The 42,582-nt window shown below is 68.8% G+C and carries 42 protein-coding genes and 1 pseudogene; 19 read left to right on the top strand and 24 right to left on the bottom strand.

The window, feature by feature from the left end; genetic code table 11:
• Positions 1-15: 15 nt before the first annotated feature.
• A pseudogene (gene lepA, locus Q8R27_RS02980) lies at positions 16-1,821 on the bottom strand (translation elongation factor 4).
• 146 nt (positions 1,822-1,967) lie between these two features.
• On the opposite strand from lepA, the gene Q8R27_RS02975 reads away from it, so the two are divergent.
• Positions 1,968-2,615 carry a DUF1134 domain-containing protein gene (locus tag Q8R27_RS02975; protein WP_305697614.1) on the top strand — a complete coding sequence of 216 codons (648 nt, stop codon included), beginning with the start codon at positions 1,968-1,970 and terminating at the stop codon, positions 2,613-2,615.
• A gap of 41 nt (positions 2,616-2,656) precedes the next feature.
• Here the strand turns inward: Q8R27_RS02975 and Q8R27_RS02970 are convergent, their stop codons facing one another.
• From Q8R27_RS02970 to Q8R27_RS02930, 9 genes are all read right to left on the bottom strand, one after another.
• Positions 2,657-4,993 carry a choice-of-anchor I family protein gene (locus Q8R27_RS02970; protein WP_305697613.1) on the bottom strand — a complete coding sequence of 779 codons (2,337 nt, stop codon included), beginning with the start codon at positions 4,991-4,993 and terminating at the stop codon, positions 2,657-2,659.
• Between the two features lie 112 nt (positions 4,994-5,105).
• Complete coding sequence (pheT, locus tag Q8R27_RS02965) at positions 5,106-7,481, bottom strand: phenylalanine--tRNA ligase subunit beta (RefSeq protein ID WP_305697612.1); 2,376 nt, start codon at positions 7,479-7,481, stop codon at positions 5,106-5,108.
• The gene (locus tag Q8R27_RS02960; protein ID WP_305697611.1) at positions 7,478-7,897 is read right to left on the bottom strand and encodes a hypothetical protein; all 420 of its coding nucleotides are present in this window, start codon (positions 7,895-7,897) and stop codon (positions 7,478-7,480) included. Before Q8R27_RS02960 ends, pheT begins: the two co-directional genes overlap by 4 nt.
• Positions 7,894-9,003: a phenylalanine--tRNA ligase subunit alpha gene (pheS, locus tag Q8R27_RS02955; RefSeq protein WP_305697610.1), complete on the bottom strand. Its 1,110-nt coding sequence runs from the start codon at positions 9,001-9,003 to the stop codon at positions 7,894-7,896. Before pheS ends, Q8R27_RS02960 begins: the two co-directional genes overlap by 4 nt.
• A 111-nt stretch (positions 9,004-9,114) precedes the next feature.
• A complete protein-coding gene (rplT, locus tag Q8R27_RS02950; RefSeq protein WP_305697609.1) occupies positions 9,115-9,471 on the bottom strand; it encodes a 50S ribosomal protein L20 in 357 nt (118 codons plus the stop codon).
• A 20-nt stretch (positions 9,472-9,491) separates the two neighbouring features.
• Complete coding sequence (gene rpmI / locus Q8R27_RS02945) at positions 9,492-9,692, bottom strand: 50S ribosomal protein L35 (RefSeq protein WP_305594076.1); 201 nt, start codon at positions 9,690-9,692, stop codon at positions 9,492-9,494.
• A gap of 210 nt (positions 9,693-9,902) precedes the next feature.
• Complete coding sequence (infC, locus tag Q8R27_RS02940) at positions 9,903-10,424, bottom strand: translation initiation factor IF-3 (protein ID WP_305594078.1); 522 nt, start codon at positions 10,422-10,424, stop codon at positions 9,903-9,905.
• Positions 10,425-10,533: 109 nt separating this feature from the next.
• Entirely contained in the window at positions 10,534-11,400 is an 867-nt protein-coding gene (locus Q8R27_RS02935) for a glycosyltransferase family 9 protein (RefSeq protein WP_305594080.1), read from the bottom strand.
• Positions 11,400-12,560, bottom strand: a complete 1,161-nt coding sequence (locus Q8R27_RS02930) for a glycosyltransferase family 4 protein (protein ID WP_305697608.1) — start codon at positions 12,558-12,560, stop codon at positions 11,400-11,402. Before Q8R27_RS02930 ends, Q8R27_RS02935 begins: the two co-directional genes overlap by 1 nt.
• Before the next feature lie 46 nt (positions 12,561-12,606).
• On the opposite strand from Q8R27_RS02930, the gene Q8R27_RS02925 reads away from it, so the two are divergent.
• On the top strand, positions 12,607-13,353 hold the full coding sequence (locus tag Q8R27_RS02925) for a carboxylesterase (RefSeq protein ID WP_305697607.1): 747 nt from the start codon (positions 12,607-12,609) through the stop codon (positions 13,351-13,353).
• On the opposite strand, the gene Q8R27_RS02920 is transcribed toward Q8R27_RS02925, so the two are convergent.
• From Q8R27_RS02920 to glmS, 3 genes are read right to left on the bottom strand one after another with little or no spacing between them, the layout of a single operon-like run.
• The gene (locus Q8R27_RS02920) at positions 13,350-14,210 is read right to left on the bottom strand and encodes an SDR family oxidoreductase (RefSeq protein WP_305697606.1); all 861 of its coding nucleotides are present in this window, start codon (positions 14,208-14,210) and stop codon (positions 13,350-13,352) included. The genes Q8R27_RS02925 and Q8R27_RS02920 overlap by 4 nt on opposite strands.
• 7 nt (positions 14,211-14,217) lie before the next feature.
• Positions 14,218-15,087, bottom strand: coding sequence for a UTP--glucose-1-phosphate uridylyltransferase (locus Q8R27_RS02915; protein WP_305697605.1), 870 nt, complete (start codon positions 15,085-15,087; stop codon positions 14,218-14,220).
• 59 nt (positions 15,088-15,146) lie between these two features.
• On the bottom strand, positions 15,147-16,964 hold the full coding sequence (gene glmS / locus Q8R27_RS02910; RefSeq protein WP_305697604.1) for a glutamine--fructose-6-phosphate transaminase (isomerizing): 1,818 nt from the start codon (positions 16,962-16,964) through the stop codon (positions 15,147-15,149).
• Positions 16,965-17,081: 117 nt separating this feature from the next.
• Here glmS and glmM point away from each other — a divergent pair, with 117 nt between their 5' ends.
• Both glmM and Q8R27_RS02900 read left to right on the top strand, forming a co-directional pair.
• Positions 17,082-18,434, top strand: a complete 1,353-nt coding sequence (gene glmM / locus Q8R27_RS02905) for a phosphoglucosamine mutase (RefSeq protein ID WP_305697603.1) — start codon at positions 17,082-17,084, stop codon at positions 18,432-18,434.
• Positions 18,435-18,534: 100 nt separating this feature from the next.
• A complete protein-coding gene (locus Q8R27_RS02900; RefSeq protein ID WP_305697602.1) occupies positions 18,535-18,693 on the top strand; it encodes a hypothetical protein in 159 nt (52 codons plus the stop codon).
• Between the two features lie 12 nt (positions 18,694-18,705).
• Here the strand turns inward: Q8R27_RS02900 and Q8R27_RS02895 are convergent, their stop codons facing one another.
• From Q8R27_RS02895 to Q8R27_RS02880, 4 genes are all read right to left on the bottom strand, one after another.
• Positions 18,706-20,037, bottom strand: coding sequence for a UDP-glucose/GDP-mannose dehydrogenase family protein (locus Q8R27_RS02895; RefSeq protein ID WP_305697601.1), 1,332 nt, complete (start codon positions 20,035-20,037; stop codon positions 18,706-18,708).
• An 85-nt stretch (positions 20,038-20,122) separates the two neighbouring features.
• The gene (locus tag Q8R27_RS02890) at positions 20,123-21,622 is read right to left on the bottom strand and encodes a phosphomannomutase/phosphoglucomutase (protein WP_305697600.1); all 1,500 of its coding nucleotides are present in this window, start codon (positions 21,620-21,622) and stop codon (positions 20,123-20,125) included.
• A gap of 91 nt (positions 21,623-21,713) precedes the next feature.
• Positions 21,714-22,679: an SIS domain-containing protein gene (locus Q8R27_RS02885; RefSeq protein ID WP_305697599.1), complete on the bottom strand. Its 966-nt coding sequence runs from the start codon at positions 22,677-22,679 to the stop codon at positions 21,714-21,716.
• Positions 22,676-22,921, bottom strand: coding sequence for a hypothetical protein (locus Q8R27_RS02880; RefSeq protein WP_305697598.1), 246 nt, complete (start codon positions 22,919-22,921; stop codon positions 22,676-22,678). Before Q8R27_RS02880 ends, Q8R27_RS02885 begins: the two co-directional genes overlap by 4 nt.
• Positions 22,922-23,039: 118 nt before the next feature.
• Here Q8R27_RS02880 and gpmA point away from each other — a divergent pair, with 118 nt between their 5' ends.
• From gpmA to Q8R27_RS14485, 4 genes are all read left to right on the top strand, one after another.
• Complete coding sequence (gene gpmA, locus Q8R27_RS02875; RefSeq protein ID WP_305697597.1) at positions 23,040-23,753, top strand: 2,3-diphosphoglycerate-dependent phosphoglycerate mutase; 714 nt, start codon at positions 23,040-23,042, stop codon at positions 23,751-23,753.
• Positions 23,750-24,205, top strand: coding sequence for a bifunctional diaminohydroxyphosphoribosylaminopyrimidine deaminase/5-amino-6-(5-phosphoribosylamino)uracil reductase RibD (locus Q8R27_RS02870; RefSeq protein WP_305697596.1), 456 nt, complete (start codon positions 23,750-23,752; stop codon positions 24,203-24,205). The genes gpmA and Q8R27_RS02870 overlap by 4 nt, the downstream gene beginning before the upstream one ends.
• 72 nt (positions 24,206-24,277) lie before the next feature.
• Positions 24,278-25,537 (top strand): pentapeptide repeat-containing protein, encoded by a 1,260-nt coding sequence (locus Q8R27_RS02865; RefSeq protein WP_305697595.1) that lies wholly within the window; start codon positions 24,278-24,280, stop codon positions 25,535-25,537.
• Positions 25,538-25,626: 89 nt separating this feature from the next.
• Entirely contained in the window at positions 25,627-26,895 is a 1,269-nt protein-coding gene (locus tag Q8R27_RS14485) for a pentapeptide repeat-containing protein (protein ID WP_371134637.1), read from the top strand.
• 70 nt (positions 26,896-26,965) lie between these two features.
• On the opposite strand, the gene Q8R27_RS02850 is transcribed toward Q8R27_RS14485, so the two are convergent.
• Positions 26,966-27,418, bottom strand: coding sequence for an Hsp20 family protein (locus Q8R27_RS02850; RefSeq protein WP_305595091.1), 453 nt, complete (start codon positions 27,416-27,418; stop codon positions 26,966-26,968).
• Positions 27,419-27,668: 250 nt separating this feature from the next.
• Here Q8R27_RS02850 and Q8R27_RS02845 point away from each other — a divergent pair, with 250 nt between their 5' ends.
• Genes Q8R27_RS02845 through Q8R27_RS02830 form a run of 4 tightly spaced genes read left to right on the top strand, consistent with a single transcriptional unit; the run spans position 27,669 to position 30,695 of the window.
• The gene (locus Q8R27_RS02845) at positions 27,669-28,511 is read left to right on the top strand and encodes a class I SAM-dependent methyltransferase (RefSeq protein WP_305697594.1); all 843 of its coding nucleotides are present in this window, start codon (positions 27,669-27,671) and stop codon (positions 28,509-28,511) included.
• 5 nt (positions 28,512-28,516) lie between these two features.
• The gene (locus Q8R27_RS02840) at positions 28,517-29,392 is read left to right on the top strand and encodes a class I SAM-dependent methyltransferase (RefSeq protein ID WP_305697593.1); all 876 of its coding nucleotides are present in this window, start codon (positions 28,517-28,519) and stop codon (positions 29,390-29,392) included.
• A gap of 41 nt (positions 29,393-29,433) precedes the next feature.
• Positions 29,434-29,742 carry an SCP2 sterol-binding domain-containing protein gene (locus tag Q8R27_RS02835; protein WP_305697592.1) on the top strand — a complete coding sequence of 103 codons (309 nt, stop codon included), beginning with the start codon at positions 29,434-29,436 and terminating at the stop codon, positions 29,740-29,742.
• Between the two features lie 5 nt (positions 29,743-29,747).
• Positions 29,748-30,695 (top strand): alpha/beta fold hydrolase, encoded by a 948-nt coding sequence (locus Q8R27_RS02830; RefSeq protein ID WP_305697591.1) that lies wholly within the window; start codon positions 29,748-29,750, stop codon positions 30,693-30,695.
• Here Q8R27_RS02830 and hisN read toward each other — a convergent pair.
• Positions 30,692-31,513: a histidinol-phosphatase gene (gene hisN / locus Q8R27_RS02825; protein WP_305697590.1), complete on the bottom strand. Its 822-nt coding sequence runs from the start codon at positions 31,511-31,513 to the stop codon at positions 30,692-30,694. The two genes, Q8R27_RS02830 and hisN, sit on opposite strands and share 4 nt — an antisense overlap.
• A 67-nt stretch (positions 31,514-31,580) precedes the next feature.
• On the bottom strand, positions 31,581-31,970 hold the full coding sequence (locus Q8R27_RS02820; RefSeq protein ID WP_305595085.1) for a helix-turn-helix domain-containing protein: 390 nt from the start codon (positions 31,968-31,970) through the stop codon (positions 31,581-31,583).
• A 124-nt stretch (positions 31,971-32,094) separates the two neighbouring features.
• Here Q8R27_RS02820 and Q8R27_RS02815 point away from each other — a divergent pair, with 124 nt between their 5' ends.
• Together Q8R27_RS02815 and Q8R27_RS02810 are read left to right on the top strand one after the other, a co-directional pair.
• Positions 32,095-33,003, top strand: coding sequence for a lysophospholipid acyltransferase family protein (locus tag Q8R27_RS02815; RefSeq protein WP_305697589.1), 909 nt, complete (start codon positions 32,095-32,097; stop codon positions 33,001-33,003).
• Positions 33,004-33,073: 70 nt separating this feature from the next.
• Entirely contained in the window at positions 33,074-34,285 is a 1,212-nt protein-coding gene (locus Q8R27_RS02810) for a glycosyltransferase family 87 protein (RefSeq protein WP_305697588.1), read from the top strand.
• Here the strand turns inward: Q8R27_RS02810 and Q8R27_RS02805 are convergent.
• From Q8R27_RS02805 to Q8R27_RS02795, 3 genes are read right to left on the bottom strand one after another with little or no spacing between them, the layout of a single operon-like run.
• Positions 34,234-34,452 (bottom strand): DUF2093 domain-containing protein, encoded by a 219-nt coding sequence (locus Q8R27_RS02805; protein ID WP_305595082.1) that lies wholly within the window; start codon positions 34,450-34,452, stop codon positions 34,234-34,236. The genes Q8R27_RS02810 and Q8R27_RS02805 overlap by 52 nt on opposite strands.
• Before the next feature lie 28 nt (positions 34,453-34,480).
• A complete protein-coding gene (gene xseA / locus Q8R27_RS02800; protein WP_305697587.1) occupies positions 34,481-35,923 on the bottom strand; it encodes an exodeoxyribonuclease VII large subunit in 1,443 nt (480 codons plus the stop codon).
• A 48-nt stretch (positions 35,924-35,971) separates the two neighbouring features.
• Positions 35,972-36,481: a GcrA family cell cycle regulator gene (locus tag Q8R27_RS02795; RefSeq protein WP_305697586.1), complete on the bottom strand. Its 510-nt coding sequence runs from the start codon at positions 36,479-36,481 to the stop codon at positions 35,972-35,974.
• A gap of 224 nt (positions 36,482-36,705) precedes the next feature.
• Between Q8R27_RS02795 and Q8R27_RS02790 the strand changes: the two genes are divergently transcribed.
• From Q8R27_RS02790 to Q8R27_RS02775, 4 genes are all read left to right on the top strand, one after another.
• Entirely contained in the window at positions 36,706-37,524 is an 819-nt protein-coding gene (locus tag Q8R27_RS02790) for an ABC transporter permease (RefSeq protein WP_305697585.1), read from the top strand.
• Between the two features lie 115 nt (positions 37,525-37,639).
• Entirely contained in the window at positions 37,640-38,857 is a 1,218-nt protein-coding gene (locus tag Q8R27_RS02785) for an aspartate aminotransferase family protein (RefSeq protein WP_305697584.1), read from the top strand.
• Between the two features lie 5 nt (positions 38,858-38,862).
• A complete protein-coding gene (gene argF / locus Q8R27_RS02780; RefSeq protein WP_305697615.1) occupies positions 38,863-39,804 on the top strand; it encodes an ornithine carbamoyltransferase in 942 nt (313 codons plus the stop codon).
• 64 nt (positions 39,805-39,868) lie between these two features.
• Positions 39,869-40,780 (top strand): Hsp33 family molecular chaperone, encoded by a 912-nt coding sequence (locus Q8R27_RS02775; protein ID WP_305697583.1) that lies wholly within the window; start codon positions 39,869-39,871, stop codon positions 40,778-40,780.
• Here the strand turns inward: Q8R27_RS02775 and metZ are convergent.
• Complete coding sequence (gene metZ, locus Q8R27_RS02770) at positions 40,777-41,961, bottom strand: O-succinylhomoserine sulfhydrylase (protein WP_305697582.1); 1,185 nt, start codon at positions 41,959-41,961, stop codon at positions 40,777-40,779. The genes Q8R27_RS02775 and metZ overlap by 4 nt on opposite strands.
• A 118-nt stretch (positions 41,962-42,079) precedes the next feature.
• On the opposite strand from metZ, the gene Q8R27_RS02765 reads away from it, so the two are divergent.
• Positions 42,080-42,582 (top strand): 2'-deoxycytidine 5'-triphosphate deaminase domain-containing protein (locus tag Q8R27_RS02765; RefSeq protein ID WP_305697581.1); only part of this gene is annotated, 503 nt, incomplete at its 3' end.

Below are 42,582 nucleotides of genomic sequence, written 5' to 3'. Positions count from 1 at the left end.
AGCACGCAGGCTCGCCTAGTCGGCGTCCATCTTCAGGGCGGCGATGAACGCCTCCTGTGGGATCTCCACCTTGCCGAACTGGCGCATGCGCTTCTTGCCGGCCTTCTGCTTGTCCAGCAGCTTGCGCTTTCGGCTGGCGTCGCCGCCGTAGCACTTGGCGGTCACGTCTTTGCGCAGCGCCCGGATCGTCTCGCGCGCCACGATCCGACCGCCGATCGCCGCCTGTAGCGGGATCTGGAACATGTGCGGCGGGATCAGGTCCTTCATCCGCTCGACCATTGAACGGCCGCGCGCCTCGGCGCGGTCGCGGTGCACCAGCATGGACAGCGCGTCCACCGGCTCGGAATTCACCAGGATCGACATCTTCACCAGGTCGCCGTCGCGGTATCCCTCGATCTGGTAGTCGAACGAGGCGTAGCCCTTGGAGATGCTTTTCAACCGGTCGTAGAAGTCGAACACCACCTCGTTCAGCGGCAGGTCGTAGACGGCCATGGCGCGGCTGCCGACATAGGACAGCTCCCGCTGCTCGCCGCGGCGGTCCTGGCACAGCTTGATCACCGCGCCCAGGTACTCGTCCGGGGTTAGGATGGTGGCCTTGATCCACGGCTCGGCGATCGAGGCGATCTTCACCGGATCGGGCAGGTCGGCGGGGTTATGCAGGTCGATGACCGAGCCGTCGGTCATGCCGATCTTGTAGACCACGCTGGGCGCGGTCGCGATCAGGTCCAGGTCGAATTCGCGGGAGAGCCGCTCCTGGATAATCTCGAGGTGAAGGAGGCCGAGGAACCCGCAGCGGAAGCCGAAGCCCAGCGCCGCGCTGGTCTCCATCTCGTAGGTGAACGAGGCGTCGTTCAGGCGCAGGCGCCCGATCGCCGCGCGCAGATCCTCGAAGTCGGCGGCGTCCACCGGGAACAGGCCGCAGAACACCACCGGCTGCACTTCGCGAAAACCCGTGAGCGCCTTTTCGGTCTGGCGTCGTTCGTCGGTGATGGTGTCGCCGACGGCCGCGTCGGCCACCTGCTTGATCTGGGCGGTGATGAAGCCGATCTCGCCCGGGCCCAGCTCCTCGAGCTCGGTTTGCTTGGGCAGGAACACGCCGATGCGATCCACCTGGTAGGTGGCGCCGGCGTTCATCATCCGCACCTTCTGGCCGGAGCGCAGCGTGCCGTCGAACACTCGCACCAGCACCACCACGCCCAGATAGGCGTCGTACCAGGCGTCGACCAGCAGGTACTACAACTGCGCGACGCTGTCTCCCTTGGGCTCGGGCAGGAGGGCGACCACCGCCTCCAGCACGTCGACGATACCGACGCCGCTCTTGGCGGAGGCCAGCACAGCCTCCGAGGCGTCGATGCCGATCACGTCCTCGATCTGCTGGCGCACCCGCTCGGGCTCGGCCGCCGGCAGGTCGATCTTGTTCAGGACCGGCACGATCTCGTGGTTGTTGTCGATCGCCTGATAGACGTTGGCCAGCGTCTGGGCCTCCACCCCCTGGCTCGCGTCCACCACCAGGATCGAGCCCTCGCACGCGGCGAGGCTGCGGCTGACCTCATAGGCGAAGTCGACGTGGCCGGGCGTGTCCATCAGGTTCAGGACGTAGTCCAGCCCGTCCTTGGCGCGGTAGTTCAGCCGCACCGTCTGGGCCTTGATGGTGATGCCGCGCTCGCGCTCGATCTCCATGGAGTCGAGCACCTGCTCCTTCATCTCGCGCGCCGTCAGCCCGCCGGTCTCCTGGATCAGCCGGTCGGACAGCGTCGACTTGCCGTGGTCGATGTGGGCCACGATGGAAAAGTTGCGGATGCGTTCGAGCGGGGTCGTCATGGCGCCAGCGTCTAGCACATTCGGGCGGGCGTGCGAGCGCGCGTCGGTGCGGGACCGTCATGCTTAACCGCGTCTTAATCCACACCGCCGCATTCAGAACGCCAGGGGATGGGAGGCTGGCTCATACCTTTAGGAGAGACGCGTCCATGGATCGCCGCAAGCTGATCATTTCAGGCATCGCCGTCCTGGGCTCCGCCGGGTGCGCCACGGCGCGGCCGCGTGATCCGTACAACCAGGGCCCAGGCCTTGGACCGGTGTCGAGCCCGACGCCGCCGCGCTCGCAGCCCGCCGACCCGAACACTCAGGTCGCAGAGACCTATTCGCGCGAAGAGATTGTCACCAACGTCTCGGATTTCCTGGGCGTCACCGCAGAAACGGCCGGCGGCGTGATCGAGCGGGTGTTCGGCGAGTATGGCCGGCCCACCGCCTATATCGCCGGCGAGGAAGCCTCCGGCGCCATCACCGTTGGCGCACGCTACGGCCGCGGTCTGCTGTACATGAAGAACCGGCCCACCCAGGAGCTGTTCTGGCAGGGCCCGTCGATCGGCTGGGACATCGGCGGCAACGCCAGCCGCGTGTTCACCCTCTGCTACAACCTCCAGTTCCCGGACGCGATCTTCCAACGCTTCCCGGGCGTCGAGGGTTCAGCCTACCTGCTGGGCGGCATGGGCGTAAACTACCAGCGCGCCGACGAGATCACACTCGCCCCCATCCGCGCCGGCGTCGGCCTGCGACTGGGCGCCAACATCGGCTACCTCGCCTACAGCCGTCAGCGCAACATCCTGCCGTTCTGACGCGCTGGGGCGAGCGCCAACGCTCGCCCCGACCGTCGTCGTCAGGCGCCGATGAAGTCCTCGTAGGCGTAGTTCGCCAGCCGGATCGAGGACCCGTCGAGGAAGCTGATCACGGTGTCGCCCCCGTCGGCGGTGATGATCGGCGCATCTCCGCCCACCGCCGACCAGTCCAGGCTGTCGCCGTTGCGGAAGTCGGTCACCACGTCATCGCCGAAGCCGGCCGCGAACACGAACAGGTCGGCGCCTGAACCACCCTCCAGCGTGTCGTCGCCCGCGCCGCCGCTCAGCGTGTCGGCGCCGGAGCCGGCGCGCAGCACGTCCGCATCCGCGCCGCCGGCCAGGACGTCATTGCCTGAACCACCGTCCAGGGTGTCGGCGCCCGCGCCGCCGGACAGGCTGTCCGCGCCCGCGCCGCCCAGCAGCGAGTCCACACCCCCCAGACCCTGCAGGGTGTCGTCGCCCGCGCCGCTGTTCAGCGTGTCCGAGCCGCCGGCGCCGGTGAGCACGTTGTCGAATGCGCTGCCGGTTCCGGAATGCGTCCCGTCGCCGGTGAAACGCAGGTTCTCCACCTGGCCGCTCAGGGTGAACGAGGCGAGCCCGGTCTGGATGGTGTCGGTCCCTTCGCCCTGGCGCTCGTCGATGCGGTCTGCGGCCAAGTCGACGATGTAGGTGTCGTTTCCGAAGCCGCCGCGCAGCAGGTCCGCGCCCGCGCCGCCGTCCAAGGTGTCGTCGCCGGCCAGGCCCGCGATGGTGTCGGCCCCACCACGGCCCTCGATGCGGTCGCCGAGCGCGCTGCCGGTGATGCTGTCTGCGCCCTCGCTCTGGTTGGCGATGGTGTAGATCGTGGTCGTCCCGCTGACCTCGTTGGCGCTGATCAGCAGGGCCTGGCCAGTGGGGCTGTCGGCGGCGGACACGAACTTCACCACCTCGGGCGCATAGTCCTGGCTGGTCGCAGGTTTGTAGCCGACGAAGCTCGCTTGGGCCGGGTCGGTGACGTCGTAGATCATCACCCCGCCGACGCGCTCCAGCGTCACGAAGGAGTAGGTCCTGTCGCCCACCACGCCGACCGCGACGCCCTCTGGCTCGGGACCCTTGTTGTCCGAGCGGTTGTCTGGCGTCGCGCCGTTCTCGGTGTTGTGCAGGTTGGGGAACTTCTGGGCGATGATCGCCTCGAACTCGCCCCCCGTTTCGCGCACCTTGGTGATCGTGCCGTCGGCGTTCTGGCGGAAGATCGACACGCCGCGCCCGCCGAAGGTGGTGATCTGGTCGTAGTCGCCGTCGCCATCGGTGTCGCCGACATTGGACAGCACATTCAAGCGTCCGGCGCTGGCCTTGATGGCTGCAGCGTCGGGATAGGCGGTCGGATCGAGCTTGTAGCTGTTCGCGGAGAGCCGGCCTTCGTCGACCAGGCCGCCGACGCGCGCGTCGCCCTCGTTGGCGGTGATGAAATAGGTCGCGCCGCCCGCCTTGAAGCTGGCGATGGCGTCGGGTTGCAGCAGGCTGACGATGTCGAAATTGCCGATCGACACCCCGTTCTGGTCGTTGGGGTCGAAGGCGTTGCCGGCCAGCGTGCGGTCGATACCGCCCAGCGGCTGGATGGCGATCGGACGATCAGCCGTCGGGTTGGTGAGGTCGATCACCGCCACGCCGTTGACCTCCTGCAAGGTCACATAGGCGCGCGTGCCGTCGGGCGAGATGGTGATGTATTCGGGCTCGATGTCGTTCCCCGCCGCCTGACCGGGGAACAGCGCGAGGCCCTGGGCCTTCAGCGCGGCTTCCGACCCGTTCAGCGCGCCGAACGAGATGGTGTTGGAGACCGCCGCATTCGCCGCGCCGCCCGACATGTCGATGATGCTGATCGAGCCGGCAGGGTTGTTGGTCGGCGACACCGTCTCGGCCTCGTTGGCCACAAGCAGCTTCTTGCCGTCGGGGCTGAACACGACCTGGTCGGGCAGCACGCCCACCGCGATGGTCTTTATGAGTGTGTTGGTCGCGGTGTCGAAGAGCGCGACGTAGCCGGACTGGTCGCCGGCGGTGTTCTGATAGGCGACAGCGATGACCCCGTTCTTCACGGCCACCGAGTTCACGCCGCCGTAGGCTGGCAGGCCATTCAGGTCGATCGAACCGTTGGCGCTGGTCGCTCCATCGGCCCCGAGATGGGCGATGTCGATGCGCCCCTGCGCGAGGTTGGTGACGTAGAGGTTGTCGGACCTGGCGTCGAAGTCGACCGACTCGGCCCGCCCTGCGGCGACCGCGCCCGAGCCGGTGAACTCGCCCAGGCGGATCAGTTGCACCGCATCCGTGCCGAGCGGCGCCGCCACGGCGCCCTGCAGCGACGGCGCAGCGTCGAAAACCTTGATCCCGCCGACGTCGATCATCCAAATTCCCCTTCGCGCAAAGGGGCGGCCCGCGCCCCCGCCGGACCCCCGGCGTAAGCTGGACTAGCGGCGAAGGTTAACGGCGGCGTGACGCTTCGATGACGGGCTTACGTCAGGCGCGCAGTTTCGCGCCGGTCGCCTTGCCGGCGGCCGCGACGATGCGGGCCGACAGCGCCTCGATCTCGGCTTCGGCCAGGGTCTTGTCCTGCGGCTGCACGGTGACTTCCACGGCGACCGACTTCGAGCCCTCGGCGACGCCCGGTCCCTGATAGACGTCGAACACGCGCGCCTCGGCGATCAGCGCCTTGTCGGCGCCTTGCACCGCGCGGGCGAGGTCTCCAGCCGCAACGGCCTCGTCGACCACAAACGCGAAGTCGCGCCGCAGCGGCATCAGCGCTGAGAGCTTCAGGGCGGCCTTGGTCTTGGTCGCCTTGCGCTTAGGCTCGGGGATCGCCTCGACCGCTATCTCGAAACCGTACACCGGACCCTCGACATCCAACGTCTTGAGCACGCGCGGATGCAGTTCGCCGAACTCGGCGACCACCTGCTTGCCCAGCCGCAGCACGGCCGCGCAGCCGGGATGCCACCAGTCCGCCAGCCCGCTCTGGTCGATCTGAAGCGAGGCGGTGGGCGCTCCCAGTTCGTCGAGCAGGGACATAAGGTCGGCCTTAAGCTCGAACACCGGATCGAGGTCGCGGCCGTCCCAACGACGCTGCGTGCGTGGCGCGAACGCCGCAGTGATCATCGTCGCTTGGTCGGCCGGCTGGTCGCCACGGTAGATCGGTCCGATCTCGAAGAGGGCGGCGTCGGCGAAGCCCCGGCGCGCATTGCGACCCAGCGCCTCGATCAGGTTCGGCAGGATTGACGGCCGCATGGCGTCCAGGTCCGAGGCGACCGGGTTGGTCACCACCAGCTCGGGCTGGCCGCCGCCGAACAGCACGGCTTTGGCCTGGGCGGTGAAGCTCCATGTGATGGTCTCGGCGTAGCCCGTCGCGGCCAGCGCCCGGCGCGCGGTGCGGATGCGGCGCTGGCGTTGCGTCAGCACGCCCCCGATCGCCGTCGCCATTGGCGGGAGCGGCTCGGTAGGCAGGGCGTCGAAGCCCTCGATGCGCGCCACTTCCTCCACCAGGTCGGCCTTGCCCTCGACGTCGCGACGCCACGACGGCGGCGTCACCTGGCCGGCCTCGACCGTGAAACCCAGGTCGCGCAGGATCGCGTCGATGCGCTCAGGGCCAACCTCCAGGCCGGACAGTCGGCGGACATAGCTCCGGTTGAAGGCGATGGGGGCGGGAGGGGCGGGCGGCGCGCCGGTCACGGTGATCTCCGAAGCCTCCCCGCCGCAGATCTGCAGGATCAACGCGGTGGCGAGTTCCAGCCCGGGGACCACGAACTCAGGGTCCACCCCGCGCGCGAAGCGGTACTGGGCGTCGGAGGTAATGCCGGTCACGCGACCCGTCTGGGCGGTGCGGATCGGATCGAACCAGGCGCTCTCGACAAACACCTCCGTGGTGGTCTCCGAGCAGCCGGTGGACGACCCGCCCATCACCCCGCCCAGGCCGATGGCGCCGGAGCCGTCGGCGATCACGCACATCTCCGTGGTGATCTGATGGGTCTTGCCGTCGAGGCCCTCGAGCGTCTCGCCGTCACGGCCCAGCCGCGCCTCGATGAAGCCGCCGGCGAGCTTGCCTGCGTCATAGACGTGCAGCGGGCGCGCGCGATCGTAGGAGATGAAGTTGGTCACGTCGACCAGGGCGTTGATTGGGCGCAGGCCGATCGAGGACAGGCGGTCCTGCAGCCAGGCCGGCGAGGGGCCGTTCTTGACGCCGCGGATCAGCCGGCCGGCGAACACCGGGCAGGCGTCCGAGCCGTCCAGGCGGATCTCCATCGGATTGGCGAACGCGCCGGCGACGGGAACCACCGACAGGTCCTTCAGCTTGCCGACGCCGGCCGCGCCCAGGTCGCGGGCGATGCCGGCGACGCCCAGCCAGTCGGGGCGGTTCGGCGTCACCTCGAAGTCGATCACCGCCTCGCGGCCCAGCGCTTCGGCGGCGGGCGCGCCCACCGCCAGATCGCCCGAAAGCTCCAGAATGCCGTCGGATTCCTCGGAGACCTCAAGCTCACGGGCGGAGCAGAGCATGCCGTTGGAGACCACGCCGCGCACCGGCCGCGCCTCCAGGGTCACGCCGCTGCCGGGCACATAGGCGCCGATCGGGGCGTAGATGGTGGTCAGGCCCGCCCGCGCGTTCGGCGCGCCGCAGACGATCTCCTTGCGTCCGTCGACGGTGTCCACCTGGCAGACTTGCAGCCGGTCGGCGTTGGGGTGCTGCACGGCCGAGACGATCTTCGCCACCGAGAAGGCGGCGAGCTTGGCGGCGGGGTCGTCAACGTGCTCGACCTCGAGGCCGGCCATGGTCATCGCCTCGACGATGCGCGGCGTGGAGGCGTCGGTCTGCAGATGCTCGCGCAACCAGGATGGTGTGAATTTCATGGGCGGGCTCGATTCAGGAATTCGGCCTTCAACCTGCTGAGCAGGGAGGGAAGATAGGATTGGTCGATCTCGAATGTGACGTTGAAATCGTAGTCGAAGGGTCCACCGATACGCTCGGCAAACTTGGCGGCGATTTGAACGTGCCCATGATCATGCGCGGTCAAGGAGAGCGCTACGTCCCGATCAAGACTGTTGAGCTCCGCCCGTCCCGACAACGTCGCGTGCAATACGGAAAGCCGGTTGCAGAACGTAGGAAGGTCGACGAATTCGCAGCGGCGTTCGAGCCGCACCTCGCCTGCATTCAGCCGGACTCGAGCAGGGTGTCCGTAGCCGACTGGTCCGTCAGAGGCCATTGCGAGGGAAGCCCCGGGGACGCTCAACTCGATCCACTCGGGCTCCTCATTGTCCAGAGTCACGACAACCCCGTCGCCGGGTTCGGCATGGCGAAGGGGGAGAAGCCGTAGTGCTGCAGCCAGCGCACGTCGCTGGCGAACATGTCGCGTAGGTCCGGCATGCCGTACTTCAGCATCCCCAGCCGGTCGACGCCGCAACCGAAGGCGAAACCCTGCCACTCGTCAGGGTCGAGACCGCAGTTGCGGAGCACGTTCGGGTGCACCATCCCGCAGCCCAGGATCTCCAGCCAGTCGTTCCCCTGGCCGATGCGCACTTCGCCACCGGAGCGGTCGCAGCGCACGTCGATCTCGGCCGACGGCTCGGTGAACGGGAAGTGGTGGGGGCGGAAGCGCGTCACCACCTCCGGCGTCTCGAAGAACCGGGCGATGAAGGTCTCCAGCGTCCACTTCAGGTGGCCCATGTGGATGTCGCGGTCGATCACCAGGCCTTCGATCTGGTGGAACATCGGCGTGTGGGTCTGGTCGCTGTCCTTGCGGAACGTGCGGCCGGGCACGATCACCCGGATCGGCGGCTCCTGGCCCTGGGCGATCCAGTTGGGCAGCTTCTCGTTGGTACGGTTCATCACCCGCACCTGCACGGGGCTGGTGTGGGTGCGCAGCACCTTGCGCTCGCCGTTCGCGTCTGCTGGCAGGAAGATGGTGGCGTGCATCTCCCGCGCCGGGTGTTTCGGCGGGAAGTTCAGGGCGGTGAAGTTGTTGAAGTCGGTCTCGATGTCCGGCCCCTCAGCCAGCGAGAAGCCCATGTCGGCGAAGATGGCGATCATCTCGTCCATGGTCTGCATGGTCGGATGCACCGAGCCGCGGCGGCGCGGCGGCGCGGGTAGGGTCAGGTCCACGTGCACCGCCGCCAGTTCGGCGTCGAGTTCGGCCGCCTCCAGCGCGGCCTTGCGGGCGGCGATCTGCTCGGCCATCCGCTCGCGCAGGCCGTTGATCGCCGGGCCCTGCTCGCGACGCTCGTCCGGGCTCATCGCGCCCAGGGTCTTCAGCAGCAGGCTGACGTTGCCGGCCTTGCCGAGGATCTGGACGCGGGCCTCGTCCAGCGTCGCGGTGTCGGGGGCCGCGGCGATCAGCGCGGCGTTGGCGGCTTCCAGGTCTGCGAGGTTCGTCATGGGTGCTTGCTCTAGCGTGTCGATCGGATTGCGGGAAGCGGGCGCAAAAAAGCCCTCCGACGCGTCGCCGGAGGGCTTTTGGATGCGCTGAGCAGGCTGCTCGCGAACTCCTTAGGCCAGGGCGGCGCGGACCTTGTCTGCGATGGCCTTGAAGCCGGCGGGATCGTTCCCCGCGATATCGGAGAGCACCTTGCGGTCCATCTCGATCCCGGCCAGGTCAAGGCCGTGGATAAATCGGGCGTAGGTCATGCCCTCGAGACGCGCCGCGGCGTTGATCCGCTGGATCCACAGCGAACGGAAGTTGCGCTTGCGGACCTTGCGGTCGCGATAGGCGTACTGGCCGGCCTTGTCGACGGCGGCCTTGGCGGTGCGGATAGTGTTCTTGCGGCGGCCATAGAAACCCTTGGCCTGCTCGAGAACCTTCTTGTGCCTGGCGTGGGACGTGACGCCCCGTTTGACGCGAGCCATATCTGTCTAAGCTCCTAAGATCACAGGCCGTAAGGCAGGTAGGTTTTGATGATTTTAGCGTCGGAATCGCTCATCACCTTGGTGCCGCGGTTCTGGCGGATGTACTTGGCGCTGTGGCTCAGGAGCCTGTGCCGCTTACCCGCCACGCCGGCCTTGATCTTGCCGGACGCAGTGATCTTGAAGCGCTTTTTGGCGCCCGATTTCGTCTTCAGTTTCGGCATTTCTCTGCGGAGCCGTAAAAGCCCCGTCCTCTGGCGTATTGATAACCGCCCTGGCATGCCATTGGGCCAGACGGTTCCGAAGGGGCGGGTGATTACGTGAAACGGCGGGTAAACGCAAGGCCGGCGGCGCTCAGCTGCCCACGCCCGCCGCAACGAAAACGCCGCGTCGCCTGTCCGACGCGGCGTTGATCGCTCAGTCCGCCCGGCCGATCAGCGCGGGGCGAGGATCATGATCATCTGGCGGCCTTCCATACGAGGCTCGTATTCGCACTTGGCGACCTCGTCGAAATCGGCGCGCACCTTCTGTAGCAGCTTCATGCCCAGTTCCGGGTGGGCCAGTTCGCGGCCGCGGAAGCGCAGCGTCACCTTGACCTTGTCGCCCTCTTCGAAGAACCGATACATCGAGCGCGACTTTACTTCATAGTCGTGGATATCGATGTTGGGACGGAGCTTGATCTCCTTGATCTCAACGACCTTTTGCCGCTTGCGCGCTTCGTTCTTCTTCTTCTGTTCCTGGAACTTGAACTTGCCGTAGTCCAGGATCTTGCAGACGGGCGGATCCGCGTTCGGGACGATTTCGACGAGATCCAGGCCTGCTTCCTCGGCGGCCTCCAGCGCGGAGGTCGTCGGCACCACGCCCTGCTTCTCGCCGTGCTGATCGATCAGCAGAACGCGGGGGACGCGGATGTCGTCGTTGATGCGCGGCCCGTCCTTGACGGGAGGCGACTGCATGGGGCGGCGAATAGGCTATGCTCCGTGGGTTGTTTCAGCGAGGAACGGCCGAAGCGCTCAAGCGTATCGGATATTCCCTTCGACTATATGGCCAAGCGCCCGCGCACGATCAAGCGCCGCGAGCCGGCGCAGGCGTCAGCGTGTTGGCGGCCTGAGCCACAGTGGCGGCCGGAAGCTCGGCCAGGACGTCGGCCTGCAGCACGGTGACATGACCGCGCGGCGCAGCCTTGGCCGGGTCGGCGCTGCGCGGCAGCACGACGATGGTCGGCGCGCCGACCGCCGCGGCCAGATGCATCGCCTCATGGGTCCCGCCGACCACAAGGGCGGCGCGTGCGCACAGGGCCGCCATGCGCGCGTAGTCGCTGGCCCCCGTCAGGTCGCGGGCCGCGCCGACCTTGCGCTGGATGTCGCGGGCGAGGTTGGCGTCCTGCGGCGCGCCGACCACGACGATGTCGAAGCCGCGGTCGTGCAGCAGCTTGCCGAGCTCGCCGAAGCGCTCGCCGGGCCACCGGTCCTGCGGCTTCTTCGATCCGCCGCCGGGAATGAACAGCACATAGGGCTTGCGCTGGCCGCTGCTGGACGCGCGCTCGGGGGCGGTCTTCTGCAGAATCCACGACAGGTCCGGCGGCGGCGTCTCGCCATCGGTTGTGGGCGCCGACCGCAACCAGGTCGGGCCAGGCCACAGGCCGAGGCGGATCTGCGCCGAGCCGCCGCCGCCCTCCAGGTCGTAGACGCGGCTGAAGCGCGAGGCGCGCAGGCGCATGCCGGTGGCGAAGCCGCCGCCGGAGTCCAGCTCCACGGCGTTGAAGTACGGAGAGGCCTTGGCCAACGGCTCGAACGGCGTCGAGGTGAGCAGGGTGATGCGCGCGTCACGGTGCGCCTCGCGGATCGCCTGCATCGCGCCCAGCGACTGTACGAACGATTCCAGGTCGCCCAGCTTGATGACCAGGATCTGGGGCTGGATCACCGGCGCCATCAGGCGCGGGCCTCGAGCACGCGGCCGTAGGCGGCCAGGGTCGCATCACACATGGCGTCCACCGAATAGAGCCTCCGCGCGCGATTAGCGGCCGTCTGGCCCATAGCCGAAAGCCGCGTGCGCCCGGCGTGCAGCGCCCTGCCCAGCGCGCTCGCCCAGGCCGCCACGTCGCCGGGCGCGACCAGCCAGCCCGTCTCGCCGTTGACCACCGTCTCCGTGGTGCCGCCATGGTCGGACGCCAGCACCGGGCGGCCCATCACCTGCGGCTCCACCGCGGTGCGACCGAACGACTCCGGTTTGGTGGTCGGCAGCATGGCGGCGTCGCCGACCATATAGGCCGCCGGCATGTCGTCGCAGTGGCCGACCAGGCGAATCTCGTCGGTCACGCCGGCCTTGGCGATCGCCGCCTCGACCTCGGCGCGATAGTCGGTGTTGCCGCGGTCGTCGCCGACGATCAGCACCATGAAATCGTCGCGCCCCTCGGCCTTCAGCCGCCCTGCGGCCTCCGCGATCAGGAGGTGTCCCTTGATGCGGGTCATGCGTCCGGCGAGCACGAACTTGATGCGGCGGTCGTCGGGATCCACGCCCCAGGCGCCGCGCAGGGCGTCCACCCGGTCGGGCGTCACCCACGCCGGATTGAAGCGCTCCAGGTCGACACCGCGCGGGATGGTGACGATCTTCTCCGGCGGCACCTTGTGTTGGCCCAGCACGTGGTCGCGGGTGTAGTCGGAATTGGCGATCACCAGGTCGCCGCGGGTCATCACCGCGTTGTACCAGCGCTTCAGCCGGCTCTGGGCGTTGTAGACCCCATGGTAGGTGGCCACGAACGGCGTCTTCGTGGTCTGCGCCGCCCAAAGCGCCGAGAACGCTGGCGCGCGCGAGCGGGCGTGGATGATGCTCACTTTCTCGCGATGGATCAGGTCGACAAGCCGGGCGGCGTTGCCCAGCATCACCAGCGGGTTCTTCGACTGCACCGGCATCTGCGCCAGTCGGCCACCGTCCGATTCGAGCCTGGCGGTCATCCGGCCGCCACGCGTGGCGACCAAGGCCTTGCCACCGGCGCGGACCACGGCGTGGGCCACGTCGATCGTCGTCTGCTCGGCGCCGCCCGTTTCCAGTTCCGGGACGACTTGCAGCAGCGTGAAGTCTGGCGGCAGCATCGTGCACCCTGCATAGCGCCTCGTGCGCTGTGGTAAAGGCCGGGACATGAACGAATCCACCGGAATGCTGCCCCGCCCGGGCGGCGAGCACATCGCCTGGCGCGCCGTCGCGGGCGCGGCGCCCACCATCGTGTGGATGAGCGGGTTCCGGTCGGACATGGCTGGGACCAAGGCGCTGGCGCTGGCGGACTGGGCGAAAGCGGAGGGCAGGGGCTTCCTCGCCTTCGACTATTTCGGTCACGGCGCCTCCAGCGGCGACTTCGCCGACGGTACGATCACCCGCTGGCGCGAGGACGCGCTGGCGGCGATCGACGAGCTGACAAAAGGCCCGCTGATCATTGTCGGCTCATCCATGGGCGGCTGGATCGCCTGCCTGGCGGCGATGGTGCGGGCGCAGCGCGTTGCGGGCATGGTGCTGGTCGCGCCGGCGGCCGATTTCACCGAGAAGCTGATGACGCCGGAGCTGTCGGCCGATGCGCGTAGCGCCCTGGAGACTGATGGGGTGTGGTTGCGACCGTCATTGTATGGCGACGCATATCCAATCACCCGCACCCTTCTGGAGGACGGAGCGCGCTGGTCGATCCTGCCGGGGCCGGTCCCGATCGAGGCGCCGGTGCGCATCCTGCAGGGCGGCGAGGACCCCGACGTGCCGTGGCGCCACGCCCTGGAGCTCGCCCAGGCCCTCAACAGCCGCGACCTGGTGTTCAGCCTGATCCGCGACGGCGATCACCGCCTGTCGCGCCCGCAGGACATCGCCCGCCTGCTGGCCGCGGTGGAAGAGCTCTGCGGCTAGCCGCCAGCGGCCAGCACCGCACGCAGGCCTTCGCGATAGGTCGGATAGAGCGGCCGCCAGCCAAGCTCGGCCTTCGCGCGTGCGTTGGAGACCCGCTTGTTCTCCGCATAGAAGCGCCGCGCCTGCGGGGACATCGCGTCCAGGTCCAGAGCTGTCTGAGCCGGTGGTTCGACGCCGATCAATCCTGCGGCATGACTGACCACTTCCGCCCCCGAGGCCGGCTCGTCGTCGCACAGGTTGTAGATCCCGCCGGCGCGGGGCCGGGCGATCGAAGCTTCAAGTCCCGCGGCCAGGTCGTCCACATGGATGCGCGAGAACACCTGGCCTTCCACCGCCATCCGCCGCGCCGTGCCGGCCCGCAATCGGTCGAAGGGCGAGCGTCCCGGCCCATAGATGCCGGGCAGGCGGAACACGCACACCGTCAGGCCCATGCCGCGGCCCACCTGCAGCCAGTCGCGTTCGGCGGCGACCCGGCGCGCGCCCTCGGTGGACAGCGCCGCGAGGCGCCCGTCCTCGAACACCCAACGACCGCCGCGGTCGCCGTAGACGCCGGTGGTGGACAGATACCCCACCCAATCCGGGAAGGCGCCCGCGCGGGCCAAGGCCGGCACCAGGGGCTTCAGCGCCGGGCACCCGGCGGCGCCAGGCGGGGCGGTGATCAGCAGGGCGTCAGTGGACGCGAGTTGGGCCGCCAGCGCAGTTTCGTCGCCCAGGGCCACTGGCTCCACGCCCTCGGCGCGCATGCGTTCGGCGGCGTCGTCTTCGCGATAGGTCGCCGCGATGCTCCACCCCTTCGGCGTCAGGCGCCGGGCCAGGGCGCGGGCCGTATAGCCGTAGCCGAAGACGAAGAGCTTCATCGCTCGGTCAGAGCAGGGCGAGGATCGCCGCGCGCGCCGCCTCGCCCATGTCCGGGCGCGCCAGCGCGAAGGCCACATTGGCTCGAAGCAGGCCGATCTTGTCGCCGCAGTCGTAGGTCACGCCTTCGTACTCCAGCGCGTGGAACGGCTGGTCGGCCATCAACCGGGCCATGGCGTCGGTGAGCTGGATCTCGCCGCCCGCGCCGCGTTCCTGGCGTTCCAGGCGATCGAAGATGTCGGGCTGCAGGATATAGCGGCCGCTGATGAACAGGTTCGAAGGCTCGGTCCCGGGCGCCGGTTTCTCGACCATGCCGGTCATTCGGTTCAGACGGCCCTCGCGGCCGTCGAGGGCGACGATGCCGTACTTGTGCGCCTCGCCCTCGGGCGCGGGTTCGACCACCACGATGTTGCCGCCGACCTTGTCGTAGGCGTCGACGGCCTGGGCGAGCGCCGCGCGCGGGGCCGCCATCAGCATGTCCGGCAGCATCACCGCGAACGGCTCGTCGCCGATCACGTCGCGGGCGCACCACACCGCGTGGCCCAGGCCCAGCGGGGCCATCTGGCGGATGAAGCTCATCTCGCCTGGCTTCGGCAGTTCGGCCAGCACCTCGGCCAGGATGTCGGTCTTGCCCTTGGTCTGGAGCGTGGTCTCCAGCTCCGGATTGGCGTCGAAGTAGTCCTCGATCGCGCCTTGGCCTCGGCCGACGATGAACACGAAATGCTCGATGCCGGCGGCCCGCGCCTCGTCGACGATGTACGACAGGATCGGCCGGTCGAAGATGTTCAGCATGTTCTTCGGCGTGGTCTTGGCGCCGGGCAGCACCCGCGTCCCGAGACCCGCCACCGGCAGCACCGCCTTACGCACACGCTTGGTCATCCGCGTCCTCCGTCGGGCTCGCAACTAGCCGACGCCGCGCGGGAAATCCAGCAAGCGCGCTATTCCACGGTCACCGATTTGGCGAGGTTGCGCGGTTGATCGACGTCGGCGCCCTTGTGGACGGCCACATGGTAGGCGAGCAGCTGGATCGGCGCGGCGTACACCAGCGGCGCGATCAGCGGGTCGCACGCCGGCCCGACCAGCACCCGCACGCCCGCCGGTGCGTGGCGCGCACCTTGCGCATCGGTGATCAGCACGATCTGGCCGCCGCGCGCGATCACCTCGCTCATGTTCGACATGGTCTTGTCGAACAGGTCGTCAGAGGGGGCCAGCACGATCACCGGCGTCGCCTCGTCGATGAGGGCGATTGGGCCGTGCTTGAGCTCGCCGGCCGCGTAACCTTCCGCGTGGATATAGCTGATTTCCTTCAGCTTCAGGGCGCCTTCCAAAGCCAGCGGGAACATCGGGCCGCGGCCGAAATATAGCACGTCGCGGGCCTTCGCCAGCTCGGGCGTCAGCAGGCGGATGGCGTCCTCCATGGCGATGGACTCGGCGATCAGCCGCGGGGCTTCCAGCAGCAGGCGGGTGAGGCGGGCCTCTTCCTCGGCGTCGATGCGCCCGCGGGCGACCGCCGCGGCGATGGCCAGGGCGGTGAGGGCTGTGACCTGGCCGGTGAACGCCTTGGTGGAAGCGACGCCGATCTCGGGCCCCGCGTGGGTCGGCCACAGGATGTCGGCCTCGCGGGCCATCGTCGATTGATCGACATTGACCAGGGCCGCGGTGGTGAGCCCCTTCGCCTTGCACCAGCGCAGCGCCGCCAGGGTGTCGGCGGTTTCCCCCGACTGAGAGATGCCGACCGCCAGCGTCCCCGGCGTCACCGCCGGCTCGCGGTAGCGGAATTCGGATGCGGCCTCCACGTCCACGGGCAGGCCGGCCAGGCGCTCAAACAGATAGCGGCCGATCTGGCCTGCGTAGGCCGAGGTGCCGCAGGCGACGATCTGCAAGCGTTCGACCTTGGCGAAGTCCACGCCGCCCGGCGCCTGGGCGCGCGACGACACGGCGTCCACATAGGCCGACAGCGTGTGCTGGCAGGCGTCCGGCTGGTCGTGAATCTCCTTCTCCATGAAGTGGCGGTAGTTCCCCTTCTCCACCAACGCCGCGGAGGCAGGGACGGCGTGAGCGGGGCGCGAGACCGGATGGCCGGCGGCGTCGAACACGTGGGCGCCGGCATGGTCGATGGAGACGAAATCGCCCTCGTCCAGATAGGCGATGCGATTGGTGAAGGGCCCAACGGCGAGCGCGTCGGAGCCTAGGAACATCTCGCCGGCGCCGTAGCCGACCACCAGGGGACTGCCGCGGCGGGCGCCCAGGATCAAGTCGTTGCAGCCGTCGATCAGCACGGCCAGCGCGTAGGCGCCGGTCAGCCGGTCCAGGGTCGCCTTCAGCGCCGCCAGCGGTTCCAGGCCGTCGGCCAGGCGCGCATCCATGAGCTGGGCGATCACCTCTGTGTCGGTCTCGCTCTCGAACACGCGGCCCTGGGCCTGAAGTTCGGCGCGCAGCTCGGCGAAGTTCTCGATGATGCCGTTGTGGACCAGGGTTACGCGGCCGGCGCGGTGAGGGTGAGCGTTACGCTCGGACGGCGCGCCGTGGGTCGCCCAGCGGGTGTGGCCGATGCCGGTCTGGGCGTACAGCGGCTCTTCCGCCAGCACCTCCTCCAGCGCCCGGATCTTGCCCTTGGCCCTGCGGCGCTCGACGCTGCCGTCGCGCACGCCCGCTATCCCCGCGGAGTCATAGCCGCGGTATTCGAGGCGCTTGAGGCTTTCGATCAGCCGCGCCTGCACCGGGCTCGTTCCCACGATGCCGATGATGCCGCACATGGGCCATCCTTTGTGATAAATTGGGGCTTACAGGACTGCGTCGCCCCCGCGGCCTTTAGCATTCGCAAACGCGACGTCGACTAAATCTCGGTTTCCGATCGTTTCGAGAGCTGACGTATGAGCAAGCGCGCCTTCTTTGGCACTGACGGCATCCGCGGCGAAGCCAACCGCCATCCGATGACCGCGGAGGTCGCCCTGCGGGTCGGCATGGCTGCGGGCAGGGTGTTCATGTCGCAGGACGAGCGCCGACATCTGGTGGTGATCGGCAAGGACACGCGCCTGTCCGGCTACATGATCGAACCGGCCCTGGTGGCGGGCTTCACCAGCGTCGGCATGGACGTGCGCCTGCTGGGGCCGATGCCGACGCCGGGTGTGGCGATGATGACCCGCTCCATGCGCGCCGACCTGGGCGTGATGATCTCGGCCTCGCACAACGTCTTCTCCGACAACGGTATCAAGCTATTCGGCCCAGACGGCTTCAAACTGTCGGACGCCCGCGAGATCGAGATCGAGGCGCTGATGGCCGGCGGATTGGACGAAGGCCTCACCGGTCCCTCGCAGCTCGGCCGCGTCGCCCGCATCGACGACTCCCAGGCCCGCTATGTGGAGATCGCCAAGGCGACCTTCCCAAGGAAACTCAGCCTCGCCGGCCTGCGCGTCGTCATCGATTGCGCCAATGGCGCAGCCTACAAGGTGGCCCCCCTGGCGCTGTCGGAGCTCGGCGCCGAGGTGCTGCCGCTGGGCGTCGAGCCCAACGGCTTCAACATCAACCAGGACTGCGGGTCGACTGCGCCCCAGGCCATGGCACGGATGGTCAAGCACTACCGCGCCGACCTGGGCATCGCCCTGGACGGCGACGCCGACCGGCTGGTGATCAGTGACGAGCGCGGCCAGATCGTCGACGGCGATCAGATCATGGCGCTGATCGCCGACCATTGGGCGCGCCAGGGGCGGCTGACCGGCGGCGGCGTGGTGGCGACCGTAATGTCCAACCTGGGCCTGGAGCGATTCCTGCAAGCGCGCGGATTGACGCTTGAGCGCACCCCGGTGGGCGACCGCTCGGTTATGGTGCGCATGCGCGAGGGCGGGTTCAACCTGGGCGGCGAACAGTCGGGCCACATTATTCTTTCTGACTTCTCGACCACCGGCGATGGGCTCATCGCGGCGCTGCAGGTGCTGGCTTGCCTGCGCGAGTCCGGCAAGCCGATGAGCGCGCTCGCCCGCCAGTTCGAGCCTGCACCGCAGAAACTTGAGAATGTCCGCTTCGTCGGCGGCAAACCGCTGGAGAGCGAGCAGGTCCAGGGCGTCATCGCCCAAGCCGAGCAGCGGCTGAACGGCGCGGGCCGGCTGGTGGTGCGCGCTTCGGGCACCGAGCCGTTGATTCGCATCATGGCCGAGGGCGACGACGAGAAGCTGGTTTCCCAGGTAGTCCGCGAGATCGCCGCCGCCGTGAAGAAGGCGGCGGCTTGACCTAGCGTAAACGAACTCCTGTCCAATCCGCGGGTTTCATGTCAGATTCGTAATGGTCCGCGCCGCTCGACCGGCGCGCGATGAATGAACTGGAGGAAACATGCTGCGGATCCCCATGCATGGGGGTGTGGCGCCGGGCGTGCAAAGGTGCACGAAGTCGCTGGCCTGCCTTGCGTTCGTCCTGGCGCTCGGTGCGGCCGTCTGGGCCGGCGTCCTCTGGATCGGCATGATCCTCGCCGCCATGGCTCAGGGTCTCTAGAGCGCCTCGGGATCAGGCCTTGCCGGTGATCGGTCCCGTCAGCGGCCGACCCACGCTCGTGTAGCTAAAGCCGCGAGCGCGCATGTCGTCCGGCTTGTAGATGTTGCGCAAATCCACCAGCACCGGCCGTTTCATCAGCAGCTTGATGCGGTCCAGGTCCAGCGCGCGGAACTGATCCCATTCGGTGATGATGACCAGGGCGTCGGCGCCCTCGGCTACGTCGTAAGGGCTGTCCTTGAAATCCACGTCGCGCAGCAACTGGCGCGCCTCGTGCAGCCCTTCCGGATCGAACGCCTGCACCTTCGCGCCCAGGGCTTGCAGGGCCGGGACGATGTCCAGCGAGGGCGCATCACGCATGTCGTCGGTGTTGGGCTTGAAGGTGAGTCCCAGCACGCCGACCGTTTTGCCGGTGACGTCGCCGTCCAGGGCGCGGGCGACCTTTTCGGCCATCTGCTTCTTGCGCGCGTCGTTTACCGCCACGGTGGTCTCGATCAGCGCCACGGGAGAGCCCGCGTCGCGCGCCGTGCGCACCAGCGCCAGGGTGTCCTTGGGAAAGCACGAGCCGCCGTAGCCCGGGCCGGCGTTGAGGAACTTGCCGCCGATGCGGTTGTCCAGGCCGATGCCGCGGGCCACCTGCTGCACATCCGCGCCCACCGCTTCACAAAGGTCGGCGATCTCGTTGATGAAGGTGATCTTTAGCGCCAGGAAGGCGTTCGCCGCGTACTTGATCAGTTCCGAGGTCCGCCTGGCGGTGAACACGATCGGCGTCTCGTTGAGGTAGAGCGGACGGTAGAGCTCGGTCATCACCGCGCGGGCCTGCGGGTCGTCGGTGCCGACCACCACGCGGTCGGGCCGCTTGAAGTCCTCGATCGCGGCGCCTTCGCGCAGGAACTCCGGGTTGGAGACCACGGCGAACTCGGCGTCGGGGCGCACGCGGCGGATGATCGCCTCGATCTCGTCGCCCGTGCCGACCGGCACCGTCGACTTAGTGACGATCACCGTGAAGCCGTCGATCAGGCCGGCGATCTCCTCGGCGGCGGCGTAGACATAGGACAGGTCCGCATGCCCGTCGCCGCGCCGCGACGGGGTGCCGACGGCGATGAACACCGCGTCGGCCTCTGCCACCGCCTTCGCCGCTTCGGTGTCGAAGTACAGCCGCCCGGCGCGCACGTTCTGTGCGACCAGCAGGTCGAGGCCGGGCTCGAAGATCGGGATGCCGCCGCCTTTCAGCCGCTCGATCTTACCGGCGTCTTTGTCGATGCAGGTCACCGTATGACCGAAGTCGGCGAAGCACGCCCCGCTGACCAGGCCGACGTAGCCTGTCCCAATCATCGCCACATGCATGAACGGCTTCCCTGCGGGCTATGGAGCGCAAAGCGGCGCTCTGACATACGCTGGCCGCGGCGACAATCGCGCCGCCGCGCCGGCGTCAGATTTCCTGGTTGTAGGCGCCGACCTGGGCGCGTTTGCCCAGGCGGGGCTTAACTTCCTCGCGGAACAACGCTCGCATATCGTCCTCTGATTGCGTGCTTTCCACGACCACCACGATCTCCGGCTTATTGGACGAGGCGCGCACGAGCACCCAGGAGCCGTCCTCCAGCGCCACGCGCACGCCGTTGACGGTGATCAGGTCGATGATCTTGCGGCCCAGGATCTTCGTCCCCGCGTCGCGCAGCGCCGTGTATTCGGCCACTACATCGTCGACCACCCCGTACTTCACCTCGTCGGCGCAGTGCGGCGACATGGTCAGCGAAGTGTAGGCGACGGGCAGGGCGTGCTTCAGCTCCGACAACGTCTTGGTCGGGTTGCGGTCGAGCATCGACAGGATCGCCGCGGCCGAGACGATGCCGCAGTCGTAGCCGCGCCCGATCGGCGGGTTGAAGAAGAAGTGGCCGCTCTTCTCGAAGCCGGCCAGCGCGCCCAGCTCGGCGGTCTTGCGCTTGATGTAGCTGTGGCCGGTCTTCCAATAGACGGTGGTCGCGCCGTTCGCATGCAAGACTGGATCGGTGGCGAACAGGCCGGTGGACTTCACATCGACCACGAAGGTCGCGTCCTTGTGCAGCGCGGACAGGTCGCGGGCCAGCATCAGCCCGATCTTGTCGGCGAAGATCTCCTCGCCTTCGTCGTCGACCACGCCGCAGCGATCGCCATCGCCGTCGAAGCCCAGCGCCAGGTCGGCGCCATGGTCGCGCACCGCCTGCGCCATGGCGTGCAGCATGACGCTGTCTTCGGGGTTGGGATTGTACTTGGGGAAGGTCCAGTCGAGGTCGCAGTCCATCTCGACCACAACGGCGACGCCCATGCGGCGCAGGGCTTCCGGCGCGAAGGCGCCGGCGGTGCCGTTGCCGCAGGCGCAGACCACCTTCAGCGGCCGGCTGATGCTGGCGCGCGAGGCTGCATCGGCGATGTAGCGTTCGGCGACACCGTCCACCTGGGTGAGTTTGCCGCCCGGGCGCTCCACCCAGTCGCCGTTCAAGACGATCTCCTTCAGCCGGCCCATCTCCTCGGGCCCGAAGGTGAGGGGACGCTGGGCGCCCATCTTCACCCCGGTCCAGCCGTTCTCGTTGTGGCTGGCGGTGACCATGGCGACGCAGGGCGCGTCGAGGTCGAACTGCGCGAAATAGGCGGTCGGGGACAGCGCCAGGCCGATGTCCAGCACCTCGCAGCCCGCGGCGATCAGGCCCAGCGTCAGCGCCTGCTTGATGCTCAGCGAATAGGAACGGAAGTCGTGGCCGACGACGATGCGCTTCTGGCCGAGCTCGTGGATGTAGGTACCAAGCCCCATGCCCAGCGCCTGGACGCCAAGCAGGTTGATTTCCGGGCCGAACAGCCAGCGCGCGTCGTACTCGCGAAAGCCGGTCGCCTTGACCAGCGGAATGGTCTCGAAGGCGGCGGTGTTGGGGACGAGGTCGGCGCGAGGGACGTGCATCGCATCTCCGGGGGCAAGATCAGCGGGTTGTTAGAACGCCCCGCGGTTAAGGCCAACCCAACGCCCGGCCGCAAAGCTTGGTTCGGTCAGGCTAGATCACGCCGGCGCGCAGCAGATCGTGGACGTGCAGGATGCCGACGGGCCGGCCGGCTTCGACGACGAACAGCACCGTCACCGCCGGCGCAGGGTCGCTCATGATGGACAGCGCTTCGGCGGCCAGCATGCCGGGCGGGGCGGTCTTGCGCGGGCCGGGCGTCATCACCTCACCCGCCGTGCGCTCCAACAAGCCGTCGATGTGGCGGCGCAAATCGCCGTCGGTGATCGCCCCCAGCAGGCGGCCGTCCGTATCCTGCACGCCGACCACGCCCCAACGCTTCTCGGTCATCACCAGCAACGCCTCGCGCATCGAGGCGCCGGCGGCCACCAGCGGCAGTTCGTCGGCGCCATGCATCAGATCTGCGACCGTGCGCAGCATGGCCCCCAGCTTGCCGCCCGGGTGGAACACGCGAAAATCCGACGGAGCGAAACCCCGGCGCTCCAGCAGGGCGACAGCCAGCGCGTCGCCCAGGGCGATCTGCAGGGTGGTCGAGGTGGTGGGCGCATTCAGTTCGTCGGCGGCCTCCGGCGCGTCGACCAGCTGTAGGACGATGTTCGCCGCGCGGCCCAGCGCGCTGTCGGGCCGCGCGGTCAAAGCGATCAGCGGGATCTTGAAGCGTGACGCGTAGGCCAGCACGTCGGCCAGCTCCCGCGTCTCGCCGGTCTTCGACAGCGCCAGGATCACGTCGTCCTCGCCGATCATGCCCAGGTCGCCGTGGCTGGCCTCGGTGGCGTGGACGAACATGGCGTTGCTGCCGGTGGACGCGAAGGTTGCGGCGATCTTGCGCGCCACATGGCCGGACTTTCCGATGCCGGTGCAGATGATCCGCCCCTTCGCGGCGTACAGCACGTCCAGGGCGTTAGCGAACGCCTCGCCCAGGGCGTCGGCCTGGGCGCGGAGGGCGTCAGCTTCGGCGGCGAGCACCCGGCGGCCGACGGCGATGGCTTCGGAAGGGGTCATTGCGAAGGCGCGATCGCCTCGGTCTGCAACTCCCGCACCGCCTGACGGGCGCGCTCCATGCGCCGCACTGCCGAATCGGTGGCCTTCTGCATGGCTGCCTTCATCTCCGGCGTGCGCTGCACCGGTGTATGGCCGAAGGGCGCAGGCGAGCGGTCGCCCAGGCCTTGCGGCCACACTAGCGCAAGCGCGATGACGCCGGCGGCCAGCGCGCCCAGGATCGGCAGAAAGAGGCGATCGAGCATGGCGCACGGTATAGCCGTTCCAAGCAACTCAGGCCAAGCGCGCCGCGCGCGCAGCGCTTGACGCCGGCCTTTCGCCGCCCTAGCGCCAGTCGGACCCGAAGCCCAGGAGGATCCCGCCTTGCCGAAGCTTGTGCTGCTGCGCCACGGCCAGAGCCGCTGGAACCTCGAGGACAAATTCACCGGCTGGGTCGATGTCGACCTGACCCCGGAGGGTGAGGCGCAGGCGCGCAAGGGCGGCGAACTGATCAAGGCCGCGGGCGTGTCTTTCGACCGCTGCTTCACCTCGGTGCTGACGCGCGCGATCCGCACGTCGTGGCTGGCGCTTGCCGCCGCCGGACAGGCTTATGTGCCTGAGGTCAAGGATTGGCGGCTGAACGAGCGGCACTACGGCGGCCTCACCGGGCTGAACAAGACCGACACCGCGGCGAAGTTCGGCGCCGATCAGGTCAAGGTCTGGCGCAGGTCCTATGATGTCCCGCCCCCGCCGCTCGCGGCTGGCGGCGAATTCGATTTCGCAGCCGACCGCCGTTACGCCGGCGCCAAGGTGCCCGATACCGAGAGCCTGAAGACCACGCTCGAGCGCGTCGAACCCTATTGGAGCGCCGAGATCGCGCCGAAGCTCGTCGCGGGCGAGACCCTGCTGATCGCCGCCCACGGCAATTCCCTGCGCGCCATCGTCAAGCTGCTGTACGAGCTCGACGACGTGGCGATCATCGGCGTCGAGATCCCGACCGGCAATCCCCTGCTGATCGAGCTCGACGCCCAGCTTCGTCCGGTGGCGGCCCGCTATCTCGACCAAGGCCGCGCCGAGGCCTTGCCCGCCGCGGCATGAGCGCGCCCGACGAGGACCTGATGCGCCGCGCCATCGCGCTGGCGCGCGCCGTCGTCGGGAACACCGGCGACAATCCGGCTGTGGGCTGCGTCGTGGCGCTGGACGGCCAGGTGGTGGGCGAGGGCGCCACCGCGCCAGGCGGCAGGCCCCATGCCGAAGAGCGCGCCCTGAAACAGGCCGGCGACAGGGCGCGCGGCGCCGTCGCCTATGTCACCATGGAGCCTTGCGGCGCCCGCTCGGCGGGCGGCCGCAGTTGCGCCGAGCGGATGATCGGCGCCGGTGTCTCCCGCGTCGTGGTGGCGTCCGAGGATCCCTCGACCTTCGCCGGCGGCAAGGGCCTGGCGCGCCTGAGGGCGGCTGGCGTGATGCTCGACCTGGGGTTGTTGGCTGACGAGGCGGCCAGCCTCTATTCCAGCTACACGCCCGCGGGAAAAGCCGGTCCGCCGGCCTAAGTCCACGAAATACGTCGTTAATCTGCGCGGCCTAGGCTGTTGGTGAATCCCTCGTTCACTAAGTTCAATCCCATGTCCGCATCACCCGCGACCGCCACCTCTTCCAGGCGCCTGACCCAAGCCGAAGTGGATGTCATCTGCGCCAAGCACGACCGGCTGTGGACGTCCAAGCCGGGCGGCGCGCGCGCGGTCTTCGCGTGGAAGGACCTTTCCGGTCTGGACCTGCGCGGGCGCAATCTCTGCGACGCCGACTTCACCGGCGCCTGCCTCGCCGATTGCCGCATGCAGGGCGCGCGCCTGGACCACGCCACCCTGTTCGGAACCGACTTGCAGAACGCCCAGATGCAGGAGGTCTCGCTGCGTCGGGCCGATCTGCGCGGTTCCTGCCTGCGCGGGGCGAACCTGAGCGGCGCCGACATGTTCGAGGCCGACCTGCGCGAAGGCGCCATCGCCGCCATCGATAAGGAGAAGGGCCTGCGGATGCTGGAAGCTGTCAGCCGTCCCGGCCAGGCCCAGGGCGCGATCCTCGCCGGCGCCAACCTGGAGCGCTCCAGGCTGTCCGGCGTCATGGCCGTACGCGCCGATTTCACCGACGCGGTGATGAAGGACGCTAAGCTGGTGCGGGCCAACCTGAAGCAGGCGACCATGACCGGCGCGAACCTCGCCGGCGCGGATCTGTCGGGCGCCGATCTCGCCGGCGCGGATCTGCGCGACTGCATCCTGGTCGGCGCTCGCACCCAGTCGTGGAACGTCAGCGACGCCAACATGGCCGGCGTGCTGACCGATCAGCCGATGGGCACGGCGGTCGACGACATGCCCTACCAGGCGATGATCCGCGATCACGCCCTTTGGTGCGAGACTGGCGGCGCGGAGGGAAAACCCTCGGTGTTCGACAACGCCGACCTGCGCACGCTGGAGTCGATCCGCGGCTACAACCTGACCGCCCTGTCCGCCAAGGGCGCGGTGTTCTACGGCCTCGACATGGAGGGCGTGCAACTGCAGGGCGCACACCTTGAAGGCGCCGACCTGCGAGCCTGCAATCTGCGGCGGGCCGACCTGCGCGGCGCGCGCCTGTTGGGTGTGAAGCTGGGGGGAGCGGATCTGCGCGACGCCCAGATGGGGCCGTTGTTGCTCGGCGCGGACCGCGTGCTGCCCTGCGACCTTACGGGCGCGAGCCTCAAGGCCGCAGATCTTGCGCGCGCCGATCTGCGCCAGGCGCTGCTTGTCGACGCCGACCTGTCGCGCGCCAACTTCACCAACGCGGTGCTTAAACAGGCCAACCTCAGCGGCGCCGTACGCGAGGGCTCCCGTGGCCTGGACGGCGCGATCTGACGCCGTGTGAAGCTTCGCATTAATCCTTTCGTCTCTCCTGAGACCTACGTTCTGCGACTGACCATTCGCTGTCCGGGGAGGGATCCGAATTGACCGCCACAGCCGCCCTGTCCGGCCGCCGCCGCCTGTCCGCGGGCGACCTGCAGATGATCCTTTCAGCCCATGAGAAGCTGATCGCGGGACGTCCAGGCGGCAAGCGCGCCTCGCTGCGATTCGCCGACTTCTCGGGCATGGACCTGTCAGGCCGCAACCTGTCGGACGCCGACCTCTCCGCCTCGGTGTTCGAGGGCGCCAAGCTGGTCGGCACGAACTTCACCCGCGCCAACCTGTTCGGCTGCGACCTGCGCAAGGCCAACCTGCGCCGCGCGATCCTGGTGCGCGCTGATATGCGCGGCGCGTGCCTGAGAGGCGCTGACCTCAGCGAGGCCGACCTCACCCAGGCCGACTTTCGCGAGGGCCAGGTGGCGGTTCCGCACCCCAGCCGCGGCCTGGCCTCCGTGCGGCACGAGACGCGCAGCGGGGAGATGGACCACGCCAACCTCGCCGGCGCGACGCTCGACGGCTCGCAACTCGACGGCGTCTCCGCCTTCGCCGCCGATTTCTCCGACTGCTCGCTGAAGGGCGCAAAGCTATCCGGCGCGAACCTCAAGGAAGCCAACCTGTCCGGCGCCTTGCTAGAGGGCGCCGAGATCGGCGGGGCGAACCTGGAGGGCGCGAACCTGACGGGCGCCGTGCTCACCGGCGTCAACATCGCCGGCGCGCGGATGTCCGGCGCCAAGATGGGCGGCAGCCTGTCTGCGCCCACGCCCGAGGTGGTCGCCCGCGCCGAGCAACTGTTCGATATGGCCGCCGCCCACCAGGCCTGGTGCCGGACCGGCGGCAAGGAAGGTGCAGCGGCCGTGCTCGACGGCGAGGACCTGCGTTCGCTTGCAGGCCGCCTGAAGGGCTTCCGGATGACCGCGATCAGCGCCCGCAACGCCTGCATGGTCGACTTGGACCTGAGCGGTGCGCAACTGCAGGGCGCCAATCTGGAAGGTGCGGATCTGCGCGGCGCGCGGCTGTGCGACGCCGACCTGCGCGGCGCCAGGCTCTCCGGCGCCAACCTCACCAAGGCCGACCTGCGCTCGGTGATCCTGGGTCCGCTGCCGCTGGGGCCCGATCGCACAGCGCCCGGCGCGTTGCAGCAGGCCCGGATGCGCTATGTCCGCGCCCAGGCCGCCGACATGACCGGCGCGATCCTCGACGGCGCCGACCTCGCGGGCTGCGACCTCACCGGCGCGCGGATGAAGGGCGCCAGCCTGCGCGGCGCCGAATATGCCGCCGCCATCGGCCTCGACGTGGCCTTGGGCGTCGCCTGACCGGCACGAAAAAAGGGCGACGCCCTGCGGCGCCGCCCTCCAGTCCGATCGAGAGATGTGGGCCTGGGGCTTAGGCCGCCTGTTCACCTTCGATCAGGGTCGATTGACCGGTGCTGATCTCGATCCGGCGCGGCTTCAGCGACTCGGGCAACTCGCGGCGTAGGCTGATCGACAGCAGGCCGTCGGCGAGCGCGGCCTCGGTCACCACCACATAGTCCGCGAGCTGGAAGCGGCGATCGAAGTTCCGCTCGGCGAGGCCGCGATGCAGATAGCGGCGGGGCTCGTCGTTAGCCGCCTTGCGGCCCTGTACGGTCAGCAGGTTCTCCTTAACCTCGATGTTCAGCTCTTCTGGTCGGAAGCCCGCCACCGCGATCTCGACGCGGTAGGCGTTCTCGTCGGTGCGTTCGATGTTGTAGGGCGGATAGCCTGTGGCGGCGTCGGACGCCGCGGTCTGCAGCAGATCGGCGACACGGTCGAAACCGACGACGGAGCGGTACAGGGGGGAGAAATCAAGCGTACGCATGTGAGACGAATCCTTCTTGGCTTAAGCAAGGTTTCAGACGCGGGCCGGGCGAGCCGAAACGGCCTCGCCAAAGACCCGGAAGGCCCGGAATTCCAGCACCTTCCAGCTCCAGATGGGTGATGATCGACGGTGTTCAAGAGGTCTCGGGACGGCGAAATCAGCGCGGCTCCAGCTTGCAACCGCACACTCCTGCTCTAGGCTCGCGGCCCGCGATTTCGTGCTGCGAACGCCCTTTGCGAGGATCCCCGAGATGTCCCAAACCCTGTTACCTTCCGTCCTGGCCGCCGTCGCGGCGATGGCGCTCGCTGCGCCGTCGCAAGCCGCGGACGCGGCCCTCGCCGCTGCCGTCGCAAGTCCCGAGCGTTCGGAAAAGGCCGTGGCCCGCGATGGCGCCCGCCACCCGCTGGAGAGCCTGACCTTCTGGGGTGTCGCGCCGAAGCAGACGATCATCGAGATCTCGCCGGGCGACGGCTACTGGGCGGAAATCCTCGCGCCCTACGCCAAGGCGACCGGCGGCGCCTACGTGGCCGGCGTCGCCGACCTCGACAATCCGGCCCTCTCGGAAGGCGCACGCAAAGGTCGCGCGACCTTCGAGGCCAAGTTCGCCGACCCCGCAAAATACGGCAAGATCACCAGCGTCGGTTTCGGTCCGGTCTCAAAGCCGCTGGGCGCGCCAGGCTCGGCTGACATCGTGCTGACCGCGCGCAACATCCACAACTGGATGTGGCAGCCGGGCTATCTCGATAAGGCTATGGGCGACTTCTACGCGGTGCTGAAGCCCGGCGGCGTCCTGGCGGTGGAGGAGCATCGCGCCGATCCCCGCCCGCAAGTGGCCGAGGCGCGCGACGGCTATGTGGCGACCGCCTCGGTGGTCGCCGCCGCCGAGAAGGCCGGGTTCAAGCTAGACGCCAGCTCGGAGATCAACGCCAATCCCAAGGACACCAAGGACCACCCGTTCGGCGTGTGGACGCTTTCGCCGACGAAGCTGACGGCGCCGCAGGGCAAACCGGCGGACGCAGCCTTTGATCGCACCAAGTACGACCTCATCGGCGAAAGCGATCGAATGACCCTGCGCTTCCGCAAGCCGGGTTGAGACCTATGCAGCGTTCCGTCCCGCGCCGAGCCGTGTTGCTGGGCGCGCTTGGCCTCGCGGCCTGCGGACGGGGCGCTGAGCCCGCCGATGCGCCAAAAGCCGCGCCCGCCAGCGCGATGACCTTGGAGGACGCTGTCGCCGGCGTGTGGCGCACGCCACAGGACAAGGCCCGCGACGCCGCACGTCATCCCGTGGAAAGCCTGCGCTTCTGGGGATTGGCGCCGGGTCAGACGGTGGTCGAATTCTGGCCCGGTTCCGGATGGTACACCGACATCCTCGCACCCTACCTGGCCGCGAACAGGGGAAAGCTGCACGCGGCGAACCTGGAGCTGCGTGAGCCCGTCGACCCGTCGACCCGCCAGGTGGTCGAGGCTTACCGCAAGCGCTTCGAAGCCGATCCGAAGCTTTATGGTCGGATCAACTTCACCGCCTTTGGACCGACCAGCGGCCCGGTGGCGCCCGACGCGAGCGCCGACCTCGTGCTGTTTCTGCGCAACGTCCACAACTGGATGGCCGCGGGCCTCGCCGAAAAGGCGTTCCGCGACGCTTTCGCCGCACTGAAGCCCGGCGGCGTGCTGGGCGTGGAGGAGCATCGCGCCGCGCCTGGCGGCGTCCAGGACCCGCTCGCCGCCGATGGCTATGTCCAGCAGGCGTACATGACCCAGCTCGCCAGCGAGGCAGGCTTCGCAGCCGACGGGGCCAGCGAGGTCAACGCCAATCCCAAGGACACCCGCGACCATCCGTTCGGCGTCTGGACCCTGCCCCCAGTGCGTCGCTCGTCTCTGCGCGGCCAGCCAGACGACCCGTCGTTCGATCACGCCAGATACGACACCATCGGCGAGAGCGATCGGATGACGCTGCGGTTCGTCAAGCCGCGCTAAGGCCCTATAGTCGACGCCGACGGGGCAGGTCGGAGGCCGATGTGGCGAGCGTGGACGAACTGGCGGCGAGGATCCGCGGCGCGATGGGCGAGGGACCGGGCCTGGACGCCTCGGTGCTGCTCGATCTGCGCGGCGAGGGCGTGATCCACGTGGCTGGCGCTGAGGTCACCACCGAGCATGCCCCCGCCGATCTGACCGTCAGCGTCAGCCAGGCCGACCTGCAGGCGCTGGGCCGCGGAGACCTGGATCCGGTGCGCGCGATGATGAGCGGTCGGCTGAAGCTCTCCGACATGGGGTTGGCGATGAAAATGCAGCCGCAGATCCAGGCGCTGTTCGCGCGGTCGGTCTAGGGCGGATGGCCGAGGCCGCGCCGCTGATCGCCACGCCTGCGGCGCCGATCCCTCCGGGCGGCGGCGCGGAATGGGTGAAGGCCGCCGACGGGGCGCGACTGCGGGTTGCGCTGTTTGCTCCGTCTGGGGAGGCCCGCGGGACGGTGGTGCTCAGCGGCGGGCGCACCGAGCCCATCGAAAAATATTTCGAGGTGATCGACGAACTGCTCGGGCGCGGTTTCGCAGTCCTGGCCCACGACTGGCGCGGGCAGGGGCTGTCCGACCGCTTCCTGCCGGACCGGCTGAAGGGCCACGCGGCCAGCTACCAGACCTTCCTGGACGACTACGCCGCGATGCTCGACGCGTTCGAGGCGAGGGCCCCAAAGCCGTGGATCGCGCTCGGCCATTCGATGGGCGGCTGTTTGGCGCTGATGGCGCTGGCGGCGGGACAGGCGCCGCGGTTCGCCGCCGCCGTCCTCTCGGCGCCGATGCTGGGTCTGCGCACGCCGCTAGGCAAGCACTTGGCCGGGGCGCTCGCGCGGCTGTTCCGCCAGATCGGCCGCGGCGACGGCTACATGCTGCGCTACGGCGGCAAGCCGTTCGACGCGGCGTTCGCCGGCAATCCCCTGACCCATGACGAAGCGCGCTTCGCCCGCCACCGCGCGCAGATCGACGCCTGCCCGGACCTGGCGCTGGGCGGCGTCACCTGGGGCTGGCTGGCCTTCGCCTTCATCGCCATGGGTTGGCTTGAGCGCAGCGCCAACCTGGCCGGCGTCGCCATCCCGGTGGTGATCGTCCAGGCGCAGGAGGACTCGATCGTCGATCCTGCGTCGCAGCGGGCTGCGGTCTCGAACCTGCCGAAGGGCCGCCTGGTCGTAGCGCCGCGTTCGCGCCACGAGATTTTGATGGAGACCGACGATCGCCGCGCCGCTTTTTGGACGGCGTTCGACGAGGTCGCATCCGCGGTCGCTTAGGTCGCCGAGCGCCTGAGCGCGACCAGGGCTTCGTCCAGGCAGGCGCGGTCACCGGCGATCACCACCTGGCCGCCATCGGAGCCCAGCGGGTCGCCGCGCCAGTCGGTGATCAGCCCGCCTGCGCCCTCGATCAGCGGGATCGCCGCCTCGATGTCCCAGGAATTGATCCCCGCGCCTTCCACGAGCAGGTCGATCGTGCCGGCCGCGACCATGGCGTAGCCGTACGAATCCAGCCCCAGGCGCACCACGCGGGCTGCGTCGCGCAACTGGCGCCACGCGCCCCGCTCGGCGCCGTCGAAATAGGTGTCGGGATCGGTGGTGGTGATCGTCGCCTGCGTCAGGTGCGGGCAGGGCCGCACATTCAAGGCGCGTTCGCCACGACGGTCGATGATCCGTGAGCCGCCGGCGTGGCCCAGGTAGAGCTCTTCGAGAAACGGTTGGCCGACGGAGCCCAGCACCGGGCGGCCTTCGTGGCGCAGGGCGATGAGGGTGCACCACAGGGGCAGGCCGGCGATGAACGCGCGGGTCCCGTCCACCGGATCCAACACCCAGACGAATTCGCTGTCGGGACGGTCCTCGCCGTATTCCTCGCCGATCACCCCGTGGTCGGGATAGCGCGCGGCGATGAGTTGACGGATCGCGGCCTCCGCGCCCTTGTCGGCGGCGGTGACCGGATCGAACCCCGCCTTGCCCAGGGCGAGGTTCTTGTTCTCCATCCCGTGTTCGGCGCGAAACAGCGGCAGGATTACCTCGGAAGAGGCGCGGTTCAGCTCGACGATGAAGCCGTCGAGCTCGGCGAGGACGTCGGGCGCGAGCATGCGCACATCTCTAGCCGTGCGGCCGGCGACAGGGAACGGCCCCCGTGCGCCGGCGCGCAAAGCGACTTCAGCCGGCGTCGGTCTCGCCGTGCAGTGACTTGGCCAGGTCCAGCAGGCGGCGGCGGGGCCGTTCGCTGAGCTGGTAGTAGGCGCGGATCAGGTCGAGCGTCTCCTTGCGCGCGAACACCTCGCCCGCGGGTTCCTTCTCGGCGTGCAGTGCGCGCTCGGCTTCCGACAGGCCGTCGTAGAAGTAGCCGACCGGCACTTCCAGGGCTTCGGAGAGCTGCCAGAGACGCGCGGCGGAGATGCGGTTCGCGCCGCACTCGTACTTCTGGATCTGCTGGAAGCGAACGCCGCAGGAACCGGCCAGCTGCTGCTGGGTCAGACCCAGCAGGCGGCGGCGCCGACGCAGGCGCTTGCCGAGGTGAACGTCGATGTCATTGCCCATGGGATCCATCGCCCCTCTCAATGTCTGTCTGCGTCCCAGGTCGGGACAGCCTGCGCGGTTCGGGGCAAGTCGCGCGCCAAGCGAATTCGCCCAGGCGTTGCGCGGGGCGGCGTGGCGCCCCTAGTAGAGAGGCATGGCGAACCGGCCCTCGATCGCGCAGGACCTGCTCTGGCGGCTGGAGGCCGTGGGGTTCGACGCGCTTACGGCGCTGGCCCGCATCTTCCCCATCGACATGGTTTCGGACGCCGGCGCCTGGGCGTTCCAGCGGCTGGGCCCGCTCACCAGCGCCCACCGGACCGCCGAGACCAACCTGCGCATCGTCTTCCCACAAGCCCCCGATGCGGAGATCGCCCGACTGCTGCGCGCCCAGTGGGCGGCGGCGGGGCGTTGGGCTGCGGAGTTCCCAATACTCGACCGGATCATCGCCGATCCGTCCCGGGTCGAACTGGTCAACGGCGAGCGCCTGGCCCAGATCGCCCGCGACAGCGAGCCGGTGGTGTTCATCTCGGGTCACTTCTCGAGTTTCGAGATCATGCCGGCGGCGATCATCCACGCCGGCGTCACCTGTCAGGTGACCTATCGGGCGACCAACAACCCCTATGTGGACGCGCGCATCCGCAAGAGCCGCTGGCGCTACGGCGTGCGGCTGTTCGCGCCGAAGGGCGGCGACGGCGCGCGCGAACTGCTCGAGGCGCTGGGGCGCGGCGAGTCGGTGGCGCTGATGAACGACCAGAAGTTCAACGGCGGTGTCGCGGCTCCGCTGTTCGGCGTCACCGCTCATACTGCGCCGGGGCCCTCGCGCCTGGCCCTGCGGTTCGGCGCGGCGCTGCAGCCGATGTCTGTGCAGCGCAAGGACAAAGCCCGCTTCCGGGTGGTGGTGCACGAACCCATCCGTCTGGAGAGCACCGGCGACCGCACCGCCGACATCGAGACCGGCGTCGGCCGGGTCAACGCCTTCATCGAAGAACGCATCCGCGAGCGGCCCGAAGAATGGTTCTGGGTCCACAAGCGCTGGCCCAACGAGATCTACAAGCGTCGCTAGCCATGGGTTTCACCGTTTGGTGACGGCGCCCGGATAGCGTGCTCGCCATCGCCCTGACGGTGGAGAACGCATGCGCAAGCCGGGCGGAGCCCCGTCGATCACTCTCGACACGGTCGTGCGCGGGGCGCCTCTGTGTCTGCTGGCGCTCGAGATCGCCTTCCTTTGCGCCGGCCTTCAGCAGCATGCCTGGCTGACAGATGCGGCCGGCGCGCCGCTGTGCCGCGACTTCAGCGTCTTCTGGGCGTCGGGCCGACTGGCCGGCCAGGGCATGGCCGCGGCCACCTACGACTGGCCCAGTGTCCAGGCGCTGCTGGTGGGGGAGGGACTGCCCCGCGACTGCAACCTACCGATGTTCTATCCGCCGTCGATGCTGCTGTTGGTGACGCCGTTCGGGACTTTACCCTACGTCTGGGCCGGGGCGTTATGGATCGCCGCGGGGCTGGCGGCATTCACCGCCGCTGTACGCCTCGCCACAGGGCGCAACCACGACATGACGATCGCGCTTGCGGCGCCGGCGGCGCTAGCTTCCGTCATGGTCGGCCAGAACGGCCTGCTCACCGCCGCGCTCGCGGTGGCGGGCCTGGCGCTGCTGGATCGTCGACCGGTGCTGGCCGGCGTCCTGCTGGGATTGATCGCCTACAAGCCTCATTTCGGCGTGCTGCTGCCCTTGGTGCTGATGGCGACGGGGCGGTGGCGCGCTTTCGCCGGGGCGGCGGCGAGCGCGATTGGCGGCGCAACGCTCGCGGGCCTCGCTTTCGGCTGGTCGTCCTATCCGCTGTTCCTGCACGCGATGCATGCGGGCGGCGAAAAGGTCATCCAGGCCGGCGTGCTGGAGGCCTACAAGCAGCAGAGCGCATACGCCCTGGTTCACGCACTGGGCGGCGGGACGGCGATCGCCTGGGCCGCGCAAGGGATCGCGTCAGCCGCTGTTGCGCTGGGCGTGGTCTGGGTGTGGCGATCGCCAGCCTCAGTCCAATGCCGATCGGCGGCCCTGCTGACAGGCATGCTGGCGGCGTCGCCCTATAGCTGGGTCTATGATTTTCCGTTGTACGCGGCGGCGGCCATCCTGCTGCTCAGCGAGTCTCGGACCAAGCCGCATCCGTTCGATACGGCGTGCGTGATCGCGGCCTATCTGGCGCCGCTGGCCTATGGCCATCTGTCGATCCCGATCGGACCGTTCATCGCCGTGCTGTTGGCCGCACCGATCGTCAGGCGCTCAGCCGCGAACCATCAGGGGTTGGTCTCTTTCCACCGGGCCAGGGCCTCGGCGGGACCGGCATAGGCTTCCTGCAGCACAGGGCTCCAGTAGCGCAAAGCGTCCAGCGGGATCATCGCGCCGCTCACCGCGCAGCGGACGAAACGGCCAGGCTTCAGGACGGCGAACTCGCCGTCGCCGTAGTGCAGGGTCGCCAGATCGGCGCCCGCGAAATCGCGGTCATGTGCATTCATCCGCGCCAATGTAGCGCGCCAAGGCCGATCAGAACAGGTCGCCCTGATCCGCTGCGCCCTTCGGCCGCGCAGGCGGGCGTTGCGTCCGTGCGACCGCAGCGACAGGCACGGTCGTGTCGGCGTCGATCACCGCGTCGCGGGCGGTGTCGCTGAACACCAGGCGCACGGCCTCGCCCGACGCCAGCGATGCGCCGGAGCGCACCAGGCCGCCGTCGGCGCGATGGACGCGGGCGAAGCCGCGCTGCATCGGCAGGTCGGGGTTCACCGCGGCGTGGAGCTTGCCGAGGCCGGCCAGCCGCTCGGTGGTCCGCGCGAGGCCGCGCTGGAACGCAGGCGTCAGGCGCACGGCCAACCTGTCCAGCCGCTCCTGCTGGACACGCTGCGGACGCTGGAGCAGCAGCGGGCTAAGCCGCGCGGCCACCCGTGTCAGGGCGTGCTCGTGGGCGGTGGCGTTCTTCTCCAGGCCGGCCGCCAGGCGGCTGGCGGCGAGGTTGAAGCGCTGGGCGGCGAACTCCACCTGGTCCAGGGCGCGCGTGAGGCTGCGGCCAGCCGCCGTGACCCTTGTGCGGCGATCCTCCAGCACCCGGCCGCCGCAGCGATGCATCCGTGCGCCGAGGTCGGCCACGGCGGCTCGCAGTTCCGCCAGCACCGGCGTCGCCATCTCGGCCGCGCCCGTCGGCGTCGGCGCGCGACGATCGGAGACGAAGTCGATCAGAGTGGTGTCGGTCTCGTGGCCGACGGCGCTGATCAGCGGGATGTCCGCGGCGACCACGGCGCGAGCCAGCGCCTCGTCGTTGAACGCCCAGAGGTCCTCCACCGACCCGCCGCCGCGCGCCACGATCAGCACGTCAGGGCGCACGCCGGAGTTCGCATCCATGGCGCAGAAGCCTTCGATCGCCGCCCGGACCTGGGCCGCGGCCTGCTCGCCCTGGACCACCACCGGCCAGACGATCACCCGGCAGGGCCAGCGTTCGCGGATCCGGTGCAGGATATCGCGGATCACTGCGCCGGTGGGGCTGGTGATGACGCCCACGATCGCCGGCGTCGAGGGCAGGGGACGTTTTCGCGAGGTTTCGAACAGGCCCTCGGCGCTCAGCCGCGCCTTCAGGCGCTCAAGCTGGGCCAGCAGCGCGCCGACGCCGGCCGCCTCCATGGTCTCGATGACGATCTGATAGCGCGATCCGGCCGGGTAGGCGGTGATCTTGCCGGTGACGATGACCTCGAGGCCCTGCTCAGGGCGCACGCCCAGGCCGCGCACCGAACCTTTCCAGACGACGCCGTCGATCGCCGCGCGCTCGTCCTTGAGCGTGAGGTAGACGTGGCCGTTGGAGTGGTGGGTGACCTTGGAGATCTCTCCGCGCAGACGCACGAAGCCGTAGGCGTCCTCCAGCGTGCGCTTCAGCGCGAACGCCAGCTCCGAGACCGAATAGGCCTGGACGTTGGACTGCGGGTCGGCGGCGACGTCGCTCATGGCCTCAACATAGGCGATTTGCGAGTCGCCGCCCAACCTGCGCGGTCGTCAGATGTAGCGGCGCAGCGACCGGGCGAGGTCGTTGGGGCCGGAACGCTTGCGCGATTGCGCCGGCTGGTAGGCGACGCTGGCGTGTTCGCCGCAATAAGGGCCGTCGGTCTGGCGACGGCCGCAGAAGGTGAAATTGTCCGACGACGGATCGCCGATCGGCCATTTGCACATGTGCGCGCCGAGCGTCAGCACGGTGGCCGAACCCGGAGCCTCGTCGATCACCCGCACGGGTAACGGCATGGGCGCAGGGGCCTGGGCGGTGACCTGTTCGGCGATGCGGCGCGGCTGCGACGGCGCTTGCGCGGCCGGACGCTGGGCTCTGGGTGGCTTGAAGGCTGGCCGTGCAGGCTTCGAAGGCGTCGCGCGCCCCGAGAGCCCCAGGCGGTGAACCTTGCCGATCACTGCGTTGCGGGTCACCCCGCCGAGCTGCTTGGCGATCTGGCTCGCGGACAAGCCGTCCTGCCAGAGCCGCTTAAGCGTATCGACGCGCTCATCTGTCCAACCCATCTTCGCCTCCACCGCGTTGATCGACCCCCGCAGCGCCCGCACGCCTCATGGGGATCAACATCTTGTGCCGCCTCAGGCTTCCACCTGCCAGCAGCCACCAGATATCGTAACCAAACGCTTAACAGCCACAATAGGCGCCCCGCTCTTCGTCCACAGGAACTACATATAGCGTCAGTGCGCCGCACCCTTGCGGCCGGCGCCCGATTGGGGGCATTCAGACAGCCATGAAGCACGAGCCGGTCGAAGCCGCGGTCCCTCCCGTTCCGCGCGACTACCACGGGATCAACTGGGCTGGGTTCCGCACGCTGTACATGCGTGAGGTGCGCCGATTCTGGAAGGTGGGCGCACAGACGCTGGCCGCGCCCGTGGTCACGGCGCTGCTCTACATGATGGTGTTCGTGGTCGCCGCCCAGGGCGCTCGGCCGCCGGTGCATGGCACGCCGTTCTCCACCTTCGTGGCGCCCGGCTTGATCATGATGTCGATCCTCAACAACGCCTTCGCCAACTCGTCGTCCAGCCTGCTGCAATCCAAGATGAACGGTTTGATGGGCGATTTCCTGACGCCGCCGCTGACGCCGCTGGAGCATGTGGCGGCGTTCTCCCTGGGTGGCGCCACGCGCGGCGTGCTGGTGGGCGCAGTCACTTGGATGGCGGTGCTGCCGTTCACACGGCTGCCTATCGCGCACCCCTGGGCGATCCTCTACTTCGGCGGCGGGGCGGCGATGATCCTGTCGCTGCTGGGCATCATGGCGGGCCTGTGGTCGGAGAAGTTCGACCATATGGCGGTGGTCACCAACTTCATCGTCATGCCGATGACCTTCCTGTCGGGCACCTTCTATCTGGTCGAGAGGCTGCCGGAGCCGTTCCGCACGGCCAGTCACTACAACCCGTTCTTCTATCTGATCGACGGCTTCCGCTATGGCTTCAGCGGCCATGCGGAAGGTTCGCTCGTTGCGGGTGTGGGGATGACCGCAGGGCTGATGGTGTTCTGCGCCTGCGTCAGCCTGTGGATGTTCGAGACGGGCTACAAGATCAAGACCTGAGACCGCACTGCAGACCGCGCGATTGACAGACCCCGGTCAGGGGCAGAAAAGTCGCCGCCTTTTCGGGTCCCCGCCGCGACGCGGCGGGGATGTTTCGCTATTGGAGGGCCTCTCCGTGACCGAGTCAGCCGCGCCCGTTCCGCCCGATCATCTGCTGGGCGTCTACAGCCGAACGCCGCTGAACTTCGAGCGCGGCGAGGGCGTGCACCTCTACACCACCGACGGTGAGCAGTACCTCGATTGCCTGGCCGGTATCGCGGTGAACGCGCTCGGCCACGCCAATCCCAAGCTGGTGCAGGTGCTCAAGGACCAGGCCGAAAAGCTGTGGCACGTGTCCAACATCTTCACGATCCCAGGGCAGGAGGCGCTGGCCAAGCGCCTGACCGACGCCACCTTCGCCGACGTGGTGTTCTTCACCAACTCGGGCACCGAGGCGGTGGAATGCGCGATCAAGACCGCGCGCAAGTACCATTGGGCCAAGGGCGACGTCGATCGGGTCGACATCATCGGTTTCGACGGCTCGTTCCACGGCCGCAGCCTGGCGGCGGTCAACGCCTCGGGCAACGCGAGCTACCTGGAGGGGTTCGGCCCCCGCATGCCCGGCTTCCTGCAACTGCCGTTCGGCGACATGGACGCCCTCCGCGCCGCGGTCGGCCCGACGACGGCGGCGATCATCATCGAGCCCGTGCAGGGCGAGGGCGGCGCTCGCTCGCTCTCGCCCGAGGCGCTGCGTGAACTGCGCGCGATCTGCGACGAGGCCGGCGCTCTGCTGATCTACGACGAGATCCAGTGCGGCCTCTCGCGCACCGGCAAGCTGTTCGCCTACGAGTGGGCGGACGGCGCTGAGCCGGACATCATGTGCATCGCCAAGGCTCTGGGCGGCGGCTTCCCGGTGGGCGCGTGCCTGGCCACCGCCGAGGCCGGGAGCGGCATGGCGTTCGGCTCGCATGGCTCCACCTACGGCGGCAACCCGCTGGCGATGGCGGTCGGGCTGGCGGCGTTCGAGGAGCTGACTAGGCCGGAGCTGCTGGCCCACGTGCGCGACGTCGCGGGCTATTTCGTTCAACAGCTGGAAGGTCTGAAGGACCGCTACCCCGACGTGGTCCTCGACATCCGCGGCAAGGGCTTGCTGATCGGCATCAAGCTCGCCACGCCGAACCGCGAGTTCATGCAGCACGCCCGCGACCAGCACCTGTTGGTGGCCGGCGGCGGCGACAACTGCGTGCGGCTGCTTCCGCCCCTGATCATCACCACCGAGGAAGCCAGCGACGCCATCGCCCGGCTGGAGCGCGCCTGTCAGGCCGCCCAGGCGCACGCCAAGGCGGCCGCTTGAAGCCGATGGCGGAGCCGAGGCACTTCATCGATCTGTGGCGGCTCGCGCCGTCCGACCTGCGCGCTATCCTGGATGATGCGCGGGCCCGCAAGGCTGCGCGCAAGGGCTGGCCGCAGGGGCGCGTGGATGCTGACGCGCCTGGCGCTGAGCGGACGCTGGCGATGATCTTCCAGAAGAACTCGACCCGCACCCGCTTCTCGTTCGACGCGGCGATGCGCCAGCTCGGCGGCGACGTGATCATCTCCACGGCCGCGGACATGCAATTGGGGCGCGGCGAGACGGTCGCCGACACCGCCATGGTGCTCTCGCGCATGGTCGATGCGGTGATGATCCGCGCCAACAGCCACGAGGACGTCGAGGAGTTCGCCCGCGTCGCCAGCGTGCCGGTGATCAACGGCCTGACCGACCGCAGCCATCCGTGCCAGATCCTCGCCAACTTCCTGACCATCGAGGAGCGCTTCGGCTCGATCGACGGCAAGGTGCTGGCCTGGGTGGGCGACGGGAACAACGTCTGCTCCAGCTTCATCCACGCTGCGGCGGCGTTCAATTTCGAGCTTCGCATCGCCGCGCCCGCGGCCTACGGGCCGAACGCCGTCGACCTCGCGCGCACCGCCGAGCGGCAGGGCCGGGTGGAGGTCACCGAAGACCCTCGCGCAGCTGTGGCCGGCGCCGATGCGGTGATCACCGACACCTGGGTGTCCATGGGCGACACCGACCGCGACGCGCGTCTTGCGGCGCTGGGGCCGTATCAGGTCGACGCAGGCCTGATGGCGCTGGCGGCGCCGCACGCGATCTTCATGCACGACCTGCCCGCCCATCGCGGCGAGGAAGTCACCGCGGAGGTTTTCGACGGCCCGCGCAGCACGGTGTGGGACGAGGCGGAGAACCGCATCCACGCGCAGAAGTCGGTGCTGGCCTGGTGCTTCGACCGCCTGGGCAAGGTTTGAGGCGCTTCGGCTGCGGCTGAACGTCCGGCTCGCATCACAGCGCCTGGCCCCCTATATCGGCGCCATGTCATCAGAAAACCTCTCCGACGACCTGGTCGCGGCCTTCCAGATCGAAGGCGAGCCGGTGCGTGGGCGCCTGGTGCGCCTGGGCGACGCCGTCGACCAGATCATCAACGGCCACGCCTATCCTGAGCCGGTCGCCAACCTGCTGGGCGAGGCCTGCGCGCTGGCGGCCCTGGTGGGGTCCAGCCTGAAGTTCGACGGTCGGCTGATCGTCCAGGCCCAGGGCGACGGTCCGGTGCGCTACGTGGTCGCCGACTATGACGCCAGCGGCGCGTTGCGCGGCTACTGTCGCTTCGATCCTGAGGCGGTGTCGAAGATCGAGGAGGGCTTCGTTCGTCCCGGCGCGCGCAGCCTGCTGGGGCAGGGGATCTTCATCATGACCCTGGACCAGGGGCCCGACACCGAGCGCTACCAGGGCGTCACCCCGATCGAGGGCGAGACCCTGGCCCTGTGCGCCGAACAGTATTTCGCCCAGTCTGAACAGACCCCCACCCGCGTGCGCTTGGCCGTCGGGCAGGCCGACAGCGGCGAGGGTCCGCACTGGCGGGCCGGCGGCGTGTTGATTCAGAACATCGCCGAAGACGACGCCCGCGGCCCCACGGCCGAGGCCTGGACGCGCACCCAGGCGCTGTTCGAGACCTTGGGCGAGGACGAACTGATCGACCCGCTGCTGGCGTCCAATCAGCTACTCTACCGCCTGTTCCACGAGGACGGCGTGCGGGTGTTCGGCTCGACGGCGCTGAAGGCGTCGTGTCGCTGTTCCCAGGAGCGGATCATGGGCGTGCTCCGCTCGTTCGCCGCCGAGGAGCGCGCCGACATGGTCGAGCCGGACGGCAAGATCCGCGTCACCTGCGAGTACTGCAGTCGGGTCTACGCCGTCGAGCCGGGCGAGTTGGAAAGCGCCGTCGGCTAGGCGGCGTCCAGCGCGCGGCTGACGTCGCGGATCAGGTCGTTCGGGCCCTCCAGGCCGACACTCACCCGCACCCAGCCCTCGGTCAGGCCAATGGCCAGGCGATCCTCTTCCGACAACGAGCGGTGCGTGGTCGTCGAGGGATGGGTGGCCATCGATTTGGCGTCGCCGAGATTGTTGGAGATGTCGACGATCTGTAGCGCATCCAGGAATCGCCAGGCCGCCTCGCGCGAGCCCAGATCGAAGGCCAGCACGTTGCCGCCGCCGGTCATCTGCTTAGCGATCACTGCGGCCTGCGGGTGGTCGGCGCGGCCGCAATAGACGGTCTTCAAGGACTTGCGGTGATCGGCGACCACGTCGGCGACCTTGCCGGCGTTCTCAGTCTGGCGGCGAACCCGCAGCTCCAGAGTCTCCAAGCCCTTCAGCAGCACCCAGCTGTTGAACGGCGACAAGGCGGGGCCGGTGTGGCGCAGGATGTCGCGATAGGTCTCCTGCATGAACTCGGCGTTTCCAAGGATCGCGCCACCCAGCACGCGCCCCTGACCGTCGATGTGCTTTGTGGCGGAATAGACGACGATGTCGGCGCCCAGCACCAGGGGCTTCTGGAAGATCGGCGTGGCGAATACGTTGTCGACCACCAGCCGCGCGCCGGCCTCATGCGCGATCGCGGCGACCGCGCCGACCGAGGCCACCTCCAGCAGCGGGTTGGCCGGGCTTTCGATGAAGAAGGCCTTGGTGTTGGGGCGCACCGCGGCGCGCCAGGCTTCCAGGTCGGTGGCGTCGACGAAGGTGGTCTCTACGCCGAAACGCGGCAGCCATTCGGCGATGATCCAGCGGCACGAGCCGAACAGCGCGCGGCCCGCCACCAGATGGTCGCCGGCGCGCAGCAGCCCGGTGAGCGCGGCGTGCACCGCCGCCATGCCCGACGCCGTCGCGCGGCAGGCTTCCGCGCCTTCCAGCAGCGCCAGCCGGTCCTCGAACATCTGCGTCGTCGGGTTGCCGAACCGCTGGTAGATGAAACCGGGCTCGTCGCCGGAGAACCGGGCGTCGGCCGCGCCGGCGCTCTCGTAGGCGAAGCTCTGGGTTAGGAACAGCGCTTCGCTGATCTCGCCGTAGGGGCTGCGCGCCAGGCCGCCGCGCACCAGGCGGGTTTCGACTTCCCAATCGCGCGGATCTTCGGACATCTCGGGCCTCTTGGTCTCAATGGAGGCGGCATGAACGGCGCCTGAGGGTGTCCGGTCAAGCCTTCGCGGGGTCATCCTTCGCTTGCCAGACTCAAGGGTGGAAGCGAGTGTCGCGGCGATGACCAAGGCCCTGAGCGCAGGCATTCTGCCCTGCCAATCCATCGACGCCTTGATCGGCGAGCGTGCGATCACCGCGCAGACGCCGTTCGACGCCGACCAGGTGCAGCCGGCGAGCCTGGACCTGCGCCTGGGCGCGCGGGTCTGGCGGGTGCGCGCCTCCTTCCTGCCTGGCGTGGGACGCACCGTCGCTGAGCGGATGGCCGACGTCGCCATGCACGAGCTGGACCTGACGCGTGGCGCCGTGCTGGAGCGCGGTTGCGTCTATATCGCCGAACTGCAGGAGCGACTGGCGTTGCCGATCGGCGTCTCGGCGAGGGCCAACCCGAAAAGCTCCACGGGGCGGATCGACGTGTTCGTGCGGCTGCTGACCGATCACAGCCGCGCCTTCGATGACGTCATCGCCGGCTACTCGGGCCCGATCTATGCGGAGATCGCGCCGCAGACCTTCTCGGTGCTGGCGCGCTACGGCACGCGCCTGAACCAGCTTCGACTGAAGCGCGG

Origin of the sequence: Phenylobacterium sp., assembly GCF_030697305.1 — a bacterium.
In the GTDB taxonomy this organism is placed as follows: Bacteria; Pseudomonadota; Alphaproteobacteria; order Caulobacterales; family Caulobacteraceae; genus Phenylobacterium.
This window is presented reverse-complemented; position numbering and strand designations above follow the sequence as displayed.

What these genes read in the sequence shown, in the direction of transcription:
- Q8R27_RS02790 (WP_305697585.1), top strand. Translation starts at nt 36,706, where the DNA reads ATGAAGCACGAGCCGGTCGAAGCCGCGGTCCCTCCCGTTCCGCGCGAC.
- Q8R27_RS02880 (WP_305697598.1), bottom strand. Translation starts at nt 22,921, where the DNA reads ATGCTCGATCGCCTCTTTCTGCCGATCCTGGGCGCGCTGGCCGCCGGC.
- Q8R27_RS02870 (WP_305697596.1), top strand. Translation starts at nt 23,750, where the DNA reads ATGAGCGCGCCCGACGAGGACCTGATGCGCCGCGCCATCGCGCTGGCG.
- Q8R27_RS02845 (WP_305697594.1), top strand. Translation starts at nt 27,669, where the DNA reads ATGTCCCAAACCCTGTTACCTTCCGTCCTGGCCGCCGTCGCGGCGATG.
- Q8R27_RS02975 (WP_305697614.1), top strand. Translation starts at nt 1,968, where the DNA reads ATGGATCGCCGCAAGCTGATCATTTCAGGCATCGCCGTCCTGGGCTCC.
- glmS (WP_305697604.1), bottom strand. Translation starts at nt 16,964, where the DNA reads ATGTGCGGCATCATCGGCATCGTGGGAACGAGCCCGGTGCAGGCGCGG.
- Q8R27_RS02815 (WP_305697589.1), top strand. Translation starts at nt 32,095, where the DNA reads ATGGCGAACCGGCCCTCGATCGCGCAGGACCTGCTCTGGCGGCTGGAG.
- Q8R27_RS02865 (WP_305697595.1), top strand. Translation starts at nt 24,278, where the DNA reads ATGTCCGCATCACCCGCGACCGCCACCTCTTCCAGGCGCCTGACCCAA.
- Q8R27_RS02810 (WP_305697588.1), top strand. Translation starts at nt 33,074, where the DNA reads ATGCGCAAGCCGGGCGGAGCCCCGTCGATCACTCTCGACACGGTCGTG.
- Q8R27_RS02970 (WP_305697613.1), bottom strand. Translation starts at nt 4,993, where the DNA reads ATGATCGACGTCGGCGGGATCAAGGTTTTCGACGCTGCGCCGTCGCTG.
- Q8R27_RS02895 (WP_305697601.1), bottom strand. Translation starts at nt 20,037, where the DNA reads ATGCATGTGGCGATGATTGGGACAGGCTACGTCGGCCTGGTCAGCGGG.
- pheS (WP_305697610.1), bottom strand. Translation starts at nt 9,003, where the DNA reads ATGACGAACCTCGCAGACCTGGAAGCCGCCAACGCCGCGCTGATCGCC.
- Q8R27_RS02885 (WP_305697599.1), bottom strand. Translation starts at nt 22,679, where the DNA reads ATGACCCCTTCCGAAGCCATCGCCGTCGGCCGCCGGGTGCTCGCCGCC.
- argF (WP_305697615.1), top strand. Translation starts at nt 38,863, where the DNA reads ATGGCGGAGCCGAGGCACTTCATCGATCTGTGGCGGCTCGCGCCGTCC.
- metZ (WP_305697582.1), bottom strand. Translation starts at nt 41,961, where the DNA reads ATGTCCGAAGATCCGCGCGATTGGGAAGTCGAAACCCGCCTGGTGCGC.
- Q8R27_RS02890 (WP_305697600.1), bottom strand. Translation starts at nt 21,622, where the DNA reads ATGCACGTCCCTCGCGCCGACCTCGTCCCCAACACCGCCGCCTTCGAG.
- Q8R27_RS02920 (WP_305697606.1), bottom strand. Translation starts at nt 14,210, where the DNA reads ATGAAGCTCTTCGTCTTCGGCTACGGCTATACGGCCCGCGCCCTGGCC.
- Q8R27_RS02840 (WP_305697593.1), top strand. Translation starts at nt 28,517, where the DNA reads ATGCAGCGTTCCGTCCCGCGCCGAGCCGTGTTGCTGGGCGCGCTTGGC.
- Q8R27_RS02830 (WP_305697591.1), top strand. Translation starts at nt 29,748, where the DNA reads ATGGCCGAGGCCGCGCCGCTGATCGCCACGCCTGCGGCGCCGATCCCT.
- Q8R27_RS02805 (WP_305595082.1), bottom strand. Translation starts at nt 34,452, where the DNA reads ATGAATGCACATGACCGCGATTTCGCGGGCGCCGATCTGGCGACCCTG.
- glmM (WP_305697603.1), top strand. Translation starts at nt 17,082, where the DNA reads ATGAGCAAGCGCGCCTTCTTTGGCACTGACGGCATCCGCGGCGAAGCC.
- rplT (WP_305697609.1), bottom strand. Translation starts at nt 9,471, where the DNA reads ATGGCTCGCGTCAAACGGGGCGTCACGTCCCACGCCAGGCACAAGAAG.
- Q8R27_RS02795 (WP_305697586.1), bottom strand. Translation starts at nt 36,481, where the DNA reads ATGGGTTGGACAGATGAGCGCGTCGATACGCTTAAGCGGCTCTGGCAG.
- hisN (WP_305697590.1), bottom strand. Translation starts at nt 31,513, where the DNA reads ATGCTCGCGCCCGACGTCCTCGCCGAGCTCGACGGCTTCATCGTCGAG.
- Q8R27_RS02935 (WP_305594080.1), bottom strand. Translation starts at nt 11,400, where the DNA reads ATGGCGCCGGTGATCCAGCCCCAGATCCTGGTCATCAAGCTGGGCGAC.
- Q8R27_RS02900 (WP_305697602.1), top strand. Translation starts at nt 18,535, where the DNA reads ATGCTGCGGATCCCCATGCATGGGGGTGTGGCGCCGGGCGTGCAAAGG.
- Q8R27_RS02915 (WP_305697605.1), bottom strand. Translation starts at nt 15,087, where the DNA reads ATGACCAAGCGTGTGCGTAAGGCGGTGCTGCCGGTGGCGGGTCTCGGG.
- Q8R27_RS02925 (WP_305697607.1), top strand. Translation starts at nt 12,607, where the DNA reads ATGAACGAATCCACCGGAATGCTGCCCCGCCCGGGCGGCGAGCACATC.
- Q8R27_RS02775 (WP_305697583.1), top strand. Translation starts at nt 39,869, where the DNA reads ATGTCATCAGAAAACCTCTCCGACGACCTGGTCGCGGCCTTCCAGATC.
- rpmI (WP_305594076.1), bottom strand. Translation starts at nt 9,692, where the DNA reads ATGCCGAAACTGAAGACGAAATCGGGCGCCAAAAAGCGCTTCAAGATC.
- xseA (WP_305697587.1), bottom strand. Translation starts at nt 35,923, where the DNA reads ATGAGCGACGTCGCCGCCGACCCGCAGTCCAACGTCCAGGCCTATTCG.
- pheT (WP_305697612.1), bottom strand. Translation starts at nt 7,481, where the DNA reads ATGAAATTCACACCATCCTGGTTGCGCGAGCATCTGCAGACCGACGCC.
- Q8R27_RS02930 (WP_305697608.1), bottom strand. Translation starts at nt 12,560, where the DNA reads ATGCTGCCGCCAGACTTCACGCTGCTGCAAGTCGTCCCGGAACTGGAA.
- Q8R27_RS02820 (WP_305595085.1), bottom strand. Translation starts at nt 31,970, where the DNA reads ATGGATCCCATGGGCAATGACATCGACGTTCACCTCGGCAAGCGCCTG.
- Q8R27_RS02850 (WP_305595091.1), bottom strand. Translation starts at nt 27,418, where the DNA reads ATGCGTACGCTTGATTTCTCCCCCCTGTACCGCTCCGTCGTCGGTTTC.
- infC (WP_305594078.1), bottom strand. Translation starts at nt 10,424, where the DNA reads ATGCAGTCGCCTCCCGTCAAGGACGGGCCGCGCATCAACGACGACATC.